This window comes from Lysinibacillus composti, from assembly GCF_016908465.1.
GTDB classification, from domain to species: Bacteria; Bacillota; Bacilli; order Bacillales_A; family Planococcaceae; genus Ureibacillus; species Ureibacillus composti_A.
This window is the reverse complement of sequence record NZ_JAFBDY010000001.1, coordinates 692057-749727: the sequence shown is the minus strand read 5'-3', so window position 1 is coordinate 749727 and position 57671 is coordinate 692057. Positions and strand designations below refer to the sequence as shown.

Here is a 57671-nt window from a genome sequence, read left to right as displayed (position 1 = left end):
ACAATCGTCCCATCTTTTTCAATAAAAAAGTTATAACCAATACCACTCCAACCGCGCTCTTTTTGATGAAACTCATGGCATTGCTCGGCCGTCATATTCACACGAGATGTATGATGTACAATGATATTCTTTACCTCTTCCAACGGCTCGAATGGTTCAAGGAATTGAAAGTTCTTTTGTACGATTTCGATTTCCATATGATTTCACACCTAAATATAAAAAAAATTTTCTATCATGAATATTGTTGGTAAGGTAAAGCATTTTTATAACCGAAATGTATTTTTGGTCAAACTAAGCGTCATTACTTACTTTTTTGATAACAACCTGAATTGTATCCAATCTCCAGATGGAATATCTTTAACTTTCAACTCTTCTTTATTTGCAACATACACATAGGCGGTAGTTGACTCACCATTAGATGTGAAAATTTCTTGTTCTACACGGTCGTATAAATTGTCAGTTCCGTCTTCCTCATAATCTTCTAATTCATCTAACAGTTTTAATTCATAATCAGAAACCAAATAAAGCTCACCGTATGTTTTGTAAGTTGTCGAAGGAGCAATTGCTGGATAGCCGCAGCCTGTGTCATACAATAAGCCATAGGTCCAACAGTTCTTATCTAAACATATCGCATTGTTTAATAAATGCGCATTTTCATCCCCGTTACGTAATGTTCCGTAAACGAAAATTTTGTTCAACTATTCCACCTCTTATTTTTTTAAATAACGTTTAATCATTAAACACCCAATCGGGATTCCAAACGATTTCCCATAAATGTCCATCTGGATCTTGGAAATATCCAGAATATCCACCCCAAAAGGTACCGTGAGGTCTAACTGTAATTACAGCTCCCGCTTTTTCTGCCTGTGCTATAACTAAATCAACCTCTTCTTTCGTTTCAACATTATGGCCAATCGTAAATTCTGTAGGACTTGGTGTGATTTCAGTAATTTTTGTATCATGGGCGATGTCTTTACGATTCCAAATTGCCAGTTTCAATCCTGCTTGTAAATCGAAAAATGCAACGGCACCATGCTCAAATTCTTTTCCAACGATTCCTTCTGTAGATAGTCCTAGTCCATCCCGATAAAATTTTAATGATCTTTCTAAATTATCTACACCTAATGTAAGGACCGAAATTCTAGGTTTCATCTAATCATCACTCACCTTATATGTTTAATATTTTTTATTAATAACCTACTTCATAAAGTAGGAGCAGCAGGATCTATTTAAAGCAATCAGCACAAGTCTCAATAACATAATGCCCCTATAAAAAGTTTTCTATAGAGGCATGCGTATTTGTTTTGCAATTAATAAAAAGACGTTCTCACTTTTCTGCAAGAACGCTCCCCAATTGTTTATAGCTAAATAGTAATTCCAAATCATTTATTTATAAAAATCGTAATATAAATACTCGTTTAAGATATATGACATTTCATCTGCATCTTGGCCAAAGAAATAAATTGATCCGTAATGATTTCCGGTTCCTACCCGTACTGGCACTTGCATTGGTGAGTCAGGATTAAACATCTCATGACGAACATAATATGGGTGATTTTTCATTTTCTCCGGAATTGTGAGTTGATTAATCACATTAAAATGCGGATAGACCATTATAATTCCTGCGTAGCCTTTTGCCGAAACCACTTCTTGTGGGAAAAAGGCTTCTAATTCTGCATCAGTAGTATCGGGGTCACTGCAAAGTATTTGACCTTGGAATGGGTTAAAGCCATATACCCTTTCAATATGCTCAAATATATGCCCCCCCGGAACACGAGCCCCCACCTCTCCAAAATTCAACGTCCCATCAGATGTCACAAAAAATTCAGCATGTAGGATGCCATAATTGAATTCAAAGGCATCTACAAGTTTCTCTATTTCGCGGGTAACATTTGGTCTCCATTTTTCAAGGGATGGAGATGCTGGAACGAAATTAGAGTGGCCTAGTTTTACATACTCTGTAATATTTAAAAATCTAATCTTGCCGTTATGAACAAAAACTTCACAACAAAATTCTTTCCCATTTAAATGTGATTCCATCAACAGAGGGAATTCTTGATCATCAATTGCTTCAATGTCTTGTGCGCTTTGGATGATTCGATGACCAACAGTACCTGCTTTGTTAAAAGGCTTAACATGAATCAGTTCGTTCACCTCTCCATTAACCTTTAGCATCGCTTCATTCATTCTCTTTAAAAAATAATAAACATCTTGTTTATTTTGTGCTTCCTCAAATATACCAACACGCATGCCAGCTAATTGTGCTTTACGTTTCATTAACCCTTTGTCTCTGAAAAGCATTGATTGTTGGAATAGCCGCGGGTTGTTTTCAAGTTTTGCATTTATTGCGCCTGCCCACTCAACTGTTTCTTCATAAATCGGAATCGCTAATTTAGTATTCCAAAGTTTCAATGTTTCATAGAGTTGATGCGCTTCTTCAATAGCCCACTCAAATTGCCATGGGATAAATGGGATGCCAAACACATTGGCATAAGCTTGAAATTCTAACGGTGCTACGACTATATAAGGACGATTCATTTTGCCAATTGCTTCAATTGCTTGTTGGCTCCATCCTAGTATTGCGATTCTATCTTTCACATTCTCTACTATTCCCATCATTAATCCCTACCTTTGAAGTATGTAGTATGAGTTGATCAGTATTGAATTCTATTAATTTTTCCATATAGAATACGACAGTAAAAATTCTATTCTTTTGATTTTGATTAGATATTTTACAAATATTAAAAATGCTAGTCTATATATGTTAATTTGGATTTTTTTAGAAGTCAAGGAACCTAGGCTATTTTGACGAAATATTCGCATAAAAGAAATGATTTTATTTACTTCGGTATCTCTTTTCTAACTTCCTAAATAAAAGGGGTTGCCCAGAAAATTTCTGAACAACCCTATTTCATTCCTAGCATTTAAGCTTTTATAATAACATACGTAAATATTTTTCGAAGTTAATGCCTTCTACGGTTGGAATTTGATCCAATGCAGTATCATTAATCGCAGCAGTTAAAAACTCTTGAGCGAGCTGAACGGATTTTTCCAGGTTGTCACCGCGCATCATACTTCCCATAATTACTGATGCAAATAAGTCTCCAGTACCGGAATAACTTTGTCCATTGTATTGCATTGCATCATAATATGTTTTTCTTTGATCTAAATACATATTCCCAATCACTTGTTGATCAGGATTTGATGAAGGTGGATTTATGCCAGTAATAATCACTTGCGCCCCCGTCTCATGCTGAAGTGTCTTTCCTGCTTCCTCTACTGCTTTAAGAAAGTCATGTTCATTTGAATAGCTATGTAACTTTTCATAAGACAATCCCGTTAACAAACAACACTCCGTAACATTTGGTGTAATCACGTCCGCACTCTTTACAAGTTCCTTCATTCTTGCCAATAATTGATCTGTAAATAGTTTGTAGACTTCTCCAATATCCCCCATCACCGGGTCAACAAGTAAAGTTGATTTTTTTGTATGGAATTTATCAAGAAATTTAAAAATGTTATCAATTTGATCTTGACCTGTAACGAAGCCTGTATGAATTCCGTCAAAGGAAACGTTAAGTTTGTCCCATTCCTCTATGAACTGATCCATTTTAGAAGTAAAATCTTCGCAAAAGTAGCTTGAGAATCCAGTTTGCGCAGTCAATATAGCAGTTGGTAATGGAACTGCCTGTACGCCCATTACCGAAAGAACTGGGATTGCAGCCGTTAATGAACATTTTCCAAATGATGATAAATCCTGAATTACAGCGACTTTTTTCATAATACCCTCCATTACATCTATCCAACATAAACTTTCTACATATTACCACAACTTCAGAGTGGATAAAATCCCTGAAGACAGTTCGGCCTTTTTTTGTCTTCTCTTTTCTAGATTTTACGCTACTTCCGAAAACTGACCTTTATTTTTTTGTTTAAAGTGGCACTTTTATAGATACCAGTCTTTTGCTAAAGTTATCGGTAAATTCAAATAAGTAAGGAAGGTAGTCAAATGCAAAATACACAAACATATTCAACTGTAAAGACACGTAGCCAAACTTTTGATTTAATTATTACCGCAATGTTAGTCGCACTTGTTTTCGTTTCAACAGTTTTTTTGAATATTAAACTACCAATTTTATCAAAAGGTGGTTTAGTCCATCTAGGAACAGGGATGCTTTTCATTGCATCCATTATGTTCGGTCCTAAAAAAGGGGCTCTTGCTGGCGCAATCGGAATGGGGTTATTTGATATGGTTGGCGGTTGGCTAGTATGGGCACCAATTACTATTGTGGCTCGTGGATTACAAGGGTACATCGTTGGGAAGATTGCTTGGTCAAATAACAGAAAAGGAAACAGCATTGCCTTTAATTTAATTGCTATGATTGTTTCTATTCCTGTGATGATTGCTGTTTATTACGTTGGAGAAGGGTTTCTATATGGAAATTGGATTGCTCCGTTAGCTTCCATACCAGGAGACCTTACTCAAAATATTCTAGGAATGATCGTTGCGATTCCTGTATGTCTTCTTCTAAAAAAAGTACCTTTCTTTAAGCAATACCAACAATAATATAAATGAAGAAGAGGGGAACCAAAAGTCGTTTTAAAACTTCTGGTTCCCCTCTTTTTCTTCACTGTTATATTTTTTAGAATAAAAATGGATGGTTTACTCTTCAACAGGTTGTTTAGGTCCGTTCAATTCTAATTGGTAAAAAGCTAAGTCAAGCCAACGATTGAATTTAAAACCTGCTTTTTTAATAGTCCCTGAATATACAAAGCCAAAGTTTTTATGCATATAAATGCTTTTTTCATTTTGAGCATCAATCCCGGCAATTAAAGTCATGTATTCTCTTTCCCTAGCAATAGAAATTAATTCTTTTAGTAAAGCAGTCCCTATCCCTTTTTTTCTATAATTCTTATTTACGTAAATAGAATGTTCAATTGAATATTTATAGGCTGGCCAAGCTCTAAAAGGGCCAAACGTTGCAAATCCGACCACTTTCTCATCTAACTCAAATACTAAGATCGGATATCCTTCCTCTTTCTTTTGCTCATACCAAATTTGTCTACTTTCAAGTGTTTGGGGTTTGTACGTGTATACTGCAGTTGTATGGAGAATAGCATCATTGTAGATTTCTAAAATGTCGGATAAGTCTTTTGGAGTTGCTTCTCTAATCATGGTATTTTTCTCCCTTTCTTTGGTATAGTTTTAATTTATCTATTTAATATTAAAACGCTTCATAGAAAAGGTAAAATTGAATTTTTTAACCGCTTGCTATAGACTAAAGTTATAGCAAGATGAAAAAGCCCGACTAAATAAGGGATGGTGAGGACATGACGCTTCAGCAATTTCGCTATCTAGTAGAGATCGCTAAACATAATTCAATTAGTAAAGCGGCAGCAGCACTTTACGTAACACAACCTAGTATCAGTAAAGCAATCCGTGATTTGGAGGCGGAGTTAGGGATTACAATTTTAGATCGCACGAACAAAGGGGTCGTTTTTACAAAAGAAGGCACCGAATTATTGTTTTACGCGAAGATGCTTCTGGAGCAAATGGAGTCTGTCATTCATCATTTTGATAAAGAGAAGAAAACAGGCCTAACCAAGTTTTCCATTTCTTCACAACATTATGGATTTGCAATTGAGGCTGTTGTAAATTTAATGGATTATTTTAATGAGCGAAAATATGAACTGGCAATTTGTGAAGGCAAGTCGACTGAAGTAATTGATGATGTGTACACAAGCAAAAGTATTCTTGGAATTTTGACTTTAACCAATTTAAATAAACAATATTTCGAGCGTCATTTCACCTCGAAATCTTTAATTTTCACGCCTCTTGCCACTTTAAAGCAGCACGTCTTTTTACGTAAAGAGCATCCTTTAGCTCATGAACAGTCTATAACCATCGCTAAATTAAGAGATTATCCTTACTTGAGCTATCAGCAGGATGATACGCTTTTGCATTTTGCAGAAGAATCACTCAATGTTAATAATATAGAGAAGCTAGTCTATGTGACAGATCGAGGGACTATGAATAACCTTCTATCAAATACAAATGGCTATAATCTAGGAACAGGTTGCATCGTGAATAATTATATGAATCCCAATATTATCTCGATACCATTAGAGGAGAACCAACTAATTCAAGTTGGTTTTGTCAAACGTAAGGATGTATTTTTGCCAGAAGAGCTTCTGATCTATCTTGATTTTTTAAAAACAGCATTGGAGAATTCAAAACCAAATTAAAGCGATCCTTCTGTCAACACAAGATCGCTTTTTTTAATAAAATAAAGAATGTCAAAATAGATTGTTGTGTCAGTTTTGGCTTGGATTAAATAGTACCATTACAATTAGTTACCTAATATGTAATCACGGGTTATTTTAAGCATTTCTTCTTGTACTTTATCTGTATTTTTCTTCCTATCAATATTGTAACCGATGTGATAGACATATCCGTTATAATAAGAATAAATCTCATTTGCAGACGTTCCAACAACTCCTACTTGATCCTTGGCCTCATCATATTCATAATATCTATACAACAAAGCACTATTAGTAGTAATTACCTGTTGGAAAATAGGTAAATCTTCTGTTAACATCTCTTTTTTTAATTTGTTGCCAACTGTATCATATTCATCCGAAAGAATATATCCTTCAAGTGGATTTTCATTAACTTCTGTTACTGAGATGATAAAAAAATTATCTACTTTATCATATTCGGACTTGCTGAGATAGCTTAGCTGTACTTGATTCTTCACTTCTCCCTCTTCATCTTCAAATGTTACAAGATATGCTTTTTCCTCATCAACTTCGAAGGGCAACGGATCGGATCTTAGTATATTTATATCCTTCTGAACTTGTATAGGGAAAGTGGATTCTATTTCTTCATAGGTAAAGGCTTATAGTATGTAATATTACTTCTTTCATCAAGCCCATCAAAGGTTTTAAATAACTCACTATAGGTTACATTAACACCTTTCACTTTCTCCAAATCGTGTTCATTGTGAGAGCAACCGATTAAAAATGAACATATAATTAAAAGTAATAAATTGACTTTTAATACCTTGTTAATTACGATATCAAATCCCCCTTAAAACAAATTTAATGTCCAATTTCCACCATTATATCTTGTACTCAAGGTTATTACTATAAAATTCCATTCAACTTCTAAAGCATAAAGAAAGGCACTCGTACAATTTCTTGTAAGAGTGCCTTCTAAGCCTTGCTATACATTATGTATGGCAAAGCCGCCTTGCCGTAGTAATTATAGAAAGTTTTAAACCACCACTCCTCAAAGTGGGTGTTCGCAAAAGATATCCTGTATATCATCATTCACCGCAGTGTGACGCTCGCCATTCCATCTTCAATATAAAACTCCCTGTTTACAGTTAAAGGTTAAAACTTAATATGATACGAACAACGCAGCTTTAATGTTATATTATATGATTGTAATTCGATGTGCAAGTAAGCACCTTCAAAGAAAAAAGTCAAAAATTTTTACTGGTAAAATTGGATTATTTATTAGTTTTGAAGACATTAGTTATACAACTCGAGTCAGCCTTAATTATCCACCATAACTTTGTGCTTGCTTATAGTAAGTCTCTTCAAATGGTTGGACGATAACAAAGCCATCACCTTCAAATCTCATTTGAATGGATTCACCACTACCTCTTCCTAGGAATGTTTTAAGCGTGATATCTGTTTGGAATTCAGGTTGAAGATTTCCAGACCATGCAACAGTTGCATTAGGATCGGTAATGATCGGTTTACCAGGTGTTACACGTAATGTAAGTGGTTCATAATGAGAGGTAATGGCAATTAAACCCGTTCCCTCACATCGAATATTAAATAAACCGCCTGCCATCATTCCTGCAACTTTTTTCATCATTTTGATTTTGTGGTTGATTGATGGTTCGAAGGCAAGTAGGTCATTCCCATTAACAAAAATGGCTTCGTTCTCTAAATGGAGAATAATGATTTTTTTACCACTGTCCGCTAGATATAATTTGCCATCTCCATTAGCTTTCATAAGGGAAGCACCTTCACCAGTCAAAGCCTTTTTGAACATTGTACCAAGACCGTGTTCTAAAATACCTTCACGCTCAAACTTGATTTTCCCGTGATAAGCCACCATTGAGCCCGCCTTCGCCCAAACGAGACCATTCAAATTCACTTCGAGTAAACGCGGAGTTTCTAATTCAAAAAAACCTTCCCCTTTATCCACTTGCTCAGTATTTTTAATAAATTCATTTATCGAATATCGATTCATGCCTCGCACCCCCAGTTTCTTACATATACGTATATATGTCCAATTAGGTTTCATAAAGACTAGACAATCCGTGAAAATTAGTTACCACTATGAAGTTGTTCCATTTTTGGAAATGACGAAAATAACATGACATCTACCTATTTATAGTTCAAGCCACTTACATACATCTAGGAATAGTATGACTTTTTCGAGGAGGACACCTATTGTATTACTTATTTCACCCTATTTTCCCTCAGCTCCCTTATGTATATACAAATCATTACCCTGTCGCTCAGATGCACTTTGTGAATCCTAGCCTTTTGTATCAAGAGAATTATCAGAGAAATCATCAAATGGACCAACCTATTGTTCAACGGTCGAATCAACCAACAAATCAACCGGCAAATGAATATCAATATCCGCCTGTTGATCCTGATCTTTTGTATGAATCCGCAAATCATACGAAAAAACTTATGGAAGATGCCAGCAAAGTACTAAATTAATTAGCTTCATCAAAAGAATTTGGTGAGCAAATTATGAGTGAAGCTCAACGTTCTGATAAGCGTGAAGTCGACCGTTTAATTAGTTCAATTGACGTTAAATCTGAAGTAAAAGTTACTTACAATCCTGATGGCTTACGATTAGAATTCACACCAAAAGAAGCGAATTCAAATTGTTGCGGCTTAATTATTTCATTGCGTTGGCGGTAGAGTATGATCGGAGTATTGTTACGCTGTTCTATTCATTATTTTAAAAAAGATCTCGTCAACCAATTCGTGATTGACGAGATCTTCAACTAATTATCGTTCTACAATTCTGTTGCTATGGATTTTACAATTTCATCGATTGCGGTAACCGCCCCTAATTTATTTTGGACCAATACACTGAAAATGTACCATTGTCCACTACTTGCTTGGACATAGCCACTTAATGTACTAACTCCTGTTAAAGAACCGGTTTTTGCATGTACTTTACCAGCAGTTAGTGGGTCATTTAAACGATTTCTTAACGTTCCCCCTACCATTCGCTCACCATTTGCAGCTACTGGAAGGCTCGTAAAGAATTCATCAAACCAAGGTTCATCTTGTACTTTAAGTAACAACTCACTTACTACAAGACTTGGTACGCTGTTATCATGGGACATTCCAGAACCGTCTTCAAATTGCCAATCTGCCATATTTAAGCCAATTGACTCTCCATATTCTTTCAATACTTTTAACCCAGCATTCGTACTACCATGGTGTTTGAACTCTTTTCCAAGTGTTTTCACTAAAATGTCCGCATGCCCATTATTACTTAACTTCATATATGGAATAAGCAGTTCTTCTAGTGTCATCGATTCCTTTGATGTAATCAGTTGGGCGCTATTTGGTGTAGCAGCTTGGAACACTTTATCCTTTGTTACCTTGATTCCAGCTTCAGTAAGTACAGACTGGAACATTGTTAATGTATGGGTAGTTGGATGTTTTACAGTGACCCACTCTCTTTTTGTTCCTCCAACAGGAATATTTCCACTAATAACTACCTGGTTCGTTTGATATGTTCGTTCAATTGTTATGGTATCGCTTTGCCCCTTTTCGACTGTCACTGCTTCATTGATTACCTCTAAATCACCAATATGTGGAGTTACGTTAAAGGTAGGTTTTTCTCCCATTTCAGTTGCATTTACATCAACAATTAATGTACCCGAATCATAGTCTGCGTTTGGAGAGGTTGTTAAAGCTGAAATCGGCGCAGCATAATAATAAGATTCATCATCGGCCCAAATTCCAGGAGTTAATAGGTCCTGGTCAAACCACTGATCGTCGCCAACAATTCGACCGTCGATTTTGTTGATTCCTTTCGCCTTTAACTTGGCTGCAAATTGTTGTAAATCTTCAATAGATAGAGTCGGATCTCCTTGCCCTTGTAAATATACATCCCCTTTTAACACTCCATTCGAAAGTTTCCCCGTCGTATAAAGGCTTGTTCTAAAACGGTAATCCTGTCCAAGCATCTCTAATGCTGCTGAGGTCGTTAACAGTTTCATATTGGATGCAGGTTTGATTGGCGCTCCTCCATTGTAATCATAAACCACTTCCCCCGTAATCGGGTCTCGCACTGTAATACTTACGTCCGCTCCAGTTAGCTTATCTTGAACGATTGTGGAAATGGAATCGCTTAACGTGATCGTGTCCGTTTCTTGTGCTTGTGCGATGTGGTTAAATCCAAATAGACTTAAAACCAACACCCACGCAAAAAAGACGTTCATCAGATTTTTCTTCATACCTTTCGCCTCCATCGATGACAGAATTTTCAAACTTCTGGTTTTATTCTGCAGGAAAAAGGTAAATCCTTTCTTCAATAGAAAAGATGAACAAATTGGTGGAGTTGTGATGAATTGTTATCAACCAAAACGCCTAATAAACTTTAAAAATACGACAATTTTATCAAAGTTGAAGTACTAATAGGCATTTACTTAACATCACTCTGAAAATAAACACATTAGATTCAAGATATTGAACAGAATAATAGTAAGGAGTTGATGATACTTGGAAGAAAGTGAGAAGCAAGATGTAGAAAATGAAAATAAGCGATTGACCAATCGAGAGGAAGTCTCTGAAGAACAAACTTTTGAGTTGGAAGATCCAAATATGCGAATGAATGATTGGAAAGAAAACACGTTTCATATCATTCCTTTTTTATCCCACTTCCTCTAGAAGATCTCTTTCGAAGAGATCTTTTTTTAATTTTGGAGGGTTTTATAGGATGAATTGAAAGGCTTACAATGATTAAGTAAGAATCTTAGGATGAAGACTTTTTTCATTCGGATCACTACATATTCGGTCTTCATCCAGCACATGAAGACCCTTTTTCAATTGGCTCACTACTTAATTGGTCTTCATCCAGCACATGAAGACCTTTTTCCATTTGGCTCACTACTTAATCGGTCTTCATCCGGGTTATGAAAACCTTTTTTCATTCTGATCACTACATATTCAGTCTTCATCCAGCACATGAAGACCTATTTCCATTTAGCTCATTACTAAATCGGTCTTCATCAGTGGTATGAAGACCTTTTTTCAGTTGGCTGACTACTAATCGGTCTTAGTATCCTAAGGATAGACAACCACTATATTATTCGAAAATAAGGTTCTATTCATTTTGGACAATCGGTTCGGTTATATCAAGCTTTTCCGTAGTAACAGTAGAAAATTTTCAGAAATCTCCTCAAAATGTTTGGGTATCCGGTCCAGTGCTTGAATAAACTGTAATAAATCATCCACTTATAAAAGAAAGGTGGAATTTATGAATAACGGTTTTGATTTTACAGATACCTTTCAGAATTTAAGTCACAAAAATATGTCGTTTGATGAAGTATTTCAGAATATTAAGCAGTTTATTATGAAGGACCCCACCGGAAGTTTTAAATTAATGTTTGGTACAGATTCCCAAGTTTATAGTAGAGAAACGATATTTATCACAGGCATTGTCATTCAGCAGGAACGTAAAGGAGTTTGGGCTTGCTTTCGAAGAGTTGTCATTCCGAGAAGGATGACGAATTTACATGAGCGGATCTCGTATGAAACTACGTTAACTGAAGAAATTGTTTCATTGTTTACAGATGAGAAACGAGAGCAATTGATTAATATAATTTTGCCGAACATTTATAAGGGGGCGAACTTTGCAGTTGAAGGCCATATTGACATTGGCTCTGGTAAAAAGAATAAAACCCGCATTTTTGTCCAGGAAATGATATCACGTATGAACTCGCTCGGTTTAAAGGCGAAAATTAAACCTGATTCGTTTGTTGCAAGTAGCTACGCTAATCGGTTTACTAAACACGGTTAAGAGATTATACTGGAGATTATTTTTTAAAGATTGATACAAAGAAGCTTTATTATGAAAAACTTCAAGATGTTCGAAGCGAAGCGAGAAGACTTGTGGCCTCACGGAAAGCATCTGCAGTTGCAGAGAATAACGGTCATTGACTTGAATCAATCATAAAAGCCATGAAAATTATACCGAACGTACATTTTTCATGGCTCTTCACTTTTAAGTTGGGTCATGTCCCAACCTCTTTTCTTTAATCTATAAATTCTTGCACTGCCTTAATGAAACTTTGTGGATCTTCTAACATACCAAAGTGGCCAGTGCTTGTAACGATTTTATTGACTGTAGGGTTCTGAACTATAATAGGTTTTACTATTTTATCTTCTGCCCCTTCAAGAACTAGAATGGCTGTGTTTGTCTGTTCAACAAGTTGATGTTGGTTTGGTCTAGTTTTCATGGTATCGAGTGCGGCAATGAGTCCCTTTTCAGTTGCACGATATCCGATTCTTCGTGCAATATCTACCATCTCTTTTGTGGCATTTTGTCCGAAAAAGGCTTCAATGATTTCATCAACGAACCCATTTACCCCGATTTCCGGTATTTGTTGTTGTTGTTTTGTTCGCTTCTCTTTTTGTTCATCACTATCCGCCAAATCAGAAGAATAAGCTAGTATCACTTTTTTGATTGGGAACATCTTCTTTTCAAGAGCGGCTAATGTTATATAGCCACCCATTGAATGCCCAAGCCATATTGCTTCTTTTACTCCTTCATGCTCTAATACTTTCGTTACAGCTTTCGCATAATCATATACCGAATAACTGTCTTTTTCGAGCTGACTTTGTCCGTGACCTGGCAAGTCGACTGCAATGACATCAAATTGAGCGGTCAATTCTTCGATTACCTCATTAAAAATTTCCTTGGCACCTAAAAATCCGTGCACCAACACTAACGTTTGACCATTCCCTTTTCTTGTATAATGTAGCATAATCCTTCCCCTTTCGTTTTGTATTCTCCCATATACCCTTTCCTAAAAAGGATGCGGTAAAACCAATTTTGTGTCGTATTTTTTCGTTAAACTAATTAACACCAAAAAAGAGCTAAAATGAATTCAGCTCTATTGATCGTTCTATATTTATATTCGCCCACGGACAATCATGATTTTCTAAATTTTAAAATCAGATTTTTCCACGATTTTATGTGCCAGGGTTTTGTATAAAATGTGTTGCTCTATAGGTCCACGTTTTTTTAAAAACGATTGAACGATCTTGTACCCAATACAGTAGCCAATCCAATCAGGTAATTCTTTGGTCCCTTCCCCAAATAAAAAACTACGGTGATTTTTCACTCCCTTCTGATTTAATACCGGCACAAAATGCTTTCTCCAAATTGTCATCGATTCTTCAAAAGGATATCGCTTCGTCCAAGGCGACAGCCATTGTTCACCATATAATTCCTCTACCGCGCTTTCCGCCATCCCCTCAATGATGAGCGAATCTAGTAACAACATTTCCTTAGGCGATTTGTTTAAAAAAGCCAGCCGACAAATATGATGATATTCATGTGCTAATAAAGCTTTTAACTCCGTTTCTACTAATTCTGGTGTAACAAAAAGAAATAAAACACCATTGTAGGTAACGCCATTCTTATTTACTTCGATGCCCTCTAAAATGGGTCTATATTTGGTTAATGGATAAATATAGATTGGCACTTCGGGACCATTCCATAATAATCTTAGTCGTTCATATTCTACCTCTACAATTTCCCATATTTTTTTCTCTTCTAGTTCTTTTACCAACTGCTTTACATCTATTATTTCAGTAGCACCAAACAAACCGTTCCCTAACAGTTCGTAATATATTTGTTCTTGTGAAACGTTCGGAAAGAAAGCCTTCAACGGAGTACAGATTATGTCACGCTGAATGTCTTCTACTTTTCTATCTGACTGCTGATCCGACAATATACTAATTGTATTTAGTAGCTGTTGTGTATTTATGACAGCCATATAATTTCTCCTTTTTCATAGCATATGCCTTAGACTATTAACTCGTGTCTATCAATTTACGTTACATATATTATTTAGAATAAAAAAAAGGAGGTGTGTGAAAATGAATCACGGAGAAGTGTATGATTTATGTTGCCGCTTTAAAGGAAAAAGAGTTTGCATTACTGACCGAAATGGTAGAAAACATGTGGGACATATCACAAGAATTGAAAGAGATATGGTTTGGATTATGCCCGATGGAGATTGCGGCGGCTACGGTGTAGGCTACTTTAGAAGAGACAGATTTGGAGTCGGAATCGCTATTGGTTTCATTGCAGGCGTCGTTCTTGCTCCCCTATTTTTCTTCTAAAAACATTTAATTTTTAGTATTTTTATAAGAATTCATTTTGAATTTTATTGTTCAGAATGAATTCTTTTTTTATGAAAACAATTTACCTTCATAAATTTAAAATAAATATATTATCACGCTTAAGATAAACTCTAACTCCCGATCATCGGTTCACCATAACAAAGAAACCGGCTCCAAATTGAACCGGTTTCACGTAAACATTAGTATCTATGCTTTTTCTTGTTTTGCTCTTTAATGAATTTTCGTGCTTGTTTCATGCCACCCATGCCCTGAAACATTTCATTAATTTTTTCTTTTTCGATCATTTTGGAATTCAAACCATCATACTTTGTTTCCTTACTAAGTTTTCGATAGCTCTCTAACCGCTCTAGTGACAAACCACCATCCTGAATGGCTTTTTGCACTGCACAGTTTGGCTCACTTTTATGGGTGCAGTCATTAAATCTGCACCGCGTTGCAAGCTCCGCAATATCAGCAAAGGACTTTGATAAATCGGCACTAATAATGCCTAACTCACGCATTCCGGGTGTATCGATCACAACACCTAAATTCGGCAACGGAATTAACTCACGTCTCGTTGTCGTGTGTCGGCCTTTATCGTCATTTCGAATAGCATTCGTTTCGAATATGTCTTGGCCTGCAAGTCGATTAATCAATGAAGATTTTCCAACACCTGATGATCCTATAAATGCAACTGTTTTTCCTTCTTTCAAATAGTCCTTTAATGATTGAAATCCATCATTGGAAATACTCGATGTAACGAGTACATCAACACCTAATGCTATAGAAGAAATGTCATTTAGCCTTCCCTGGATTTCATTACATAAATCTGATTTCGTTAACACAATAACTGGGATCGCCCCACTGTCCCAGGCTATGGAAAGATAGCGTTCAAGTCGACGTAGATTAAAATCGTTATTGAGCGACATGCAAATGAAGATGGTGTCAATGTTCGTGGCGACGACTTGGGTATCAGCTGTAGTGCCTGCAGATTTTCGTGCAAAGACACTTTTTCTTGTGAGAATCTGATGAATTATCACTTTTTCATGAACATTTTCCGTGTGAGTAACCATTACAAAATCTCCAACTGCCGGATACTCAGATGCTCCACTAACCGAATGATGGAACTTTCCTGAAATCGTGGCCGTCAGCTCACCTTTTTCTGTTATTACTTTATAAGAATTTTTATATTGGGATGAAATTCTTCCAATTGTTAGGTTTTTATATAGAGTAGACTCCTGAAGTAAATCTTCTGTAAGTCCTAGATTTTTCATATCGATTAAATTCAATTTAATTGCCTCCTAAAGTTCAGTTCGATCTTACGGGAGGTTTTATGCAGAGATTAGTTTGCACATCCCTCCCCATCTATTACAATCTCCATGTTTTGTTTCGAATTCATATTGAAATCCCCTTTCTAACATTTATTGATGTAACTTTATCATAGTATTGAAACCCTTTAAATAATACTGTGTACTTTTATTTTGATTGCCCAAGATTTCGGCCAAAAAATAAAGCTATCCTACTTAGTTCTTTACTAAGCAGAATAGCCAATAATTATTTTTATTATATAGTTTTAGGTTTTTGATTAACGTTTTTTTCCACTTTCATAGTAGCTTCAGGCTGTTGATTCATTACTTTCTCTACCTTAACACGTTTTAAGAATAATGATAATACAAACGCAAGTAATGTGATTCCTGTTGCAACAAGGAATGAGAATTGAATACCGTCTAAAAGTGCTTGTTGACCAATTTGTGCTTGTAGGGCTGCGATTTGTTCTTCGCCCATCGGTGTTGTTTGGTTTGCTGCGGCTTGTGCAGCTAAATCTTCTCCTGTTGATGTGGCACGTGTGTTCATAATAGATACTAGGATTGCAGTACCAATCGAACCTGCCACTTGTTGAACCGTATTGTTAGTAGCTGTACCATGTGGGTTTAAACGAGCAGGTAATTGATTCAAACCATTTGTCATAATCGGCATCATAACCATAGAGATACCAAACATACGTACAGTATAAATGACAACAATCACCGTTGTACTTGTTTCTAAATTTAATTTAGATAAGTAATATGTTGCGATTGTTGTAATGATTAATCCAATCGCCGCTAATATACGTGGTCCAAATTTATCGAATAATTTCCCAGTAATTGGTGACATAAATGCCATTACTAGTGCACCTGGTAACATCATTAACCCAGCGTCAAATGGTTCAATTCCTCGAACACTTTGTACATATGCTGGTGTTAAAATCATCCCTGCAGTCAATGCCATGGATAGCACTGCGGAAATAACTGAACCTAGCGCGAACATTGGATGTTTATATACTTCAAGATCTAAAAGTGGATCTTTAATTTTTAATTGACGGATAATAAAGGAAGCTATTCCAATAGCACCGATGATCACTGTGCCATATACCCACGGATTACTCCAGCCTTTATCGCCTGAAATACTAAATCCATATAATAAACCGCCAAAACCGATTGTTGAAAGAACGATAGAGAAAACATCTAACGTCACTGGACGGTTTGGTAATACGTTTTCCAACTTCCAAATACTTAGAACTAAACTAATAATTGTAAATGGAACGATCATTTCAAATAAGATATGCCAATCATAATGTTCCACTAAAAATCCAGATAGTGTTGGGCCTATTGCTGGCGCTGCAATCATAACTAAACCAAATACACCCATTGCTGCCCCACGTTTTTCAACTGGGAAACTAATTAACATTGTGTTCATTAATAATGGGGCCATTACTGAAGATCCCACTGCTTGAATCATACGACCTGCAAGTAACACACCAAAATTCGGTGAAATTGCCGCAAGTATTGTACCGATCGCGAAAATAGACATCGCAATGATAAATAAAGGTTTTGTTTTAAATCTTGTGATAAAGAACGCTGAAGCTGGTATTAAAACACCACTTACTAGCATGTAGCCTGTTGATAACCATTGTACTAATGAATAAGACACATCAAAATCGACCATGATCGTTGGTAATGCCACATTTAATAATGTGTTATTTAAAAAGGCAATAAATGTCCCAACGAATAAAATGACAATCATTAAATACGGAGGCTTATTAGATTGACTTTCCATATATATAATTCCACTCTTTTCTATTTTTCATTTTTGTTCGTTTCACAACTGCTTAACCATTCTATACCATGAGTCTAATTTAATCAACAAAATAAATAACAAATTTATAAACGTTGATAAATAAAGGTTTTTATAATAGACTATGAGTATAAAAGTGAGAAAATTTAAAACAAAAGGTGAAGAAATGAACAATCGTAAGAGACAAATCATTCGCGCAGCTAGGACTCTATTTATTGAAAAGGGTTTCATGGATACGTCAATCGTGGACATTATTGATGCTGCAAATATTTCAAAAGGAACATTTTACAATCATTTCAACTCTAAAAGTGAATGTTTAATCGCCATTCTCGAAGAAACTCGAGAAGAAACAATGAATCGACGATATGAAATAGGCCTAAATGAAGATCTTTCAAATGTCGATATTCTGATCGAACAGATCTGTGTAATTATTCATGTTAACCGAAAAACAAATTTATTAAGAATATTCGAATCGTTATCCAGTGTTCCAGATCAAGGAATAAAAGAAGTACTAAATCACCATCTTTTAAAAGAAACAGTATGGCTTGCAAGACGACTAACAGATGTTTTCGGTAATGAAATTGAACCTTACTCTTATGAATGCGCAACATTAGTATTGGGCATGATGCATCAGACCATGCGCACAATTGTCATTGTACTCGGGAAATTTCCTTCACCAGAACAAATTGTAAAAATGTCGATTCGTAATATCGAAGCCATTCTCCCACTTATGAAAAAAAGCGATGAATTAAATATTACAAGTGAAATCTTTGACAAGATGAAAACGAAGTTAGCCTATAGAACGGTGACAAAAGAAACACTCATCAATCAATTAACCGGTTTGGTAGACAAGCTAAATGAGACAGATCCTGAAAGTGCCATCGAAATTGCTCATCATTTATTGCAGGTTTTAAAAGAACCTCAATTAAAATTATTTGTATTAGAATCGATTCTAATGTCATTAACAAAAGTGTTTCTTGGCACGCCACATGAAGCAGAAGCACGGGAAATCGCCAATTCATTTTGGCTGTTTTTGAGAAATGAACAAAAGAAGAAGTAAGCGTTGTTTTACATTTAGGGAATAACCAATGTAGATAAATCGGTGACTTATAGAAGAGGAAATGCGTTTCGTTAAACTTTCTAATTGGCTTAAGTTTATCGTTAAAAGATCGGGGTTTTTCATTTAATAGCAATAAAACCCCGTTCATTTGGGTACTGAGCGGTGTTTTCACTTTTTATCAAATTGGAAGCATTGACAAGAGCAAGACTTTTAGATTTGATTCTTCTGCAGTGTTCGAATGTATTGAATATAATCAGTTGAAATACCCCGATGCCCTTGCTGACGAATCATCGCGGCAATATTTCCGCGGTGGTATGTCCCATGATTCACAATATGTTGGACTATTTCAGATATCCTATTATTAAACTGTTCGCCTTTTGTGTTTTGGTAGACGATTTGATCATCAAAATCAGCGTCCAAAAGAAATTTGCGAAGTTCTGCATATAAACTTGTTGATTCAAAAACAATATCATCAACAGAATAGATTCGCTTTGGTTGAATAGACTTTATATGGTCGCCCTTCCCTTGCATTCTTAAGTACCATGTTTCATCTGCCGTAATGATATGACCAATCGTTTCAGCTATAGTGGGAAAAACACTATTTACTTTTTGAAGCAAAATATCTTCTGATAAATTCTTGAGATGTTGTTTAATTCTTTCATTCGCCCATACGTGATAATCAAATAAACGGATTAGTTCCTCTTTCATAACACTCACTCCATTCAGATATTGAATGATTTGACTTCAAGTTTGTCCCAAAAGTTTTACCTATTACTTTATGTACTTCGAATTTAGTTCATGATTTTAGTTATTGAAATTGAACTCAAAATAAAAAAGCACCTATTGATAAGTGCCTTCTTACATAGGACTAGTTGGATAAAAAGCGCTAATGAAGAACTGTACACGGCTTGCAGATAGCGCTAATGCTCTTATACAGACTGCATTTTGAATGGTTAACGCGAGTTCAGATTTGGTTGGGATTACCTCTTCCACTAACTCGCCTTCAGCATCTTCTATACTAATTAACACATCGTTTTCGGACTGGTTTTTTGCAATAACGGTCATGAGGAGTGAAGCACGAATGGGTTCTGAGGGTGCTCGATAAATCAACGTATAACTTTGACGAATGGTTACATCATCGTTAGCTGTTTCTATTTTCTCTTCAAACATCGATGATTCACCACTTGTTAATAATTCATCTTCATGCGGTACTTCTTCTATAATTAACGTTCGTTCCCCCCCAACAATCGCATTCACACAAAAGTTTTGCTCAATAATAAGCGAATTGCGATCAATGATCACATCATTGTCAAACCGATCGTTTCGATTACCATCCTGCCAATCTTTACTTGAACGACGCTGTGAACTCATTTGATCTGCCTCCTTTATCTAGTAAATGACGATTCGGACAACTAGCGAGGGCGAAATAATTAGTTGAACGAAATAAAATTGATCTTTGCACAATTACAAAAAAATTATTCGGAGCATTTCTTTTTTCTTTCCGCACAAAATAACCGTGCGGAGGTGAAACATCATGGCAAAGAAAGGCAAAACAACGTTTAGAAAAATGAAAAAACCAAAGAATAGTAAAAGTCGTGAAGAAATCTCACAAGAACAAAACTTCGAACGTGCTCTAAAGAAAATCGAAGTCCAAAACAATCAAATTAACGATTGATTTAATGCTCCACCTTTCAGTCACTTCTATCATTCAATCCCCGAATTAATATCCTTCTTTTTAAAAGGTCTCTTAGGAGATCTTTTTATATTGTTCATTTATAATTAAAGCTTACATCAAGAAAAGCAAACCGAGACTAGCTCTGTGTTTACCGTTTAAATGCAGTTTATTCATTACATAATAAAAGCGGAGTTGTTTTAAGAATTTTACGCTATCAAAGGAGGAAAAAGAATGAATGACACATATAAAGATTTACTATCGCCATATACTTTTCCGAATGGAACTCAATTGAAGAATCGTATCTTGATGGCTCCAATGACGAACTTTTCATCGAATCCTGATGGGACTGTCACAGAGGATGAGGTTAACTATTACGCACGACGCTCTAAAGGCGTCAGCATGGTCATTACAGCATGCACTTTCGTTACACCGAACGGAAAAGGGTTTCATGGTGAATTTGCTGGAGACCGCGATGAAATGATTCCAAGTTTAAAGCAATTAGCCACAGCCATTAAAGAACAAGGTGCAAAGGCCATTCTTCAAATTTTCCATGGAGGAAGAATGTGTCCCACAGAACTCGTGCCAAACGGGGAGATTGTAAGTGCTAGTGAAGTAGCTGCAACAAATTCAACAAATATACCAAGAGCCCTAACTGAGTCAGAAATAGAAGAGATTATTCATGCTTTCGGTGAAACAACTCGTCGCGCAATTGAAGCAGGCTTCGATGGTGTTGAAATCCATGGTGCCAATGGATATTTGCTCCAACAATTCTTTTCTCCTCACTCTAATCGTCGCGAAGATCGCTATGGTGGTAGTTTAGAAAAACGAATGACCTTCCCTTTAGCGATTGTGGATGAAGTGAAAAAAGCAGTTGAAACGCATGCGGACTCCTCCTTTATTGTCGGGTATCGTTTTTCACCAGAGGAAGCAGAGACACCTGGCATTACAATGAAAGAAACATTAGCTTTAGTTGATCGTTTAGCAGACAAAGACTTAACATATTTACATGTGTCTTTAAATGAATTCTTCTCCCTGCCAAGAAGAGGTGTAGAGGATTTATCAAAAACGCGCATAGATTATATACTTGAAGCAATTAATAATCGCGTGCCTCTGATTGGTGTTGGATCAATTTATACTGCTGAAGATGCGAAAAAAGCATTATCTTCAGGAGTTGCACTCATTGCATTAGGAAGAGAACTTATTATCGATCCTGATTGGGTTCAAAAAGTAGCAGAAGGTAAAAAAGATGAAATTATGACGAAACTCCACAAGGACAAGCAAGAAGAACTAGTCGTACCAGACCCATTATGGAACGCAATCGTTAATACACCAGGTTGGTTCCCGATTGCTTAAAGATAAAAGAAAGCGGACTCCTAAATTGTTGGAGTCCGCTTCCAATTTAAAATACATACTTATTCAAAATTGCAAGGAATGATTTACCAGTATTAATTAACGCTTCTTCATCAAAATCAAAGGAAGGATGATGATGAGGAAATTGAGTTTTTGGATCTTGATTACGCGCCCCTACTTTAAAGAAGCTCCCTGGTGTTTTCTTTAAATAAAAGGCAAAGTCTTCAGCACCCATTGTTGATTTCATCGGTCGTACATTTTCACCAAATATTTCACTCACTGCTTCTCTAACAATTTCTGTTTCGTTCACATGATTATATAAAGAAGGATATCCCTTTTCGTAAGTTACTGTTGCCTCTGCACCAAATGATTGAGCAATTCCCGTTGAAATTGCATGAATCTCTTGTTCTACTAAATTTTGCACATCTTCTTCAAACGTTCGCACAGTTCCTTCAATCACAACAGAATCTGGAATGACATTAAAGGCTTGACCCGCATGAAATGTTCCAACTGTTACGACCGCTGCCTGTTGAGGATTTACTTTTCGGCTGACAATTTGTTGTAAACTATTTACAACTGTTGTTCCAATAACAATACTATCAACAGTTTGATGTGGGTATGCTCCATGTCCACCCTGACCTTTGATTTCAATTTTAAAATGATCAGCTGCGGCCATTTGATAACCACTACCAACGGAAACGGTACCAACCGGACTACTCGTATCTAAATGTGCCCCAAAAATTACATCGACTTCATCCAATACACCATCTTCAATCATAAATTTCGCTCCGCCGGGAGGTTTTTCTTCGGCTGGTTGGAATAATACAAGAACATTACCTTTAAGTTGATCTTCCACTTGTTTTAGCACCTTACTTACACCTAACAATGCAGCCGTATGTCCATCATGTCCACAAGCATGCATTTTGCCATCGACTTTCGATTTATAGGGTGTATCTTTTTGGTCTTGGATTGGAAGGGCATCAAAATCTGCCCGAAGCGCAACAGTCGGACCAGGCAGGTTTCCCTTTAATCGTCCAACTAATCCGTATTTGCCATAATGTTCGATTTGTTCAAATCCATATTCTATTAGTTTAGTTTCTATAAAACTTGATGTTTCTTTTTCTTCAAAAGATAATTCAGGATGTTGGTGTAAGTAACGACGGTTCGAGATGATTTCATCTTTTAAATCATTTAGTAATTCTTGAGTGTTAAGAAGCGTATTTTCCAAAATGTTCCCTCCTAATTTTAAAAATCAAAATTATTTGAATGAAATTTAAAGAAATCTATAATTTGCATTATGTAACACAAATTCTTCTTGTTCATTTGCACCGCTAAATTGTAATTGATAAATGCCAGGACCATGATTTAATAAGAATGATTGAATCCGGCCTTCTCCAAGAGGTTTCACAAATTGTAGGTTTGTATCTCCAAGTGCCAACGTACGGCATTCTACATCTTCATTAAGGTTACTTTCTGCTTCAATTTCCTCTAATGCCAAGTAAGTTTTCCACTTTTCAAAGGATTGATCAAAAGAATGAACAGCAAAAATAACAGTAGAGATTTCAAGATTGCCTTTTGAATGATTTGTTATAAGACCCGTTTCTTTTAGGTCTTTTCTACGTTCTTCATCCGACACTCCCCAATCGATAAAAAATGGCAGTGGGATTTCAAGATCATCTTCACCTGCATACAATAGTTCCCAACTTAAGATCGTTCCTTCAGGAGTTTTACGACTTAATGGAAATGGACCATTTGCCGATACACCCTTTTCTCTTAAACTATTCGCCAAATCAAGAAGATTATGCGAACGAAGAGCCATCGTTATAAAACCTTCCCGATCTCGTCTATCCACTAAATGAGATAACAAGCTATATTTTTTAATATGAGGGATATTTTCTTCAAACGATTGGTCATCTTTTATTCCCAAATATTCAATATACTTTAAGCCAAAATAACTTAATGTATTAAAAGTCCCACCTTTATCGTGTTCTCCACCATACCGATTTTGAATCCCTACGTCACTTAATTCTTTTGTCATTTCTTTCGGTTCAAATACGTAATGAACAATATGATCAAATTGTAACGACATTAGACTGCCTCCTCAATTACATAATTTAGGATATAAATTTAGTATAAATGAAATTTACTGAAAATTATATCTTTTCACTAGGAATTTATAGCAGTTAGTCTATGAATATGTTGAATGATTGAAAATATGTATACAGAGCTATGATATTTCGAATGTTTGAACAAGAAAAGATGAATGAAAAAGGCACTTCCCTTAAAAGGAAAGTACCTTCTTTAATTGAACTACTAAACTCGGAAACCGACACTATACGATTCTAGTTCAGAATCCCAATTTCGTTTTTTATTATTTTTGTTATCGGATTGTAGCTGAGTACATATTTGATCGATATCAACTTCTCGATCATAGTGCCATTGTAAAGCAATTGATGTATATAATTCATTGAGTTGCGCAAAGGAAAAGCCATGTGTTTCCTTCACCAATTTTTCTACATCTACTAGTGAAATAAACTGATTGATTTCCTTTTTCAACAAATACTGTTCGCGTAATTCTTCTGTTGGAAGTTTTATTTCATAGGCTCTGTCAAATCGACCAGCACGGTTAATGAGTGCAGGGTCAATTTTTTCTGGATAGTTCGTAGTCCCGATTAGGAAAACTCCTTCTTTCGAAGTTGCACCATCAAGCGTATTTAAAAAGACCGAACGTACGTCTTCTGGCATTGAGTCAATATCTTCAATGACTAATACCATTGGCGCCATTTTGGCAACAGTTGAAAATACTTCGTGTATAGAATAACTAGACGTATATTCTGTGATTTGCCAATAAGCAACCGGAGCCGAAATACTACCTGCAATAGATTTTACAAGTGTTGTTTTTCCATTACCCGGTTTTCCATATAACAGAATTCCTCTTTTATAAGGAATATTATAAGTAGTAAAAAAACTTCCGCCTTCTGAGAAAAATTCATCAATCGAACGATAAATTTCCTTTTTCAGATTTTCCTCTAAGAATACATCGTCTCTCGTCACTAATGTCGTAATCTTTTCTTTTTTACGATCGATCCCATCATCTGTATCAGTAAATACAGTCACATGATTTTGAATATACTCTCTTTTTCGTTCTAACACATATTTTAGGAAAGCCACCATACAGCTATCATCTTTTGCTAATAGAAAATCATGAGTTAATTCGCTATGACTTTGGAATACGGATACCTGCGCTAAGGCAACATTAAAGTTTGGATAGTAATAAAGAGCATTATTAATTCTAGGCTTAATAATTAACTCTAACTTCTCTTGCGTGTGATTCGATGAAATCGTCGCAGTTTCAATTCCATCGTAAATATAGGAAATTAAATTCACTTCATGTTGGTTATTCTGAATGTCTTCCTCTAATACTTCCCATATTTCATTTGTTGTTTCATCATCTGCATACATCTTGAATTGAAACCCAAATTCCTGAAACAAAGTCTCTTTAATACGATTAACGACGTAACCATACTCATAGAAGTTTGGAATGGCCTGTGGATCAATTTCACGATGTTTAATAATATAATTTTGGTTATTCATTCAATATCCTTTCTTCTATAAACGATTATAGGTACAACACTAATTTTACTAATAAAAGGTTTCATAGAATAGCAGTAAATAAATCCATAGAGATTCAGATGCGCAACTACTTCACCATCATATGTGAAAAACTGCTTTATGATTCATTTTAACTTTGGATATAGATTTTGTTACAACACATTAACTAAAGTTAATAGGTTTAACAGATTACCGCTTATCTCCTTTCTTCATTATATCTGTTAGCTTTGTTAAGAATGTAAATAATTTGTATAGTTTAAGTTAAATATTGTAACTACTGTTTATAAGGTGATTCAAATAAATATTTTTCTTACTTGCTTTAACTTCCCTACCCATTCACTGAAGATCCCACTGCCTACATTCCCTTTCATATAATTCCAAAATAAAAAGACATCAACCTTCAAGTGATGTCTTTTATTAAAAGTTATGAAAATATCTCTACTAACACCAAGTACGCAATACAAAAAATATCCGCTGGGATCCATAAGAGTGTTCCTAGCTTCCAATTTACTTGTAAAAATGCAGTTATTAGTGAGTTTTTTAGTGCTAACTTTGCATCATTTCTTTGTTCTGCATCATCTTTCGGTACCTCTTCTAGATTATTTTCAACTTCCGGTTTTACCTGAGTCATACCGGGACTAGGATCTTCAGGTATCACTTTCGATAAGTTAGGATTTTCATAGTCAGCCTCTAAAAAAGCATATTGAGGATTAACGATCGACAAAATTACACTCCTTTGTATAATTTTTCAGATCCTGCATTGAGCAAATAAAACAGCACTATTTAACTATTTAGTTATTATATTCGTCGAGTATTAACGACATAACTCAACAAGATACGCTATTTCGTATTAACTTACTGAACGTGATGAATACCTGTTTTGAAAAAAGTTTCATTGTTTAAGATCTACTCAAAGCTACACACATCTCGTATATGTATTTTCGCGTTTCTTCATCAAAACTTGTAAATTTATGAGTAATAACGGTTTTAAGGATTTTGCTGTACGGAGGATATTCATTTTCTAATTGCTCTTTCCACGATTCCGGAATGTTTAATCGATTGAATCGTAAATTTACTACGCTTGGTGGTTTCTTTTCAAAGTCCTTGCTACCTTCGTATTGGATGGCACCAATTGGCTTTTCTATCCCATCCATAAAGACTTGCTTTGTTTGATAAGTCCCCTCACTTCTTAATTCAAACCCTACTTTAAGAAGAGTTCGACTTATATACTTAAAAAGTTCAGTTACCTCTACAGCCTCAACTACGTTTGGATGTATCATTATTTATTTCTCTCCTTAATTCGTACTTAAATGGATTTCCAATATATAACGGTCATAAACTCTTAAAAATATCAATTCTATTAGTTATTAAAATTTTACTACATATGTTTTTCAAAGCAACAAGAGAAAGAGACCACCCCAAAAGGTTGATCTCTTCAAAAATCTTACTTATTTAAATAAGCCCATGCATATTGTGCGTATAATTCAGCACCAGTTACAAGTGCATCTTCGTCAACGTTGAATTTACCGTGGTGGTGGGCCCATTCTGTGTCTTTGTCCGGGTTACCTGAGCCGACGAGTGCAAAACTTCCTGGGACTTCATCCAAATAGAAGCTGAAGTCTTCTCCTCCCATTGTTGGTTTTTCATAGTAATTTGCATCCTCACCGAAAGCTTCTGTTGTTACTTGTTGAACCAATTTTGCACTTTCTTCTTCGTTAATGACAGCTTGTGTACCACGAATGTATTCTACATTTGCAGTAGCTCCATATATACTTGCCACATTCTCCGCATAAACTTGAAGTTGTTTTTCGATATGATTACGTGTTGCAGCATCAAAACATCGAACTGTCCCTTCGATTTCTGCATTTTCTGCGATGACGTTAAAGCGTGTACCTACGATCATTTTCCCAACCGTTAGTACTGCTGGTTGCAGTGGATCAATTGTTCTTGAAACGACTGATTGTACGTTCATGACGAATGAAGACGCGATGACCGCGGCATCAATTGTATCGTGAGGCATTGCTCCATGACCGCCTCTTCCTTTAAACGTTACCTTAAAAATATCTGCGGAAGCGAAAGATGCACCAGGGTAACAGGATACTTTATTTGTTGGCATTTGTGACCAAATGTGAATACCGAATACATTGTCCACACCTTCAACCGCGCCTTGTTCTACCATTGCTTTTGCACCCGTCGCAGCTTCCTCTGCAGGTTGGAAAATCAATCGAACATTCCCTGGTAGCTCATCCTTGATTTCATTTAGTACTTTTGATGCAATCAATAGCATTGCAGTATGTGCATCGTGACCACATGCATGCATTTTTCCTTTTTCCTTGGATGTATAAGGAAGGTCTATGTTTAGCTCTTCAACTGGAAGTGCGTCCATATCGGCACGTAACGCAACCGTTTCTCCTGCTTTGCCGCCTTTAATTTCAGCGATAACCCCAGTTGGCTCTGTTTTACGATGTTCAATCCCTAATTCATTTAAATAGGATGAAACAAAAGCAGTTGTTTCGTATTCTTCCCATGATAATTCTGGTTCACTATGCAATTTTCGACGAATGGCTGTTAATTCATCGCTATATTGTTGAATGCCTTCTTTTATTTTTTCATTGATCATTTGAATCAACCTCCACTACTTTCTATTAAAATCGACTATCTGCCATAGAATCTCACAATCTACAAAGTCATTTATCCGATTAGATAGCCCGAGAAAAATTAGTTATAAGAATGTTACGAAAATTCCAGCTAGAATAACAGAAACAATTGTAACGGAGATGAATCCCCCAACTAGCATCGGCGGTAACATATGCTCTGTTAATGCTGCTCGTTCTTTTTCATCGGTTGTTAAAGCTTTAATAACCTCGTTTGTAATTACGTAGTCTGCTGGGAAACCGTATAATGCAGTTAATGACACTGCAAACGCTAAGTTTTTGCTCACTTTCAGTAATTTCCCTGCAACCAATGAGAAAATGTACATTCCGATGACCCCTAAGATTATACAAACAACAAGTGGTGTAATAATCTCCAACATCATACTAGGCGTTGCATTTTTTAAACCATCGAATATGAAAAGCATTAATCCCATAATGGCAAAACCAAATCCATTCGCTTTTTGTAAAGCATGCGTCTCTAAGAAACCGATACTTTTTGCAATAACCCCAAATACTAAACAAAGAACAAGTCCATTAATTTCAACCACTGGTGCTAAGGCTACAGATGTTAAGTACGCTAAGCAACCTACAATCGCGATTTTCAAGAATTTAAAGTATTCCGTATTATACTTTTCGGGCACTTGGAAGATTTTAAGCCCTTTTTTAGAATCAGTCGTTTCTTCTTGAACTTGAGCTTTAGAACTAACAGCTAATTCACCGTTACGGTACTGTTGTAAAAGACGCTTTCCTTCACGCTTTAACACAATTGATGTAATTGGATATCCAGCGAATCCTTGCATCACATAAATAACAATCGCAAAAACAGATAATGAAGTTAGACCTGCCTGTGCAGCACCTTCAGACATAATTAACGCTGACACAAGCCCCCCAACTAATGGAGGTATTGCAACAATGACTGTATTCATATCAAAAATAAGTGACCCAATACCAAATAGAATTACAATGATCCCTAAAATCCCTGATAAAGCAATGACAATTGTCTTCCATTGAGCCATTAATTCTTTCAATGAAAGAAGAGTACCCATATTAACAATTAATAGATACATAAGTAATGTAGCGACAACACTCGGAACTCCTGCTATTGCGACAATATCTGTCGGAAAAAAAGTCCAGAATCCAAAAAGGAATAATACTGCACACACGAAGACGGAAGGAACCCACGCTTTCGTTCGAATTGAAACAAAATCACCAATGTATAAGATTAATAGTAATATAACGATTGCGACCATCTGTGTCATAACTTAAAACCTCTCTTTCTAAATTATCAAAATATTATTTCAATTAAGTTTCTTCATAATATCACAAAACTATCAAAATTGTATACAATTATTTTTATAGTCATAATTCTTTCACATTATTAACATTTTCTTCTTTTTAAATCAAAATATTAATATTTTCAAATCGTTAATTATTATTAAAAGGATAATATTATTGTTGTTTTCCTATAACTTTAGTAGTCTTTAAAACAAGCGATTTAGCATAAAAAAAAAGAGAATAAATCAAAAATGTTGATTCATTCTCCTACTTATTAGGCTATCTAAAATGGTAGTAAAGCAATTAGAAACACCTCTATACGCTTAGTGGAATTTTTATTATGATATTTTTAAACTTAAACCACAAATCCACCTGTGCGAACTGAAGGACTGATTTTTGAACAGTTAGTTTTTATTTTCTTTTTGCAGTTTTTTCTCTTTCTCTATTAAACATAAAAACCCCACAAATTATAATTTGCGGAGTTTAAATGCTAGATCTACTTATCGATTAGAACGTAAAGATGTTCGAGTTAAATCAATCAGCTTTCTCTTAAAGTACACTCAAACTAGTTTCCTTAATATCTGTAATTAACATATGCCCAGGCGCATGGGTAATCATAATGGATGGCTTGCTTTCCATTGCAACGGCTTGAGGTGTTACACCACATGCCCAAAATACAGGTATTTCTCCTGGCTTGATCGTTACAGCATCACCGAAGTCTGGTTTTGAAATATCTGTAATCCCGATTTGTTCAGGATTGCCGATATGAATTGGCGCACCGTGTACGTTTGGAAAACGCGATGTAATTTGAATCGCACGAATGGCATCCTCTGCTGTCATCGGACGCATACTTACAACAGTTGGCCCTTCAAATACACCTGCTTTTTCGCAAGGGATATTTGTTTTATACATTGGAACATTACAATTTTCTTCAATATGGCGAATCGGAATATCTGCTTCAAGAAGTGGCGTTTCAAATGTAAAACTACATCCGATTAAAAATGCGACCATATCATCTTCCCAATAATCCGTAATATCTAACACTTCTTCTGTAAAAATGCCGTCTCGATAAATGCGGTATTTTGGTACGTCTTTTCGAATATCTCCACTTTTTGCAATTCTTGCAGGAATAAACGATCCTGGTTCAGTCACGTCTAATATTGGACATGGCTTTGGATTCCGCTGACAAAATAGTAGAAAATCGAATGCATGCTCTTTCTTTAAAATAGCTAAATTTGCTTGCGTATAGCCAATTGACATACCCGCTGTAGGTCCAGTTATTTCTTGTTTTCGAATCATTTGACGAATTTCATTTGGTTCAATTGTTCCATATACTGTCATCAAATTCCCTCCCAGTTTAAGTACAAATCATATTTATCATTAGGCAAATAATTGTGGCAGTTGTTGAATCAACGTAATCACACTCATAATACTCATGATGATTACAACAAGAACGCCAGTAATCGTTAACCAAAGTGGATGCTTATATGACCCAACAATTTCTTTTTTATATGCCGCAACAAGTAATGTACCTAAAGCTACCGGTAAAATTAAGGCATTTAATGCTCCCACTAAAAGCAATACGTTTACTGGTTTACCAACAAAGACAAATGTAATTGTTGACACTACGATAAAGGCAATAATAATCCAATTGTGATACTTTTCGATAGAAGGATGGAATGAACGAATAAACGATACAGATGTATAGGCAGCCCCAACAACAGACGTAATAGCTGCAGCCCACATGATGACACCAAACATACGGAAACCAATATCCCCAGCAGCTAATTGGAAAACAGAAGCTGGTGGGTTAGCTGGATCAATCGCTAAACCTTGAGTAACTACACCAAGTACTGCTAAAAACAATGCAATACGCATGATACCCGTAACAACAATTCCCATGACAGAGCTTTTTGTTACTTCTGGCAAATACTCTACCCCTTTAATACCTGCATCTAAAAGACGGTGGCCACCTGCGAAAGTTATGTATCCTCCAACAGTCCCTCCTACTAATGTTACGATCGCAAACCAACTAATTTGTTCAGGGGCAAATGTGTTAACGATTGCATCCCCAACAGGTGGTGACGTTTTAATTGCAACAAACATCATCAGTAAAATCATGACCCCACCAGCAGCTTGCGCAACTTTATCCATCGCTTTTCCGGCTTCTTTAATAACGAAAATAAAGATTGCAAATAATGCACTTATAACTGCGCCAACAATCGGATCTAATCCTAGCATGGCATTTAGTCCGAGACCTGCACCTGCAACGTTCCCTATGTTAAAGGCTAATCCTCCAATTACGATCATAACAGCAAGTACTACACCTAAGCCTGGTAATACTTTATTAGCAATTTCTTGACCTCGTAATCCAGAAACTGCAATGATTCGCCAAACATTCAGTTGCGCAACGATATCTAAAAGCAGTGAAATTAAAATAACAAATGCAAAGCTTGCTGCTAATTGTTGCGTAAATACCGTTGTTTGTGTTAAAAATCCTGGTCCAATCGCTGAGGTTGCCATTAAGAATGCTGCCCCTAACAACACACTTTTACTTGTCGTCTTCTTAACGAATTGACTTTTTTGGCTTTTAGCTGCTTTTACTACATCTTCATTGATTTTACTAGCTCCCATTTGTTTTACCCCTCTCTAATTGAACGAACTGCAATTTGCTGTTCTGTTAAGACTGCATGAATATACTTTGCAAATTCAACAGCATGTGCTCCATCCCCATGAATACAAACTGAATCTGCCTGTAAAGGTACTTCTATTTGCTGCTGAGACAGCACACGGCCTTCCTTCACCATTTTCACAACTTGCTGTACTGCTTGTTGCGAATCGGTAATTAATGCGTCTGGCTGTTTACGCGATGTTAAGGAACCATCCTGTTGATATGTGCGGTCAGCAAATACTTCATGTGCAGTAGGAAGCCCTATCTTCTCTCCCGCTTTCGTTAATTCACTACCAGCAAGTCCAAACAGCACAAGTTGCGGAGAAATATCATAAACCGCTTGCGCAATGGCCTCCGCAAGTCCTTGATTTTTAGCAGCCATATTATAAAGGGCTCCATGTGGCTTTACGTGTTGCATCGTTTCATTAAAAGTAGTTAAAAACCCTTGTAACGCCCCTACTTGATAAACGACCATATCATAAGCTTCTTGCGGAGTAATGTTCATTTCTCTACGTCCAAAACCATTTAAATCCGGTAATCCTGGATGCGCTCCAATTTTTACTCCATTTTGAATGGCAAGCTGAATGGTTTCTCTCATAACAGTTGGATCCCCAGCGTGAAACCCACAAGCTATATTGGCAGAGGTAACATATTTTAAGATTTCCTCTTGCTCCCCTAAACGGTAACGGCCAAAACTTTCCCCTAAATCACAATTTATATCTACTCGAAACATTTTCTTACCCCCTAAACTACCATCTCTCTAGTACCGCATTTCGGAACTTAAGTTTCTAAATTTAAAAACATTGTAGCACAGATTATTTTTGTCGAAAAGATAGATTTTAAAATTTTGAGAAAATTGTATAATATTTTTTATTTTCAATTAAAACCATCTTGTTTTTGAAAATTGTTAATTTATAATATTAATAATCCATTTTTTAAAACTTATGTACCGAATTTCGAAACAACAGGAGGTGGCTTTCATGTTTACTTTAAAAGAAGATGTACAGATCAGACCTCTAGGTGACGCTGCACTCGTACTTCAAGTTGGGCACGGAATAGATGAGGCAATACATAAAAGAGTAAAACTAATAATGAATCTCTTAGAATCACATCCATTCGAAGGATTAATAGAAACAGTTCCAGCCTATAATAGTGTGACGATTTATTACAATCCTGTAGATGTTTACTTTTCTAATAGAAAAAAGGACAATAAAATCCCCTTTGAGATTGTAAAAAATTGCATTTTAGAATTACTAACCAAATCCGTTTCGGTTGAATCGACAAAGGAACGCATTGTAAAAATCCCTGTTGTCTATGGAGGTGACATGGGACCAGACTTAGAATATGTTGCATCATATCACGGTTTAACACCTAGTGAAGTGATTGAGCTACATTCAAGTGGTGACTATCTCGTATTCATGCTGGGCTTTGCTCCTGGCTTTCCTTTTATGGGTGGCTTGAATCAACAAATTGCCACGCCTAGAAAAGATACTCCGCGATTAGCAATTCCACCAGGATCTGTCGGCATTGCGGGAAGTCAAACAGGAATTTATCCTTTAGAGACGCCAGGTGGATGGCAAATTATCGGACGAACACCACAAAGTCTATTTTTACCTAATCAAACTCCTCCAACCTTATTACAACCAGGCGATCGCATTCGATTTTATCCGATTACGATGGAAGAATATAATCATCACTTGGAGGTGGCAACATGGGCATAAAAGTTCTTCAACCAGGAATGCTGACAACCATTCAAGATTTAGGAAGATATGGTGTGCAAAAGTTTGGTGTCATCGTAGGCGGTGCTATGGACCCTATCTCTTTACGAATAGCGAATATTCTTGTAGGGAATTCACATGATGAAGGTGGACTAGAAGTTACCCTTTTTGGGACTACTCTTTTATTTGAAAGTGATGAATTGATTGCTATTACAGGAGGCAATTTAAGACCTACTCTAGATGGAGAAGAAGTGCCAATGTGGCGTCCACTGCTAGTTCAGAAAGGGTCTGTTTTAAAATTCCATGCTGCTGTTAGTGGCTGTCGCGCTTATGTATCCTTTAGTGGTGGCATTCAAGTACCAGAAGTGATGAATAGCAAAAGCACCTACTTACGAGCTGGCATTGGCGGCTTTCATGGGAGAAAGTTACAAAAAAAAGATGTGTTTGAATGTGGAGTGCGTTCTGCTGTAGGTGAAGAACTTTTTCAACAGCTACAAACGGAATCTATTTACTTTCCTTGGTTTGTCAATTACACATCCTTTGTTAATCTTCAAAAAACGAAAACGATTCGGATCATTAGAGGCTCTGAATATGAGAGGTTCGATGAGGAGAGTATCAAAAACTTCTTGTCCATGCCATACAAAATTACGACCCAAGCTGATCGAATGGGATATCGGTTAGAAGGTGAAGAAATTCAATTAAAAGCGCCGTTTGAGTTATTGTCAGAAGGAGTTACGTATGGAACTATTCAAGTACCTTCTAATGGACAACCGATTATCTTAATGGCTGATCGCCAAACGACAGGCGGTTATCCGAAAATTGGACAGATCATTTCAACAGATTTGCCATTTTTAGCACAAATGCAAGCAACCGATACGATTCATTTCCAAGAAGTGACGTTGGAAGAAGCACAAAAAGCTTTATTACATCAAGAAAAACAATTAAATGAATTAAGAATGGCACTTCGTTTTAGAAGATTGCAATATAAATAAGAAAAGAGGCGCTACACATTAGGCGCCTCTTTTTAATACGTTAGAAAGTAGAGATTTTCGAAAATTTTAAGAGTGTTCAGCTTCAAACTCCGGCGTTCTCCGCTTTTCTTATTGTCTTGCTTCGCGCGTTAGCCGCTCGAGGTCGCTTCACTACTCCTGACGAGGGCAAAAAGCGCCCTCACCAGGTGTAGCTCCAGCGCTTGTCGCAGCTAAACGAACGCGCTTCGCTTTTCTTATTGTCTAGCTGCGGCGGCTACACCCTCGAGGTCACTTCGACAATACCAGCGAAGGCAAAAAGCGCCTTCACCGGTATTGTCTCCAGTGCTTGTCGGGTGTGAACGAGCCGCCTCCGCTTTTCTTATTGTCTAGCTGCGGCGGCTACACCCTCGAGGTCACTTCGACAATACCAGCGAAGGCAAAAAGCGCCTTCACCGGTATTGTCTCCAGTGCTTGTCGGGTGTGAACGAGCCGCCTCCGCTTTTCTTATTGTCTAGCTGCGGCGGCTACACCCTCGAGGTCACTTCGACAATACCAGCGAAGGCAAAAAGCGCCTTCACCGGTATTGTCTCCAGTGCTTGTCGGGTGTGAACGAGCCGCCTCCGCTTTTCTTATTGTCTAGCTTCGCGCGTTAGCCGCTCGAGGTCGCTTCACTACTCCTGTCGAGGGCAAAAAGCGCCCTCACCAGGTGTAGCTCCAGCGCTTGTCGCGGCTAAACGAACGCGCTTCGCTTTTCTATAGTTGTTCATATCCTAATTGTCTGGAAATTTCTGCAGTGGCTTTCTTTAATTTCCGGGCGAAACGATCAACATTTTCTCCTTGATAATTCGCTTCAATTCCTGCAATACTCAATCCTGCCACGACTTCACCTAAATGATTGTAAATTGGTGCAGCCACAGCAGATGTATGATTTTCTAATTCTGAATGGCTAATTGTATAACCTTGTTCCTTTTCCTGCTTAATCTTCACTAATAACTTTTCTCTATCCGTGATCGTTCCATTTGCATAAGATTTTAGTTCTACGGAATCAAGATAATCTTTGACTTCGTGCTCAGGTAAAAACGAAAAGATTGCTCGAGGACAAGCTCCAGCATATAACGGACTTTTTCGACCAACGGCTGTATAAAGCCTCACCTTTTGCTTCTCATCAATTTTTTCAATATAAATCGCTTCTTCGCCATCACGAACAACTAAATTAACCGCTTCTTTAACATCGTTATGTAAGTCTTTCATAATCGGATAAGCAATTTTCCGCACATCTAGTCTGCTTGAAACGAGATGACCAAATTTAAGAAAAAGCATGCCAAGACGGTATTTGGCATCGGGTCCCTTTTCTAAAAACTCCATCTCCTCTAATGATTTCAACATGCGATAAACAGAGGTTTTCGGGATTTCAGATAACTCTATGATTTCTTGAAATGTTAATTCAGTGTGTTCTATGAATAGATTTAAAATGTCCATGGAACGGACAACTGTTTTATTTTTATTTGTCAATTCGGATGTAACTTCCTTTCGATGCGAGTTTCTAGCTAATAATAGTATATATTGTTTTCTTTAAGTATCTATTAACCATTAGCTTACAATATTATGTTAATGGTATCAAATTCTACTTTTTGAATAACCACGTCTAAAGAAAAAGAGCCTGGGACAAAGAGAAACTGATGTTTTTTGCTGTTGATTCTAATAATGAATCTAATAAAGTATCCGGTGAGAGCGGACTAAGAGGCCAACACGACGTTGGTCATGGGAGCGAGACATGCGGACGTGGCGCTTTCGCTCCCCACACAAGCCGCAAAGCCACGTGGTACGTGTCTTTACGACTTGTCTTTGTGCTTTGTGTTAGGTCCGCTCACATAAAATTTATCCTTCTAAACTTTCCGGAAACTGGCGCGGCTTACAGTGGTAGGCCGCGTTTTTTCAAAGAATGGCTAATACTTATTGCTCTCAAACTATAAAGTAGCAATATCTTATTATAGATAATAGTGGCTTTTCTTAAAAATTCTACCTATGTCCCGGCCTCGGGAAACTAATTTTAAATTGAATCAAATGATTGCATAAATGTTAGTGGTGGAATGGAGGAAGCATCTACGCGCAAATCTAATAATACGCTTCCTTTATGTTGAAAAGCTTCTTTAAGTGAACTTTCAACATCACTTATATGATCGATTACCATTCCCCTCATCTCACAAGCCTCAGCAATCTTTACATAATCAATTTTTTTAATATCTATGGCTGAGGTATGTTTTCCCCATTTCGAAAGCTCCGCATGTTTTTGGTATCCGAGTATTCCATTATTAATAACACCAATCACGACATCTATGCCTTCTCGCATACACGTCTCTAACTCACTCCAAACATGTGCAAAACCACCGTCTCCACAAAGACAGAATACTTTTCTCCCCGGTTCGGCGACTTTTGCCCCCATCGCCATTGGTAGCCCCCAGCCTAGACCTGCAATTCCTCTAGGGAATATGAATCTCCGCTTATCTGAGGCATCTATAAAATTCGAAATCCAAATGGAAGAATAGCTAGCATCTGCCACTACAATATGATCTTCCTCCAATTGTTTATTGAGCTCAACAAGAATATGTTCGATGTGTAAGACTTCGTTTTTCTTTTCTAAATAAGATGCCACTTCTTGTGAGTACTGTTGACGAGAATGTTGTATAACCTTTCTTACTTCATCTCTAGGCTCCTGACTAGCCCCTTGTTCTCCTAGAAGTTCATATAATTTTTCCAACGACATTTTAGCATCGCCCGCTAAACGAAGCGAAGGGTAATTTCGCCCAATTTCAGATGGAGAAATATCGAGATGAATGTAAGTGGCCTCATTCGGTAACAACGTCCAACTATCCGTTCCATTTTGATTTGTACGATTACCAATTAATAAAATGACATCCGCTTGTTTTACGTATTCTCTTAAATACTTCGTACGACTACGATTCCCCATATAATAACCGATTGGTCCGAGTGTTAGCGGATGATTTTCATCCACTGCACCTTTTCCCATTGTTGTAGTGGCAATAGGAAGGTTAAACTCATCTTGGATTTTTCGTAAAATATTTTGAGCGCCTGAGGTATTCACCCCTCCACCTGCGTAAATCAATGGTCTTTTTGCTTTACTGATAAAATCTGCAGCTTTTTGCAATTCATCTAAATTGGCACAAGGTCGATCTAATGGATAATGAGAAAAACTTGTTTTAGAAGTTGGGTTTGCTTTGCTTTTTTTCGTTGAATACATAATGTCCTTCGGGAAGAGTAAAACAACAGGCCCCGGTCTTCCACTAGATGCTTCAATAAATGCACGATCAATTAAGGCTTCGATGCGATCAGGATGGCTTACTCTTTTCACCCACTTCGCTACCCCTTTAAACAATTCAAAATGATCCAGCTCTTGGAACGCATTCCGGTCTTCATCACGCAATGGGACATCATCGACAATTGCAACGATTGCATGGGAGGATTTATGCGCCTCTGCCAATCCAGGAACTAGCAAAGCGGCTGCTGGACCATTTTGTGCTCCAACAACTGGAATCTTGCCACTAACCATACCATACCCTTGCGCCATATAGGCCCCAGCATTTTCTTGTCTAAATCCAATTTGTCTGATCCCTAATTCTTCACAAGCAAGCATAATGGTTTGTGGATTACTTTGACCAAAAATTTCTCGCACACCGTTTTTATATAAGGCACGAGCAGCTCTTTCAGCATTCGTGTATTGATTCTCTACGTCTAACGTCATTCAACTACACTCCTTTACAAATTGCTCCTAAAAAAAGTTCGAACTCTCGAATTGAAAGTCGAACTTTTCATTTATTCAGTTTAAATCCCTTTATAACTAGGCTTCCTTTTTTCAAAGAAGGCTTGAATCCCTTCTCGATTGTCTTCTGTTTGAAGTAATAACGATTGAATCACGTTTTCTTGCATCAAACTTGTTTCATTAGAATATTCGTTGGCATGTTCCACCAAATATTTTACAAATTTGTTTGCAAGAGGTGGCGCAGCGACAATAAACTGTGCATATTCAGCAGCATCCGCCACGACGTCACCTGTAGCTACTTTGTTCACTAATCCATGTTTTGAAGCTTCCTCCACTGACACTGGGCGTCCTGAGACAATCCATTCTTTCGCTATTGCAGAAGGAACTCGACCATTCAGACTTCGAATCAATCCAAGGTCTGGAATTAACCCGACATTTGTAAAGCTTGAGATGAAACGTGTATCAGAATGTGCCACTACGAAGTCACATGCAAGTGCTAGACTAAATCCAGCACCAGCAGCAAATCCATGAACTGCTGCAACGACTAATTTATCTAAGTTCTTAATGGTATTTGTAATTTCTGAAGCACTTTGCATGTAGTTTAATAAATCAGCAGTATTTTCTAACGCTTGTAATGTATCAATATCGCCACCTGCAGAAAACGCTTTTCCTTCCCCATATAAAATGATGGCACGAACTTCTGGATTTTTTTCCGCATCACGTAATGCCCCTAACAATTCCTCTACAAGCTCTGTCGCTAAAGAGTTTCGTTTATTTGGACGGTTCATCCCGATATAAGCAATTTGATTTTCAACTTTTACGTTTACATTGTTTCCCATCATTAAACTCCCCTTTTCTATATTAAACCTATCAATCTACTATCTTAATTCATATAAATACCACCATTTACATCAATCGTTGCCCCTGTAATGTAATTTGCCCCTTCTGAACAAAGAAATAAAACGGCAGCTGAAACATCTTGTGGCGTACCACTTTTCCCTAATGGTACTTGTCGTAAAAAATTCTCTGCCACTTGCTCTGTTGCCATCTCTGCCATTTTAGATTCAATACGTCCAGGAGCTACATTGTTTACCGTAATTCCATACTTTCCGTATTCCGAAGCGACAGTCCTTGAAAAGCCGATTAGTGCACTTTTCGTTGCCGCATAATGAGAGCCCGCAATTTTACTTGCTTGTCGACCTGCAACTGAGCTTATATTGACAATCCGACCCCAACCTTTTTCCATCATCATTGGCAATACACCTTTAGTAAAAAGAAACGGTGCTGTAAGATTCACTTTAAGTACCTGTTCCCACTCATTGATTGGAATTGTATGTGTTTCCCGTCGAACCCCATCAACCTTTGGCGAGATCCCCGCGTTATTAACTAATATATCAATCTTTCTTTCTGACTCTCGGAGTTGTGCAAGAAACGACATCACAGCAAAGTCATCTGTCACATCTAATACATAAGATTGAACATTTCGTTTTGAATTTGTTAACAGCTGTTGGGCTTTTGCCAATTCCTCTTCTTCTTTATCAATTAAGAGTACGGTTGCACCTTCCCTAGATAGTTTTGATGCGATGTTAAAACCAATTCCCCGCGCAGCACCTGTAACGATGGCTACTTTGTCGGTTAGCTCCATGTTTTACCACTCCAATTGTGCTATAAAATTGTCCGTCCACCATCTACATAAATAATTTGGCCTGTAATAAAATCTGATAACTTTGATCCTAAGAACAATGCAGTGCCTTGAATGTCGTTTGCCTGTCCTATTTTCCCAAGAGGTGTTGACTCAATTACCGTTTCATAAACTGCAGGATTTACAAAGCGCTCTTTCACTGGACCAGTCTCAAAGTAGCCAGGTCCTATTGCATTGACATTGACGTTATATTGCGAAAATTCTTCTGCCAACGCTTTTGTCATCATATTAATGGCACCTTTATTCATGTTGTAAATAGGATTAGCAAGACCTTTTCTGATCAGTTTTCCAGCTGCAGATGTTATATTGATAATTTTCCCTGACTGTTGTTGTACCATTTGTGCTCCAAAGGTTTGGGCTACAAAAAAAGCTCCTTTTACATTGACTGCGTTCATTTGGTCAAAAAAGCTCTCATCCACTTCAAGAGCTTTTCGTTTCCACACTAGACCAGCATTATTGACAAGTACATCCACACGTGAAAATTCATCGATGACAAATTGTAACGTATCTTTAATTTCAGATAGATTCGTTACGTCCATTTGACGCGCAATCACTTTGCCTCGACATTCTTGTAATCCATCTGCAACGTCCATACATTCATCAAGATTAATACCTGTTATTACGGTGTGGGCACCAGCTTTGGCAAACCCTTCCGCAATCCATCTTCCAAGTCCTGTACCCGCACCTGTAACAACGACAACTTTGCCTTCAAATTCATCATTCAAATGTACACACCTACTTCAAGGTTTTTTATCGAGGCATTTCTAAAATACGTTCGGCAATAATATTTTTTTGAATTTCGGAAGTTCCAGCGTAGATCGTTTCTGCACGTGAATGTAGGAAAATGTTTTGGAATTTCCCATCTAGTAGTCCATCTTCTTCCCAGAAAATACTTAAGTCACGTTGGATTTCCATTGCTAAATCACCAAATCGCTTATGGTATTCACTCCAATAAAGCTTTTGGACAGAAGATTCAAAAGTAATTTTTTGATTATTCATCAATTTATTAACGACCTCATAGCCCATATATTTCATCACTTCAAGTTCACTAAAGGCTTTAGCTATTTTTTGTTGAAAATACGGATTATCTGTTATTGAATTACCATTTTCATCCTTAATTGTTTTTGCTAATTTTACTAAATCCACTAATTCTTTATGGAACTTTGCTTGTTTACCTAATGGATTTGTCCCACGTTCAAAAGATAGTGCTCTCATGGCTACGTTCCAACCATCATTCACTTCACCAAGTACTAGATGTTGATCAAGTTCTACGTCGTCGAAAAAGATTTCGGAGAATTCCTTCTCATTATTCATTTGGACTAGTGTTTTTACCGTAACCCCTTTTAAATTCATTGGCACAAGGAAAAACGTAATACCTTTATGCTTTTTTGCTTGATTGTCAGTTCTAGCTAGTAAAATACAATACTGAGAAAATTGCGCCCAACTCGCCCATATTTTCTGACCATTAATAATCCACTTATCGCCTTTTAATTCGGCTTTTGTGGACAGAGATGCTAAGTCTGAACCTGCGTTTGGTTCGGAAAATCCTTGGCACCAAATCTCATTTCCTGAGACTATTTGCGGTAAAAAACGTCGCTTTTGCTCTTCTGTTCCATATTCTAAAAGCGTGGGTCCTAAAATATTGTTTCCAATGACGTTAAGAGTAGCAGGGGCGTTTACTCTACCACATTCCTCGTTAAAAATGATTTGATATACATTTTCTTTCCCTTGCCCCCCGTATTCCTTTGGCCAAGTAAGACCTGCATACCCCGCCTCATAAACATTCTTCTCCCAAATCTTTTTATTAATAATCATATTTTCGAAGCGATCAGGCGAGTGATCATTTTTTGTCACTTCCGGGATTACTTCATTCAACCAATTTTTTAATCGTTCACGAAATTGTTCTTGTTCAGGAGTAAATAATAGATCCATCTTCCTCACCCCTCCTTGGATACAAATTTGTCATCACGATTTGTAATGAATTCTTTAATACTTTTACTTTCGCGGCGACTTTGTTCAAAGTATGTTTGTGCTTCATCCGACCAATGGGACATAACATGTGTGTCAAAGTGGGCATTCAATGAATTTTCAAATCCTTGCATATCCATCGTACGATTGATGGAGTTTTTAATAATTGAAACGGTAAACGGTGGCATTTTTGAAATATGCTCCGCTAACTGTGTCACTGTATTCTCAAGTTCCTCTAATGGAACGACATGGTTCACCATACCTAATTCATAGGCTCTTTGGGCAGTAATATAATTTCCTGTAAATAGCATTTCCTTCGCAATCCTTGGTGGCAATACCCATGGATGACACAATATTTCTGCTGCTGCAGCTCCCATACGTACAACAGGATCCCCAAACTGTGCATCGTCTGAAGCAACAACTAAATCGCACATATTCGCGATCATAAAACCTGCTGCTAATGCATGGCCTTGGACTTGTGCAATAACTGGTTTTTTTAAACGCCAAGAACGCAGTAATTTATCATAAAAGTAATCTCGTTCGTAATACCATTTTCCTTCAATATTTGGCGGACGATTGATTGCCCCTTCTTCTACGGGATATAGTTTTAAATCATGCCCAGCGCAAAACGTTTTCCCTGCGCCTGATAAAACTACTACGCGAATCTCACTATCTCTTTCTGCATCAACAAAGGCAGTATCCATTTCTTCAATCATTCGACCATTTTGCGCATTACGCTTTTCTGGTCGGTTCATAATAATTCGTGCAATTGGACCTTCTTTTTTATAAATAATCGTTTCAAATTCCATTTTCATCCCCCTATTTGGATTCATTTATTACGACTACTTTTCCTAATTGCCGCTCATTTTCAAGGTAGTGCAACGCATCTTTTGCTTGCTTAAAGAAAAATGTTTTATCGATAATTGGCTTTTTATGAATCCGCTTAAGATGATCCATGACATTTTGTAAATCCTTTTTCGTACCAGATTTCGCTCCGTATATCGCTATTTGTTTTGCAAATAATTTTCCTAAATCAATGGTTGCCTCTGCACCTGAACTTCTCGCACAGTTTACATGTCGACCATTATTTTTTAAGAGGTCAAGGTTTTTTGACCAGGCTGCTTTACCAACTGGGTCAAAGATTACATCGACCCCTTCATCCTTCGTTAATGCCATCACTCGTTCATACACATCTTCATTTTTATAATTAATCACGTGTTTGACGCCAAGCGATTTCAACTTTTCTACTTTTTCTTCGCTACCAGCAATAGCGATTGTATTTTGGTATTGATTGAATAGTAGAATTCCAGCCGTACCAACGCCACTAGTCCCGCCCCAAAAGAGCACTGTGTCCTTCTTTGTCACTTTGGCTTTGTTGTAAAGCATGTTCCAAGCCGTTAAATACGCAATTGGTAAAGCCGCCGCATCTGCGTAATCAAAGTTGTCAGGGATTTTTAATAATTGATTTTGAGAAATCACAAACTCTTCAGCTAACCCACCTAATGCAGATTCGTATCTATTACACTTGTTTTCTTCTTCGCGCAAGCATTGCTCGCAATCACCACATCCGATAATGGGTGAAACAACAACTCGATCGCCAATCTTAAAATTTGTCACTTCCTGCCCAATCTCAACAACAATCCCGGCGATATCACTTCCTAAAGTCAGAGGCGGTGACATCGTGCGGAAATAGACGCCTTTTGAAATGAATAGATCTTTGTTGTTTAAGCCACACGCTTTGATTTGGATACGAACTTCGCTCATTTTTATCTTAGCGGAAGGAACATCTTGTAATTTCATGCTAGCCGGACCGTCAAATTCTTGTAATACCCAAGCCTTAATAATGAACGCCTCCAGGTTAATTATTCAGGTACAGATTTCTTTGAAACTTTTTTCATAAAAATTGCAATCCCAATTAGAATCAATGCAGTAATGATGAAACTCGGTTTTAATAGTATAGATGCATCATTTTTGACCATGACATATGAACGTTGAAGCCAGCCTTCAAGTGGTGCACCTAAAATAAATCCAATAATAAAGGCTGGAACTGAAAAGCCATTCATCTTCATGACAAATCCAATTAAACCAAATGCCACTAACACCATTAATCCGAACATACTACGTGTCACACCGAAAGTACCCGCTAGCATTAAAATGATAACTGTCGGATATAAGTAACGTGTAGAGATTTTAGTTAAAGGTTTTGCAAAATATCGAACCATGTATAATCCTAGGAAAATTAAGACAATATCAGCTACAATCAAACTAATAAAAATCCCATAAACTAGTGGACCATCAGAAACAAATAATTGTGGTCCAACTGTGAGACCATGTAACATTAAAGCACTTAGAACAAGGGCTGCCTCTGCGTCCCCTGGAATTCCGAAACTAAATAACGGAACAAGGTTTGCTCCAGCCACTGCGTTATTCCCTGCTTCAGCTGCTGCAACACCAGATAAAGATCCTTTCCCAAGCTTTTCGGGATCTTTTGCTGTTCTTTTTGCCGCACTATGTGATAAAAACGCACCAATTGTTGGACCTAATCCAGGCATCATTCCTATAAACGCCCCAATCACACTGGATTGGAATGTTGTTGGGCCGGTATCTTTAAAGTCCTGCCAAGTCATACGACCATCCGATTTATTTTTCGGAACTGGAAGATGACCCTCTTTACTTTGCATTTTCTTGTAATATACTTCATAAAAAACTTCAGATAATGCAAGAACCCCTAATAGAACAGGGACTATATCTAGTTTTGCTTCCAATTCTAGAACGCCAAAACTATATCTAGGTAAACCTGTCGTTGGATCTGGACCTAAAAGGGAAAAGAATATACCAAGCAGTGCGCTCGCAAACCCTTTAATCGGGTTACCTGCCGTAAATGAACCTACTGTTAACATCGCAAATACGACAATTAACAACAATTCTGGCGATGTCATATTTAATGCGATTTGTGCCATAAAACCAATGATTGAAATTAATAAAATATCCGAGAAAAGAGAACCTAAAGCTGAGGCAATTTGTGCTGTCTCAAGTGCCTTCCCAGCTTTCCCCTCTTTCGCCAATGGATACCCATCTAATGATGTAGCAGCTGCAGCAGCCGTACCTGGTGTTCCAATTAATATAGAAGCAATCGAACCACCAGATAAACCTCCTTTATAAAAAGACATTAAAAGTGTTACGGCTGTAACGGGTGATAGTCCATATGTAAATGGAATAACAATCGCAATCGCCATTATGGAACTCATTCCAGGTATCGCACCTAAAATTTGCCCTGCAATTAATGCCAAGGGAATTAATAGTAAATTTTCTAGAATAAAAAATTCCTTAAACGCTTCTAAGAGTAAATCCATCATTTCACCCCTTTACGCTTGATCTATTCTTAATAAAGAATGTTTTCCCAGAATCCAAGTGGTAAATAAATTTCAAGCGCTCGATATAAAAGCTCAATAAGAATAGGCACAATCACACCAATCAAAATAACCTTATAAAGCGGTCTCACTTTAAACGCAATAAGTGTAGCGATTAAAGCAATAATCGCAGCAAATGTGTACCCAATAAATTCGGACGCCAATAGAATGAATATACATACCCCAATAAATATCAATAAGTCTCGTAAACTCTTTTGACCTTTCCCTTCTTCACTCTCATTTTCTTGTTGTGTTTCCACATTCTCTTTTTTAAATGATTGGAGTATGAGAATAATTCCGAAGAATCCAATAATCGTTAATACGATATATGGTATAAACCTTGGTGAAAGGGCATCAGATCCTTCATATAAATCAATTTGTGCAGGGGTAACAGCGATGAAGAATAGAGCAAATACAACGAGAAATAATCCTTGGTAAAATGAGGCATTTAATTTTTGCAAGTTCAATCTCCCCACCTCTTCTCTAACGCAAATTTATTACGTTAACTTTTAATACGATCTTTTTCACTTTGAGCACTTTCTTTAGTCAACTGTAAAATTTCTTGGAAAAGTTTTTCACGATGTTCGTATATATCCCCATACATCACTGAGATTCGACGAGCACGCTTGTAATATAGGTGTACGTCACTTTCCCATGTAAATCCTATCCCACCATGTAGTTGAATGGATAACCCCATGAGCTCATTACAGCAATCAGAAGTATAAGATTTTAATAGATGCGTTACTTTTTCATATTCATCCGTCATATTCGTTGAAAATACACAGCTAGCATATTTTAATGCGGCTTTTGAACTTTCTAGCAGGACATACATTTCTGCCGCTTTATGTTTGATTGCTTGGAATTTTGCAATCTCCTGGCCGAACTGTTTGCGTTCCTTTGTATACTCCACAGTCATATCTAAAATTTGACTACTTGCACCAATGATTTCGGCACTGGATAACAGTGTAGCAATTTGATTCATGACCGTAGAAAGTTCATTGGCATCTCCTTTTGTCACGACATTTGAATCTTGTAATTTATAATCATTTATTTCTACTTCATAAAGTGGATACGTTTGGTCCATCGATTTTACTTTTTTCGTTTTCACCGATTCATCCTTTAAATCGACGAACAGGAGATGATCTTCAAGTTGAATTAACATAAAGTCAGCACTTTTTGCAAAAGGAACAAAAGCAACTTTACCTGAGATCGTATTATTAACAGATTGTTTCACATCTATATTTTTCCATCCAATGGTATAAAGGCTCTTCCCACTACTTAAAGCATCATTATGCTCACTATCTGCAGCAAACTTATTTAATATATAAGATGTCACATGGGTTTCTACGAGTGGTAGAGGTAATGAAACTCTACCAGCCTCTAAAGCTGTTAATATGGAATAGACTAAGCCTTCATTTATGTTGCTAGGATCCTCAAAAAGGAATCCTAGCAAACCTTGTTCTACTAACGTTCTAACTAGTTCTTTTGAAATCACATCGTCCCCTTTTTCAAGGAATTCCCGACTAAACGTAATCGGGAATTTTTTTTGAAGTAGGTTTCCAATGGAATTTTGTAATAACTTATGATCATCTGAGTAATCAAAGTTCATGCACGTACCTCCTACCCTTATTTGCCAACCATTGTTTTAAATGATTGATCTAAATTAAGTAAATAATCTTCAAAATCCTTACCTGTTTTGAATGACGGTTCAGTTGATAGACTTTGTAAAAGTTCAACAATTTCAGGATCTTCAAGTGTCGCTTTTAATGCATCTTCCCACTTTTTCACGATTGGTTCTGGTGTGCCTTTAGGTAATCCAATTCCTAAGATCGTTGCAACCATTACATCGTCGTACCCTTGCTCTTGTAATGTTGGTACATCTGGCGCTACAGGCCAACGAAGATCCCCAAGAGGAGCAATAAACTTAATGTCACCATTTTCAATACGAGAATTGTCAACTGAAGTTAAACCAACACTGAAATCTGCAGAACCATTTTGCACCGCCATTGAAGTATCTGTTGCGGAATCAAATGGAATCGTACTAAATTCAACACCATGCTCATTACGTAACCATGTATAGAAAATTTCATATACATTAGAAGGAATTGTAGAAGCAACAAGATGCCCACTATTCTCTTTCACATAAGATAAAAATCCTTCAAAATCATCGTAAGGCGCATCTTTTGGTGCAATGATGCCGTATAAATAAGCCCCAACAGAACCAACAATTTCATAATCTTCTAACCCAACAGGAACTTCACGGAATAAAGGTGCCATGACTGTTTGACCTGCTGATAATACCCCAGCTGTATAACCATCTGGCTTAGCATCAGCTAATTTTTTAGCCCCTTGAATTCCTCCACCTTCCGTAATATTTTGAACAACGATTGTGCCACCTAACTCTTTTTCCATACGTTGTAATACTGGACGGTACACTAAGTCAGTTGCTCCCCCAGCACCATATTGAACGATAAATTCAATTGGCTTTTCTGGATAATTTGCATATTCATCTGACGCTTCAGTTGATTCACTAGATGGTTTAGTAGATGTCTCCGTTTTGTCATTTCCTGTTGATTGAGAAGACGATGAACTGCCGCCACCGCTACAAGCGCTTACAATTGCCGCAACTAATACTAAACAAATCATTAAAATCCATTTTTTCAAATAAATTCCTCCCCTATTTTCTATCCAGATCTCATTTCTCTTTCTTTAATTAATCAATTTTCCCAATGCTACTTCGTTATTCAGCATATCCCGTAAGATGAACTTCTGAAGTTTTCCGGAATGTGTATACGGAAGCGCATCAACGACTTCTAATCGCTCTGGCCATTTTTGTTTTGCCACTTTTTTCTCCGCTAAGAGTTTCGTTAAATCACTTAATGTAATCGTGTCATTTCGTTGATTTAACACAACAAAAGCACAACCCCGTTCCCCCATCACTTCATCTTTATATCCAACGATGCCTATATCCTTTACTTTTGGATGTGCAATCAAGATGTCTTCAATTTCCTTCGCTGAGTAATTTTCACCTCCTCGAATAATAATGTCTTTTTCTCTACCAGTAATTTGGATGAAACCGTCTTCATCGAAAAGTGCCAAGTCTCCAGTTGAGAACCATTCCTCGGTCATTGCTTTTTCTGTTTCAACCCAGCTTATATAGCGAATAAAGAGTTGTGGACCATAGACCATTAACTCTCCACTACCATTTGGCAAATAGGATCCTTCTTTAATTTTTGCTTTACCAGGTGAAGTTGGTCTTCCATCATGTGTGAATCGTTTATTTTCATCATAATTTTGTTTAAATTTCGAGATTCCTGGTGCTTCAGTCGAGCCATAAATTCTTGAAAATGTACAATGAGGTAAAATGGATTTGGCACGTCTTAATAAATATTCAGAAACATCTGCCCCTCCACATGCGAAATAGCGCATTGTTTCCATCCCTTTACCTTGCGCCTCAACCTCATCAATTAACTGACTTAGGAATGGTGTAGCTGCCATCACATATGAACATTTTTCATCCTCAATAATTTGCAAACACTTTTTCGCATCCCATATTGGCATGAAGACTGTTGTTGCTCCTAGCTTCATTGGACCTAAGATCCCTACAACTAAACCTGTTATATGCGTGACCGGACTTGGAACGAGGAATACACTATTAAATCCTGTTGTTTCAATACCATCAAACGTAGAAATCGCAACACCAAGCGTCCCATGAGTATGCAAAACACCTTTCGGACTAGAAGTAGTACCAGATGTAAACATTAATAAGCTGTATTCTTCTGGGTCATATGCTCTTTCTTCTAATCTCTCAGCATTCGGATTTTTTATATAATCAGACCATTCTATAAAACTAGTTCCCTCTGTATCTCTTTCATTCGGAATCTTAACCGCTACTTTTGGAACATTGTTTAGTTGCTGGATATTTTCTAGCATTTTAACGTAGTCGTTATTTTTAAAATATTGTGGAATAAAAATCACATCTGGTTGGACCTGCTCTAAAATTGTTTTGATCTCGGCTTCGCGATAAATCGGAGTAACCGGAAGTACAATGGCACCCGCCCGTAAAGCTGCATGGAAAACAATCATTGACTCAGCTACATTAGGTAATTGAATCATCACGACAGAATTTTTCTGTATGCCATTTTGATGAAAGGTCACAGCAAGATTATTAATGGCATGGTCAAGTTCTTCATAAGTTAAGCGGTTCCACGGATCAACGAGCGCAATCTTAGTTGGAAACTCTTTTGCGAATTTAGCTAATCTTTGTTCTAATCTTTCTTGAGGCCAATGAAGAAAATCTTCTTCTATTAATTTTCTTCTTCCTTTTGGATTATCTAACAATAACAATTCATGTTCCCCCTTATATAACGATGTACTTATTGGGTAATTTTCGATTCATATGGAAACTCGTAAGCTTCAATTTTGAGTTGTATTAAATGCTCATTGCATCTGTTTGTAACCTCTTTCAAAACTGTACAAAGGCGCTGTTCCTCCGCTTCGTCAATAAGCGATGAAACGCCAACTAACGCAATCATGCCAAGTATTTGGCCTTTCCAATCATAAAGAGCACTTGATATTGCGGTAACATTATTCGTATATTCTTGACGGCTGACTAAAATATTACTTCTCTTTATTTCACTCAATTCATCGATATATTTTTGTAGATTCGTTCGAGTATATGAAGTAACTTTTTTTAATCCTTCTCGAAGGTGGTAATTTCTTTCCTCTTCTGAAACATTGGCCAAGATCCATTTTCCGTAAGAAACTTCCGTTAGTGGAAAACGATTTCCCACTGATATGCTAAGCCTTGGTTGGATCTGTGTTTGATATTGACTAATAAACATAACCCGATCAAAGGACACCCGTTGTACAAGTGCTGCCGTAAGACCAGTTAGTTCACAAACTTCTTCAAGAAATTGGTTAATGATACGAAGATAATCCAAGTTTTCTCCGACTCTCTTTCCGAGAACTGAAATATACGTACCTAACGAATACTTTTTTGTTTCCGAGTTATAATAGACAAAATTATTTGCCTCAAGTGTTTTTAACACTCGTAAACAAGCACTCTTATTAATGTCTAGATTTTTACTAATTTCAGTTAAAGTGGATTGTTTGCTTTTATATCTGCTTAGATAAATAAGGATTTTTGCTGCATATTCAACAGAGGGGGCAAAATATTTAGTAGTACTCATGTGGTTCCTCCTCGTAAATGCGGGTCAAAAGTAAGTTCAGGACCTGTGACCACACGCTTATTTTTCTGTTCAAATAATTCACATATGAAACGTTGTTTTATATGTGAAATTATATTCACTAACAGGAGGCATTATTTCACAAATTTGTAACTTTTCTAAAAAAAACTGTAAATCCCTTTTTAAAATCATATTTTTTTTAGGAATTAAGTATTGGAGGATTACACTCCTTTTGATGTTCTTATAGAAAGAAGAAAAGAGACCAACCAAAGTGGCTGATCTCTTATACTTGTACTCATTTAAAACAAAATGATTTTTCATTATGATAACGTTAAACACTTTCTAGCTCGATTTTAATAATAAAAAACTATTAATAAAATTAAATAAAACTTGATTTTATCACAAAAATATTATATTATAGTTATAGTTCTTGTCGTACTAGGTGGGGAGGTAGCGGTGCCCTATAACTCGCAATCCGCTCTAGCGAGACTGAAGTCCTTATCTGAGGCTGTACGCATGTAAGGCCTGCCTTTTGCACGTAGTGTTGACGGTTGGGTCCTGCGCAATGAATACCCATGAACCATGTCAGGTCCGGAAGGAAGCAGCATTAAGTGGAACCATTCATGTGCCGCGGGGTAGCCTAGCCTGAGCTGGCGACAAAAGTAACGCTTATGTTCGGCAGTCAAAGTGAGGTGTACGGCATTAACACGTACATAATAGATTTTTCAAAAAGACAAAATCAACTTTTATAGTTGATTTTGTCTTTTTTTATTTCCTAGTTAGAATTAAAACGTTTATGCTTAATTGTTTATCTTTAACATCTACTTTATCCTTCATTTGAAACTTTACCTTTTGTACGTTGAATTATTACACCTAAGATTGTTACCCCGATTAAATAAGGAATAATGAATATACCATAGCCTGTACCGTACTCGGTAATATCTGACGTAAAGTGAAGAAACACTCCCCACAGGATATAAAGGATATATCCAATGATCATCGTTATGAACCATACCCATTTCCTAGCGAGCAGCGGAAACAGTAGCGGACAACCGATAAAAATAAATAGCAAGATTATTTCTGAAAAACTAATAGACATAATGTGCCTCTTTCTGAAATTCTAATTTTTTATGTTCTACCTATTAAACTCTTAATAATTCCACAAAAAAAACGTTAATCCTTCTTGGATCAGCGCACACACATAAAAAGTGGTGTTTTTTTAATCCCCTTCCCTGTAATCTTTGAAACTGAATGACAAAATTTTTATCCACTTAATGCTTACCAATATATGTATCATATTCAACGAAATAATTAATGTCCGCCATCTAAAACTTATAGGTTAATGAATTTAGTAAATATATATTTACCTTAAACTTGAATGATTGTTGACAAATATTAAATTTAGTAATAAGTTATTTACTACATTCTTATAAAAGTGGTGACAGTGATGGGAAATGATAAGATTGCTGAAGAATATATTGCTTTGATTCCAAACTTATTTCGGAGCTTTAGCGACCTAAACAAAGATTCAACCGTTTTAACACATACACAGAATCATGTAATCGAGTTTTTATATATGCAACAAAGTGCATTGAATATAAAAGATATTAGTAGTGGTCTAAATATGACGAAACAACAACTAACCAATATTATTAGTGATCTAGAAGCTCAAGGTTATTTACTGAAGGAGCCTGATATTAAAGATAAACGTGCAGTTTTAGTTTCATTAACCCCAAAAGGTAAGGAAATTCAAACTAAAAAGTGGCATGAAATATATCAAAGATTCACAAATAATTTAGCCAAAATAAGTGCCGAAGATAAATTAGATTTAGCCTACGCTCTCCATAAGGTGAATGTGTTATTAAAAAAAATGGAAGATTAAAAAGGAGATTATCATATGACAACATTAGGAATAACATTTGGAATTTACCCATTAAGCGTTGCGGGTACGCCTTTTGGTTTAGCAGTAGGCCCTGCCGATGACTATAATAAGATTCAATTAGCGTTAACTGACCTTCAGGGTGACTCAAAACAGGTGTATCCAAGAACCTATCTTATTTATTCAAAGGAATGGGAGTCAAAGATGTTAGAAAATGCCGAGCGTTATTTTGAGTTCAATTTATTAGGAGACTTAACGATCGGTTGTGGAGATTGGACCAATAATGACGAACAAGAGATCGATTTAAATAACTGGCTAAAATTTATTCGACAAGTCATTAACAAATACGGCTCTCAATTAAATTCAATTCAAATTACAAACGAACCTAATTTATCTTTTATGGAAGGTTCTAAGTCATATATCATGCAAGCTTTAATTGAAGGTGTCATTGCAGCGAAACAAGAAGCACAATTACTCAATTTACCACTTAAAATTGGATTTGGCTCGGTTCCAGAAAGCCCTGCATCTGTCCCACACTTTTGGACAAACTTTGCTAAAGCAGTAGATAGTACCACATTTATCGAGTCGGTTGATTTTGTTGGACATAATTTTTACGTAGATGTATTCGAAGACAAACCACTCGATTTAAACGAAATAACTGCTTCTATTGAACATACACTTCGCGATTTAAGGGAAAATCTTACTACCGTGGGCATTCCCGTTTCAGTCCCTATTCGAGTTACTGAAAATGGTTGGCCAACAGGAATGAACCCTGTTGCCGGTATTGAAAGATCTTATGAACGCCAATCTGTAGTTCTTCATACAGTTATTCGAACAATCTATGATTTGCGCATGGAATTCAATATCACGCATTACGCACTATTTGGGCTCCGAGATGCAGATAGTTCCAAAGATGACCTCTTTCATCAATATGGAATAGTACGTGATGATTATTCGCCGAAGCCTGCCTACAATACGTTCAAAAAGTTAATTCAAGTATTGGGGCTCTAAAACCCCCCTATCGAAAAGATAAGGATAGATGAACAGGAATTATCCTGCTTGCATCTATCCTTTTGTACGAAATATTTCTTCATCAACTAAAGCTACCGTTTGCTGAACTCTAGGAGCCATCTACTAAACTGATTAAAATATCAGAGCGTATTTGGTCTATATAAAATACGGATTCTAAATGCTCTCAGAGGCTAATTGACCTTCCTCCCCTTCTACAACAAAATAGTAGCACAAACCATGGCCTTGGTTTGTACTACTAATGTTTGGTTATTTAGTTTCTTGATATTGTAAGGTTTAGCCATCCAAATATGATTGTAAGGAGTGGACTTAGTAAGCAAAAGAACGCAAATGGCAAATAGTCAATCACGGAAACGTCAAGCATGGAGGCAATAAATAAACCACAAACACTCCATGGAACAAGCGGATTAACGACTGTACCTGCATCTTCCATTACTCGGCTTAAATTTTTAGGTTGTAAGCCTAGTTCTCTATATTTTTGCTTAAAGGCTTCCCCTGTTAATAAAATCGATAAATACTGCTCTCCAACGACTATATTAATACCAATTGCAGTTAAAGCCGTCCCTGTAATCAATGCACCAACGGATTTTAATAGATTTTCAATTTTGCTAAGTAATGTTTGAATAATACCTAAAGCAAACAATAACCCACCCATGCTGAGGCTAAGCACCACAAGCATAATGGTAAAGAACATACTACTGATTCCACCACGAGTTAAGAGTGAATCAATTACTTCAACCCCTGTTTCAGAAACATAACCACTGTATAAGATTGTACAGTAATCACTAATTGATAAAGACGTATGAAATAGTGATAAGAAAAGCGCTACAACGGAACTAATAATAAGCGTTATAAATGCTGGCACTTTCTTCAATGTGCAAACAATTAAGACTAGAAGTGGCACAATAGCATACCAATGCACAAAATTCGCATCTAGTAAACTAGTCTTATAGAACTGAATAGTCGTGTTATCTACGCCTTCAACTGAAGGGGATAAAGTAGCATATAGTACACCGCTAATTAAAAACGCAGGAATGGTTGTCCAACTCATATTTTTAATATGTTCAAATAAATCAACATTGACGATGCTCGCAGCTAAATTGGTTGTATCTGACAATGGAGACATTTTATCGCCAAAAAACGCTCCCGATACAATAGCGCCAGCCGTCAATGCCAGTGATGCATCAATGGCTCCTGCAATACTTACAAAAGCAACCCCGATTGTCGCAACTGTCGTCAATGAACTACCAATTGCTGTACCGATAATTGCTGTAATGATAAATACAATCGCATAAAAGAAACTAGCCGATACGAGAGAAAAACCCATATATAAAAGCGTTGGTATTGTACCGCTTACAATCCAGCTACTAATCAAGATACCTATTAAAAAGAAGATATAAATAGCACCGATTCCTGATATAACTCCAGATCTCATACTTTCTTCCAACGCGTTAAATGACACACGTTTTAGCAAACCATAAAAAAGGAGAAGAATAATTGAAAAAAGAATGGGGATATGTGGTACAGCACCCAGCTTTCCTATTGCAATAGAAATGATTAATATCACTACTATTACAATGGATAATGCTTCGAATACTGACGGTTTTGTTTTTGCCTCAATTGAAAACATATGCATACTCCTAGATGATATAAATTTACGTTTCAACTTCAATACTTCGACGCTTCAACGCGCCGAAGTCATTTTTTTATTCTAGCATGTATTAGCTAAATGTCAATAGTAGTAGAATTTTAAGAAATAAAAAAGGAAAAGAGTAATTTCTCCTTCCCTCTTTCTCACCCTTATTCGTAACGAAAAATTCTATCTCATTTTTAGAATGAGAACAATTTCCATGTCACCCTTTTTACTTGAAAGTTTTATGGTAAGTAATACTATGGTAGTTTACAAACTCCTGTAAGCCAGACACTCCTCGTTCCCAACCAATGCCACTTCTTTTTACTCCACCAAAAGGAACAATATTCATACCTAGAGGAGAATCGATACTTCCATTGATGCCAGTGCAGCCAGCTTCGATTTTCTTAGCAACTCTAAGCCCTCTCTCGTAATCTGATGTCCAAACAGAAGATCCGAGTCCATACTCTGTATCGTTTACCATACGGAGCATTTCTTCTTCGTCTTTGTACGATATTAATGGAACAACCGGACCAAACTGTTCACTTTGAACAATTTCTTCATGATTTTTTACATACGTAACAACCGTTGGATGGATGTAATAGCCATTATTCCAGTTTTCTGGTTCAAGCTTCGTCCCTAATTCTGTGACTTGCGCATATTGCTTTGCCCTTTGAATGAGGGAGGTAACATACTCATACTGATGTTGATTATTAACCGGTCCAAATGTCGCATCTGGGTTTAATCCATGACCAATCTTAAAACGATCAACATAGCTCATAAAAATCGCACATGCTTCTTCGTATAATGTTTCTGGAATATAGATTCTCTTTGTTGCTACACATACTTGTCCAGAACGTCTAAATGTTAACTCGGTAATTTGCTTTAAAACCTCTTCAAGATTAGCGTCATCTAAAATGATGGCAGGGTCATTTCCACCTAATTCAAAGTGCACCCGTTTTAATGAATCAGCAGCAGATTTCATGATGCTAATAGCCGTTTTTTCTCCGCCAGTTAACGTAATTTTTCGTACAAGTGGATGGGATGTTAACGCTTCACCAACTTCACGTTCTCCATGAACAACGTTTATGACACCAGGAGGAAATAGTTTTGATATTTCTCTAAAAGCAAGAGTAACTGCTAAAGACGCGTTAGGAGATGGCTTTAGTACAACTGTATTTCCCGTTATTAAAATGGCAGCAACTTTCGCCATCGCAATTCCCATCGGTACATTCCAAGGTGTAATCGCAGCTACGACTCCTAGCGGTACCTTTTCAATACTGATTCGTGTATGTTCATCTTCCACATATTTAGGTTCGAAAAATTCCTGCGCCAGTTTTACCGTTTCCCGTATAATCATGGACGATATCATCATATCTCCGTTACATGCAGATAAAAGCATACCAGTTTCTTTTGTCAACAATGTGGCATATTGATCCTTGTTTTTTTCTAGAATACTCGCTGCCTTTAATAGCAGTTGAGCTCTTTGTTCAAGAGTCGTTTCCCTCCAAGAAAGAAAGGCTTGATGTGCCGCTTTAACCGCTAGATCCACGTGATGGGCGTTTCCTTGAGCAACGATTCCAACAATTTCCGTTAAGTTGCCAGGATCAATGACTTCTTTATACTGGTAGGTTTTCACATCTTCTTGATTAATCCATAAATCAATTTGTTTTACATCAACTTGACTGATATTCATTCTATTAACCCCTTTTCCTATATATTTCTAAAATATTTCGAAATAATCACCCTTTTCACTGGGGCTTAATAGGATTTATCGCATTCGGATGATTTCATTTCATAGAACGTTTTTTACTGCACAACACATTTCAAACATCATATCAGTAGACGAATCTTACCGCGCATCTTAAGTTCCAATCGCTAAAATTAATTTGTTTGGGCTTTCCATTACACTTGGCATAAATTACATTTCTCCTTTAACCTTTCCCCCTATACTAGTAAACTCCTAATAATCTCCCCTTTTTATAGAATTAATAGATTATATGATCGATTAATCAGTATGCTGACTAATTGGGATAAATAGTTTTATCGCTTCCAGTGACTCAATTCGATCTTTACGTACTATATCTTATCTTTTTAAGCATAGTGAGTAGGAATTCGCGTTCCTGATCTGTTATATCTTTCGTTAAAAATTTATTTACCTCAACGGCTTGTTGTAGCATCACATCTTTAATAGAAAGCGCTTTCTCTGTTATGAAGAGCAAACTAGAGCGTTTGTCAAATGGATTCGTTCCTTTACTTACATAACCTAAAGTGACAAGTTTATTTACAATTCCACTTACTGTCGTTCTATCTTTTTGAATCATTTCCCCTAATTGCAGTTGGTTAATTCCGTCTTTTTTAAATAAGTAAGTAAGTGCAACGGCTTGTTCTGGCGTAAGATTAAATTCTATCAATCTCTCTTGAGCAAGTGCAAAAGCCTTTTGGTTACATTTAGAAAGTAAGAAAGATAAGCTATCGTTTAGTTCAAACATGATGATCACTCCAATCAACATAGGTTCTTTTTGATATCGTTGTATATCTGGCTAAGTTAAATTCACTTTAAATAATCAGTAT

56 protein-coding genes, 2 other RNA genes and 1 pseudogene (1 of these 59 cut by a window edge) are annotated in these 57671 nt (G+C 36.8%); 15 read left to right on the top strand and 44 right to left on the bottom strand.

The annotated features are described in order from the left end of the window. From JOD29_RS03705 to JOD29_RS03685, 5 genes are all read right to left on the bottom strand, one after another. A protein-coding gene (locus JOD29_RS03705; RefSeq protein WP_124766542.1) for a peptidoglycan recognition protein family protein crosses the window boundary here: on the bottom strand, positions 1-197 show its beginning. The gene continues 274 nt to the left of window position 1, outside the view; the window shows 197 of its 471 coding nt (coding positions 1-197); it begins with the start codon at positions 195-197; its stop codon lies off the left edge, out of view. A gap of 108 nt (positions 198-305) precedes the next feature. Further along, a complete protein-coding gene (locus JOD29_RS03700; RefSeq protein ID WP_124766543.1) occupies positions 306-698 on the bottom strand; it encodes a gamma-glutamylcyclotransferase family protein in 393 nt (130 codons plus the stop codon). 31 nt (positions 699-729) lie between these two features. Then, positions 730-1152, bottom strand: a complete 423-nt coding sequence (locus JOD29_RS03695) for a VOC family protein (RefSeq protein ID WP_124766544.1) — start codon at positions 1150-1152, stop codon at positions 730-732. A gap of 234 nt (positions 1153-1386) precedes the next feature. Then, entirely contained in the window at positions 1387-2619 is a 1233-nt protein-coding gene (locus JOD29_RS03690) for an ATP-grasp domain-containing protein (RefSeq protein ID WP_124766545.1), read from the bottom strand. A 313-nt stretch (positions 2620-2932) separates the two neighbouring features. Then, positions 2933-3781: a pyridoxamine kinase gene (locus JOD29_RS03685; protein ID WP_124766546.1), complete on the bottom strand. Its 849-nt coding sequence runs from the start codon at positions 3779-3781 to the stop codon at positions 2933-2935. Between the two features lie 228 nt (positions 3782-4009). Between JOD29_RS03685 and JOD29_RS03680 the strand changes: the two genes are divergently transcribed. Then, on the top strand, positions 4010-4567 hold the full coding sequence (locus JOD29_RS03680; RefSeq protein ID WP_124766547.1) for an ECF transporter S component: 558 nt from the start codon (positions 4010-4012) through the stop codon (positions 4565-4567). 96 nt (positions 4568-4663) lie between these two features. Here the strand turns inward: JOD29_RS03680 and JOD29_RS03675 are convergent, their stop codons facing one another. Next, positions 4664-5176, bottom strand: coding sequence for a GNAT family N-acetyltransferase (locus JOD29_RS03675; RefSeq protein WP_124766548.1), 513 nt, complete (start codon positions 5174-5176; stop codon positions 4664-4666). A gap of 155 nt (positions 5177-5331) precedes the next feature. On the opposite strand from JOD29_RS03675, the gene JOD29_RS03670 reads away from it, so the two are divergent. Beyond that, positions 5332-6246 (top strand): LysR family transcriptional regulator, encoded by a 915-nt coding sequence (locus JOD29_RS03670; RefSeq protein WP_124766549.1) that lies wholly within the window; start codon positions 5332-5334, stop codon positions 6244-6246. A gap of 104 nt (positions 6247-6350) precedes the next feature. Here JOD29_RS03670 and JOD29_RS03665 read toward each other — a convergent pair whose 3' ends face one another. The 3 genes from JOD29_RS03665 to JOD29_RS03655 form a co-directional block, all read right to left on the bottom strand. Continuing rightward, positions 6351-6821, bottom strand: coding sequence for a hypothetical protein (locus tag JOD29_RS03665; protein ID WP_124766550.1), 471 nt, complete (start codon positions 6819-6821; stop codon positions 6351-6353). 419 nt (positions 6822-7240) lie between these two features. Continuing rightward, a non-coding RNA gene (gene ssrS, locus JOD29_RS03660) (6S RNA) lies at positions 7241-7431 on the bottom strand. A 133-nt stretch (positions 7432-7564) separates the two neighbouring features. Continuing rightward, positions 7565-8269, bottom strand: a complete 705-nt coding sequence (locus JOD29_RS03655) for an AIM24 family protein (RefSeq protein WP_124766551.1) — start codon at positions 8267-8269, stop codon at positions 7565-7567. Positions 8270-8601: 332 nt separating this feature from the next. On the opposite strand from JOD29_RS03655, the gene JOD29_RS03650 reads away from it, so the two are divergent. After that, on the top strand, positions 8602-8751 hold the full coding sequence (locus JOD29_RS03650; RefSeq protein ID WP_205101622.1) for a hypothetical protein: 150 nt from the start codon (positions 8602-8604) through the stop codon (positions 8749-8751). 12 nt (positions 8752-8763) lie between these two features. Further along, positions 8764-8958 (top strand): annotated as a pseudogene (locus JOD29_RS03645) (YuzC family spore coat inner layer protein); the annotation flags it as partial. A 98-nt stretch (positions 8959-9056) separates the two neighbouring features. Here JOD29_RS03645 and dacB read toward each other — a convergent pair. After that, positions 9057-10514: a D-alanyl-D-alanine carboxypeptidase/D-alanyl-D-alanine endopeptidase gene (gene dacB / locus JOD29_RS03640; protein ID WP_158610596.1), complete on the bottom strand. Its 1458-nt coding sequence runs from the start codon at positions 10512-10514 to the stop codon at positions 9057-9059. Positions 10515-10779: 265 nt separating this feature from the next. Here dacB and JOD29_RS03635 point away from each other — a divergent pair, with 265 nt between their 5' ends. After that, positions 10780-10947 (top strand): hypothetical protein, encoded by a 168-nt coding sequence (locus JOD29_RS03635; RefSeq protein ID WP_158610597.1) that lies wholly within the window; start codon positions 10780-10782, stop codon positions 10945-10947. A 589-nt stretch (positions 10948-11536) separates the two neighbouring features. Then, complete coding sequence (locus tag JOD29_RS03630; RefSeq protein ID WP_124766554.1) at positions 11537-12079, top strand: ribonuclease H-like YkuK family protein; 543 nt, start codon at positions 11537-11539, stop codon at positions 12077-12079. Between the two features lie 235 nt (positions 12080-12314). Here the strand turns inward: JOD29_RS03630 and JOD29_RS03625 are convergent, their stop codons facing one another. Both JOD29_RS03625 and JOD29_RS03620 read right to left on the bottom strand, forming a co-directional pair. Beyond that, positions 12315-13046, bottom strand: coding sequence for an alpha/beta fold hydrolase (locus JOD29_RS03625; RefSeq protein WP_124766555.1), 732 nt, complete (start codon positions 13044-13046; stop codon positions 12315-12317). A gap of 177 nt (positions 13047-13223) precedes the next feature. After that, positions 13224-14063: a DUF2268 domain-containing putative Zn-dependent protease gene (locus JOD29_RS03620; RefSeq protein ID WP_124766556.1), complete on the bottom strand. Its 840-nt coding sequence runs from the start codon at positions 14061-14063 to the stop codon at positions 13224-13226. A 103-nt stretch (positions 14064-14166) separates the two neighbouring features. Between JOD29_RS03620 and JOD29_RS03615 the strand changes: the two genes are divergently transcribed. Further along, positions 14167-14412 carry a hypothetical protein gene (locus JOD29_RS03615; protein ID WP_124766557.1) on the top strand — a complete coding sequence of 82 codons (246 nt, stop codon included), beginning with the start codon at positions 14167-14169 and terminating at the stop codon, positions 14410-14412. Between the two features lie 200 nt (positions 14413-14612). Here the strand turns inward: JOD29_RS03615 and rsgA are convergent, their stop codons facing one another. Both rsgA and JOD29_RS03605 read right to left on the bottom strand, forming a co-directional pair. Beyond that, positions 14613-15701, bottom strand: a complete 1089-nt coding sequence (rsgA, locus tag JOD29_RS03610) for a ribosome small subunit-dependent GTPase A (RefSeq protein ID WP_124766558.1) — start codon at positions 15699-15701, stop codon at positions 14613-14615. 274 nt (positions 15702-15975) lie between these two features. Next, a complete protein-coding gene (locus tag JOD29_RS03605) occupies positions 15976-17508 on the bottom strand; it encodes a DHA2 family efflux MFS transporter permease subunit (protein ID WP_124766559.1) in 1533 nt (510 codons plus the stop codon). A gap of 154 nt (positions 17509-17662) precedes the next feature. Here JOD29_RS03605 and JOD29_RS03600 point away from each other — a divergent pair, with 154 nt between their 5' ends. Next, positions 17663-18586 carry a TetR/AcrR family transcriptional regulator gene (locus JOD29_RS03600; protein WP_158610598.1) on the top strand — a complete coding sequence of 308 codons (924 nt, stop codon included), beginning with the start codon at positions 17663-17665 and terminating at the stop codon, positions 18584-18586. Positions 18587-18796: 210 nt separating this feature from the next. Here the strand turns inward: JOD29_RS03600 and JOD29_RS03595 are convergent, their stop codons facing one another. Then, the gene (locus JOD29_RS03595; RefSeq protein ID WP_124766561.1) at positions 18797-19294 is read right to left on the bottom strand and encodes a DinB family protein; all 498 of its coding nucleotides are present in this window, start codon (positions 19292-19294) and stop codon (positions 18797-18799) included. Positions 19295-19444: 150 nt separating this feature from the next. Then, positions 19445-19957 carry a hypothetical protein gene (locus JOD29_RS03590; protein WP_124766562.1) on the bottom strand — a complete coding sequence of 171 codons (513 nt, stop codon included), beginning with the start codon at positions 19955-19957 and terminating at the stop codon, positions 19445-19447. Between the two features lie 163 nt (positions 19958-20120). Between JOD29_RS03590 and JOD29_RS03585 the strand changes: the two genes are divergently transcribed. Both JOD29_RS03585 and JOD29_RS03580 read left to right on the top strand, forming a co-directional pair. Next, entirely contained in the window at positions 20121-20261 is a 141-nt protein-coding gene (locus JOD29_RS03585) for a hypothetical protein (protein WP_158610599.1), read from the top strand. A 231-nt stretch (positions 20262-20492) separates the two neighbouring features. Further along, positions 20493-21614: an NADH-dependent flavin oxidoreductase gene (locus tag JOD29_RS03580; protein ID WP_124766563.1), complete on the top strand. Its 1122-nt coding sequence runs from the start codon at positions 20493-20495 to the stop codon at positions 21612-21614. Between the two features lie 46 nt (positions 21615-21660). Here the strand turns inward: JOD29_RS03580 and JOD29_RS03575 are convergent, their stop codons facing one another. The 10 genes from JOD29_RS03575 to JOD29_RS03530 form a co-directional block, all read right to left on the bottom strand. Continuing rightward, positions 21661-22839: a M20 metallopeptidase family protein gene (locus JOD29_RS03575; protein WP_124766564.1), complete on the bottom strand. Its 1179-nt coding sequence runs from the start codon at positions 22837-22839 to the stop codon at positions 21661-21663. Between the two features lie 45 nt (positions 22840-22884). Next, the gene (locus JOD29_RS03570) at positions 22885-23700 is read right to left on the bottom strand and encodes a VOC family protein (protein ID WP_124766565.1); all 816 of its coding nucleotides are present in this window, start codon (positions 23698-23700) and stop codon (positions 22885-22887) included. Positions 23701-23924: 224 nt separating this feature from the next. Next, positions 23925-25205: an AAA family ATPase gene (locus JOD29_RS03565; protein ID WP_124766566.1), complete on the bottom strand. Its 1281-nt coding sequence runs from the start codon at positions 25203-25205 to the stop codon at positions 23925-23927. A 442-nt stretch (positions 25206-25647) separates the two neighbouring features. Beyond that, entirely contained in the window at positions 25648-25947 is a 300-nt protein-coding gene (locus JOD29_RS03560; protein ID WP_124766567.1) for a hypothetical protein, read from the bottom strand. A gap of 175 nt (positions 25948-26122) precedes the next feature. Next, complete coding sequence (locus JOD29_RS03555; RefSeq protein WP_124766568.1) at positions 26123-26503, bottom strand: hypothetical protein; 381 nt, start codon at positions 26501-26503, stop codon at positions 26123-26125. A 164-nt stretch (positions 26504-26667) separates the two neighbouring features. Continuing rightward, positions 26668-27843 carry an amidohydrolase gene (locus tag JOD29_RS03550; RefSeq protein ID WP_124766569.1) on the bottom strand — a complete coding sequence of 392 codons (1176 nt, stop codon included), beginning with the start codon at positions 27841-27843 and terminating at the stop codon, positions 26668-26670. 102 nt (positions 27844-27945) lie between these two features. After that, positions 27946-29136 (bottom strand): hypothetical protein, encoded by a 1191-nt coding sequence (locus JOD29_RS03545; RefSeq protein ID WP_124766570.1) that lies wholly within the window; start codon positions 29134-29136, stop codon positions 27946-27948. Positions 29137-29701: 565 nt separating this feature from the next. Continuing rightward, a complete protein-coding gene (locus tag JOD29_RS03540; RefSeq protein ID WP_124766571.1) occupies positions 29702-30493 on the bottom strand; it encodes a putative hydro-lyase in 792 nt (263 codons plus the stop codon). Positions 30494-30532: 39 nt separating this feature from the next. Continuing rightward, positions 30533-31675 (bottom strand): NRAMP family divalent metal transporter, encoded by a 1143-nt coding sequence (locus JOD29_RS03535; protein WP_420844539.1) that lies wholly within the window; start codon positions 31673-31675, stop codon positions 30533-30535. A gap of 116 nt (positions 31676-31791) precedes the next feature. Beyond that, positions 31792-32556, bottom strand: coding sequence for a LamB/YcsF family protein (locus tag JOD29_RS03530; RefSeq protein ID WP_124766573.1), 765 nt, complete (start codon positions 32554-32556; stop codon positions 31792-31794). A 247-nt stretch (positions 32557-32803) separates the two neighbouring features. Here JOD29_RS03530 and pxpB point away from each other — a divergent pair, with 247 nt between their 5' ends. Both pxpB and JOD29_RS03520 read left to right on the top strand, forming a co-directional pair. After that, positions 32804-33544, top strand: a complete 741-nt coding sequence (gene pxpB / locus JOD29_RS03525) for a 5-oxoprolinase subunit PxpB (RefSeq protein ID WP_124766574.1) — start codon at positions 32804-32806, stop codon at positions 33542-33544. Next, positions 33535-34533, top strand: a complete 999-nt coding sequence (locus tag JOD29_RS03520) for a 5-oxoprolinase subunit C family protein (protein WP_124766575.1) — start codon at positions 33535-33537, stop codon at positions 34531-34533. Before pxpB ends, JOD29_RS03520 begins: the two co-directional genes overlap by 10 nt. 732 nt (positions 34534-35265) lie before the next feature. On the opposite strand, the gene JOD29_RS03515 is transcribed toward JOD29_RS03520, so the two are convergent. The 14 genes from JOD29_RS03515 to JOD29_RS03450 all read right to left on the bottom strand — a co-directional run bounded on the left by JOD29_RS03515 (position 35266) and on the right by JOD29_RS03450 (position 50562). Next, complete coding sequence (locus JOD29_RS03515; RefSeq protein ID WP_124761359.1) at positions 35266-36024, bottom strand: IclR family transcriptional regulator; 759 nt, start codon at positions 36022-36024, stop codon at positions 35266-35268. A gap of 538 nt (positions 36025-36562) precedes the next feature. Beyond that, positions 36563-38272 carry an acetolactate synthase catalytic subunit gene (locus JOD29_RS03510; RefSeq protein ID WP_124761361.1) on the bottom strand — a complete coding sequence of 570 codons (1710 nt, stop codon included), beginning with the start codon at positions 38270-38272 and terminating at the stop codon, positions 36563-36565. Positions 38273-38352: 80 nt separating this feature from the next. Next, positions 38353-39129, bottom strand: coding sequence for an enoyl-CoA hydratase/isomerase family protein (locus JOD29_RS03505; protein ID WP_124761363.1), 777 nt, complete (start codon positions 39127-39129; stop codon positions 38353-38355). Positions 39130-39173: 44 nt separating this feature from the next. Beyond that, positions 39174-39935 carry an SDR family NAD(P)-dependent oxidoreductase gene (locus tag JOD29_RS03500; protein ID WP_124761365.1) on the bottom strand — a complete coding sequence of 254 codons (762 nt, stop codon included), beginning with the start codon at positions 39933-39935 and terminating at the stop codon, positions 39174-39176. A gap of 20 nt (positions 39936-39955) precedes the next feature. Next, positions 39956-40717 (bottom strand): SDR family NAD(P)-dependent oxidoreductase, encoded by a 762-nt coding sequence (locus tag JOD29_RS03495; RefSeq protein WP_124761367.1) that lies wholly within the window; start codon positions 40715-40717, stop codon positions 39956-39958. Positions 40718-40742: 25 nt separating this feature from the next. Beyond that, positions 40743-41924: an acyl-CoA dehydrogenase family protein gene (locus JOD29_RS03490; RefSeq protein ID WP_124761369.1), complete on the bottom strand. Its 1182-nt coding sequence runs from the start codon at positions 41922-41924 to the stop codon at positions 40743-40745. Between the two features lie 5 nt (positions 41925-41929). Continuing rightward, on the bottom strand, positions 41930-42769 hold the full coding sequence (locus JOD29_RS03485; RefSeq protein WP_205101621.1) for an enoyl-CoA hydratase: 840 nt from the start codon (positions 42767-42769) through the stop codon (positions 41930-41932). Positions 42770-42779: 10 nt separating this feature from the next. Then, positions 42780-43760: an alcohol dehydrogenase catalytic domain-containing protein gene (locus tag JOD29_RS03480; protein ID WP_124761373.1), complete on the bottom strand. Its 981-nt coding sequence runs from the start codon at positions 43758-43760 to the stop codon at positions 42780-42782. A 62-nt stretch (positions 43761-43822) separates the two neighbouring features. Continuing rightward, a complete protein-coding gene (locus JOD29_RS03475) occupies positions 43823-45313 on the bottom strand; it encodes a tripartite tricarboxylate transporter permease (RefSeq protein ID WP_158610488.1) in 1491 nt (496 codons plus the stop codon). Positions 45314-45342: 29 nt separating this feature from the next. Next, positions 45343-45837 (bottom strand): tripartite tricarboxylate transporter TctB family protein, encoded by a 495-nt coding sequence (locus tag JOD29_RS03470; protein ID WP_158610489.1) that lies wholly within the window; start codon positions 45835-45837, stop codon positions 45343-45345. Positions 45838-45872: 35 nt separating this feature from the next. Next, positions 45873-46979, bottom strand: coding sequence for an acyl-CoA dehydrogenase family protein (locus JOD29_RS03465; RefSeq protein WP_124761379.1), 1107 nt, complete (start codon positions 46977-46979; stop codon positions 45873-45875). Between the two features lie 17 nt (positions 46980-46996). Beyond that, complete coding sequence (locus JOD29_RS03460) at positions 46997-48034, bottom strand: tripartite tricarboxylate transporter substrate binding protein (RefSeq protein WP_124761381.1); 1038 nt, start codon at positions 48032-48034, stop codon at positions 46997-46999. A 45-nt stretch (positions 48035-48079) separates the two neighbouring features. Continuing rightward, a complete protein-coding gene (locus JOD29_RS03455; protein ID WP_124761383.1) occupies positions 48080-49717 on the bottom strand; it encodes an AMP-binding protein in 1638 nt (545 codons plus the stop codon). A 29-nt stretch (positions 49718-49746) separates the two neighbouring features. Then, complete coding sequence (locus JOD29_RS03450; RefSeq protein ID WP_124761385.1) at positions 49747-50562, bottom strand: IclR family transcriptional regulator; 816 nt, start codon at positions 50560-50562, stop codon at positions 49747-49749. Positions 50563-50992: 430 nt separating this feature from the next. Between JOD29_RS03450 and ffs the strand changes: the two genes are divergently transcribed. Beyond that, positions 50993-51259: signal recognition particle sRNA large type (ffs, locus tag JOD29_RS03445), an RNA gene on the top strand. 126 nt (positions 51260-51385) lie between these two features. On the opposite strand, the gene JOD29_RS03440 is transcribed toward ffs, so the two are convergent. Next, positions 51386-51658 carry a hypothetical protein gene (locus tag JOD29_RS03440; RefSeq protein WP_124761387.1) on the bottom strand — a complete coding sequence of 91 codons (273 nt, stop codon included), beginning with the start codon at positions 51656-51658 and terminating at the stop codon, positions 51386-51388. A 348-nt stretch (positions 51659-52006) separates the two neighbouring features. Between JOD29_RS03440 and JOD29_RS03435 the strand changes: the two genes are divergently transcribed. Both JOD29_RS03435 and JOD29_RS03430 read left to right on the top strand, forming a co-directional pair. Continuing rightward, entirely contained in the window at positions 52007-52441 is a 435-nt protein-coding gene (locus JOD29_RS03435) for a MarR family winged helix-turn-helix transcriptional regulator (RefSeq protein ID WP_192894170.1), read from the top strand. 15 nt (positions 52442-52456) lie between these two features. Continuing rightward, positions 52457-53449, top strand: coding sequence for a hypothetical protein (locus JOD29_RS03430; RefSeq protein WP_124761391.1), 993 nt, complete (start codon positions 52457-52459; stop codon positions 53447-53449). Positions 53450-53720: 271 nt separating this feature from the next. Here JOD29_RS03430 and nhaC read toward each other — a convergent pair whose 3' ends face one another. From nhaC to JOD29_RS03415, 3 genes are all read right to left on the bottom strand, one after another. Then, complete coding sequence (gene nhaC / locus JOD29_RS03425) at positions 53721-55097, bottom strand: Na+/H+ antiporter NhaC (protein ID WP_124761393.1); 1377 nt, start codon at positions 55095-55097, stop codon at positions 53721-53723. A gap of 232 nt (positions 55098-55329) precedes the next feature. Then, a complete protein-coding gene (locus JOD29_RS03420; RefSeq protein ID WP_124761395.1) occupies positions 55330-56793 on the bottom strand; it encodes an aldehyde dehydrogenase family protein in 1464 nt (487 codons plus the stop codon). Positions 56794-57169: 376 nt separating this feature from the next. Further along, positions 57170-57589, bottom strand: a complete 420-nt coding sequence (locus JOD29_RS03415; RefSeq protein WP_158610490.1) for a MarR family winged helix-turn-helix transcriptional regulator — start codon at positions 57587-57589, stop codon at positions 57170-57172. Positions 57590-57671: the final 82 nt, after the last annotated feature.

What these genes read in the sequence shown, in the direction of transcription:
- JOD29_RS03475 (WP_158610488.1), bottom strand. Translation starts at nt 45,313, where the DNA reads ATGGATTTACTCTTAGAAGCGTTTAAGGAATTTTTTATTCTAGAAAAT.
- JOD29_RS03490 (WP_124761369.1), bottom strand. Translation starts at nt 41,924, where the DNA reads ATGGATCTATTATTTACTCCTGAACAAGAACAATTTCGTGAACGATTA.
- JOD29_RS03430 (WP_124761391.1), top strand. Translation starts at nt 52,457, where the DNA reads ATGACAACATTAGGAATAACATTTGGAATTTACCCATTAAGCGTTGCG.
- dacB (WP_158610596.1), bottom strand. Translation starts at nt 10,514, where the DNA reads ATGAAGAAAAATCTGATGAACGTCTTTTTTGCGTGGGTGTTGGTTTTA.
- JOD29_RS03485 (WP_205101621.1), bottom strand. Translation starts at nt 42,769, where the DNA reads ATGGAATTTGAAACGATTATTTATAAAAAAGAAGGTCCAATTGCACGA.
- JOD29_RS03510 (WP_124761361.1), bottom strand. Translation starts at nt 38,272, where the DNA reads ATGACGTTAGACGTAGAGAATCAATACACGAATGCTGAAAGAGCTGCT.
- JOD29_RS03450 (WP_124761385.1), bottom strand. Translation starts at nt 50,562, where the DNA reads ATGAGTACTACTAAATATTTTGCCCCCTCTGTTGAATATGCAGCAAAA.
- JOD29_RS03670 (WP_124766549.1), top strand. Translation starts at nt 5,332, where the DNA reads ATGACGCTTCAGCAATTTCGCTATCTAGTAGAGATCGCTAAACATAAT.
- JOD29_RS03500 (WP_124761365.1), bottom strand. Translation starts at nt 39,935, where the DNA reads ATGGAGCTAACCGACAAAGTAGCCATCGTTACAGGTGCTGCGCGGGGA.
- JOD29_RS03440 (WP_124761387.1), bottom strand. Translation starts at nt 51,658, where the DNA reads ATGTCTATTAGTTTTTCAGAAATAATCTTGCTATTTATTTTTATCGGT.
- JOD29_RS03690 (WP_124766545.1), bottom strand. Translation starts at nt 2,619, where the DNA reads ATGATGGGAATAGTAGAGAATGTGAAAGATAGAATCGCAATACTAGGA.
- JOD29_RS03620 (WP_124766556.1), bottom strand. Translation starts at nt 14,063, where the DNA reads ATGGCTGTCATAAATACACAACAGCTACTAAATACAATTAGTATATTG.
- JOD29_RS03545 (WP_124766570.1), bottom strand. Translation starts at nt 29,136, where the DNA reads ATGACACAGATGGTCGCAATCGTTATATTACTATTAATCTTATACATT.
- JOD29_RS03595 (WP_124766561.1), bottom strand. Translation starts at nt 19,294, where the DNA reads ATGAAAGAGGAACTAATCCGTTTATTTGATTATCACGTATGGGCGAAT.
- JOD29_RS03685 (WP_124766546.1), bottom strand. Translation starts at nt 3,781, where the DNA reads ATGAAAAAAGTCGCTGTAATTCAGGATTTATCATCATTTGGAAAATGT.
- JOD29_RS03555 (WP_124766568.1), bottom strand. Translation starts at nt 26,503, where the DNA reads ATGATACATCCAAACGTAGTTGAGGCTGTAGAGGTAACTGAACTTTTT.
- JOD29_RS03465 (WP_124761379.1), bottom strand. Translation starts at nt 46,979, where the DNA reads ATGAACTTTGATTACTCAGATGATCATAAGTTATTACAAAATTCCATT.
- JOD29_RS03550 (WP_124766569.1), bottom strand. Translation starts at nt 27,843, where the DNA reads ATGATCAATGAAAAAATAAAAGAAGGCATTCAACAATATAGCGATGAA.
- JOD29_RS03565 (WP_124766566.1), bottom strand. Translation starts at nt 25,205, where the DNA reads ATGAATAACCAAAATTATATTATTAAACATCGTGAAATTGATCCACAG.
- JOD29_RS03605 (WP_124766559.1), bottom strand. Translation starts at nt 17,508, where the DNA reads ATGGAAAGTCAATCTAATAAGCCTCCGTATTTAATGATTGTCATTTTA.
- JOD29_RS03630 (WP_124766554.1), top strand. Translation starts at nt 11,537, where the DNA reads ATGAATAACGGTTTTGATTTTACAGATACCTTTCAGAATTTAAGTCAC.
- JOD29_RS03570 (WP_124766565.1), bottom strand. Translation starts at nt 23,700, where the DNA reads ATGTCGTTACAATTTGATCATATTGTTCATTACGTATTTGAACCGAAA.
- JOD29_RS03625 (WP_124766555.1), bottom strand. Translation starts at nt 13,046, where the DNA reads ATGCTACATTATACAAGAAAAGGGAATGGTCAAACGTTAGTGTTGGTG.
- JOD29_RS03505 (WP_124761363.1), bottom strand. Translation starts at nt 39,129, where the DNA reads ATGGGAAACAATGTAAACGTAAAAGTTGAAAATCAAATTGCTTATATC.
- JOD29_RS03650 (WP_205101622.1), top strand. Translation starts at nt 8,602, where the DNA reads ATGGACCAACCTATTGTTCAACGGTCGAATCAACCAACAAATCAACCG.
- JOD29_RS03540 (WP_124766571.1), bottom strand. Translation starts at nt 30,493, where the DNA reads ATGACAGTATATGGAACAATTGAACCAAATGAAATTCGTCAAATGATT.
- JOD29_RS03580 (WP_124766563.1), top strand. Translation starts at nt 20,493, where the DNA reads ATGAATGACACATATAAAGATTTACTATCGCCATATACTTTTCCGAAT.
- JOD29_RS03520 (WP_124766575.1), top strand. Translation starts at nt 33,535, where the DNA reads ATGGGCATAAAAGTTCTTCAACCAGGAATGCTGACAACCATTCAAGAT.
- JOD29_RS03655 (WP_124766551.1), bottom strand. Translation starts at nt 8,269, where the DNA reads ATGAATCGATATTCGATAAATGAATTTATTAAAAATACTGAGCAAGTG.
- JOD29_RS03415 (WP_158610490.1), bottom strand. Translation starts at nt 57,589, where the DNA reads ATGTTTGAACTAAACGATAGCTTATCTTTCTTACTTTCTAAATGTAAC.
- JOD29_RS03535 (WP_420844539.1), bottom strand. Translation starts at nt 31,675, where the DNA reads ATGGCAACCTCAGCGATTGGACCAGGATTTTTAACACAAACAACGGTA.
- nhaC (WP_124761393.1), bottom strand. Translation starts at nt 55,097, where the DNA reads ATGTTTTCAATTGAGGCAAAAACAAAACCGTCAGTATTCGAAGCATTA.
- JOD29_RS03420 (WP_124761395.1), bottom strand. Translation starts at nt 56,793, where the DNA reads ATGAATATCAGTCAAGTTGATGTAAAACAAATTGATTTATGGATTAAT.
- JOD29_RS03675 (WP_124766548.1), bottom strand. Translation starts at nt 5,176, where the DNA reads ATGATTAGAGAAGCAACTCCAAAAGACTTATCCGACATTTTAGAAATC.
- pxpB (WP_124766574.1), top strand. Translation starts at nt 32,804, where the DNA reads ATGTTTACTTTAAAAGAAGATGTACAGATCAGACCTCTAGGTGACGCT.
- JOD29_RS03680 (WP_124766547.1), top strand. Translation starts at nt 4,010, where the DNA reads ATGCAAAATACACAAACATATTCAACTGTAAAGACACGTAGCCAAACT.
- JOD29_RS03480 (WP_124761373.1), bottom strand. Translation starts at nt 43,760, where the DNA reads ATGAAATTACAAGATGTTCCTTCCGCTAAGATAAAAATGAGCGAAGTT.
- JOD29_RS03585 (WP_158610599.1), top strand. Translation starts at nt 20,121, where the DNA reads ATGGCAAAGAAAGGCAAAACAACGTTTAGAAAAATGAAAAAACCAAAG.
- JOD29_RS03695 (WP_124766544.1), bottom strand. Translation starts at nt 1,152, where the DNA reads ATGAAACCTAGAATTTCGGTCCTTACATTAGGTGTAGATAATTTAGAA.
- JOD29_RS03615 (WP_124766557.1), top strand. Translation starts at nt 14,167, where the DNA reads ATGAATCACGGAGAAGTGTATGATTTATGTTGCCGCTTTAAAGGAAAA.
- JOD29_RS03590 (WP_124766562.1), bottom strand. Translation starts at nt 19,957, where the DNA reads ATGAGTTCACAGCGTCGTTCAAGTAAAGATTGGCAGGATGGTAATCGA.
- JOD29_RS03530 (WP_124766573.1), bottom strand. Translation starts at nt 32,556, where the DNA reads ATGTTTCGAGTAGATATAAATTGTGATTTAGGGGAAAGTTTTGGCCGT.
- JOD29_RS03435 (WP_192894170.1), top strand. Translation starts at nt 52,007, where the DNA reads ATGGGAAATGATAAGATTGCTGAAGAATATATTGCTTTGATTCCAAAC.